Here is a 57,048-nt window from a genome sequence, read left to right on the forward strand (position 1 = left end):
GAGCATGCGCTGGTGTTCGTCGACCAGCATGGCGCCGAGTAGTCCGTCGCGGGAACCGAACCAGCGATAGATGGAGGCGCGACTGAGTCCGAGTTCGGCCGCGATGGCTTGGACGTCCACCCGTTCGCCCGCGAGGAACGACCGGCGGGTCAGGTCGAGGACCTGCTCCCGCGTGGCGGAGGCCGGCCGTCCGGGAGAACGTGTGGACGGATGCCGCTGGGAGGTGCTCACCGCGAGAATAGTACAGCTGAATTGCTGTGTATCGAACCTACGTGCGGGTAGTTTTCCGGTCCGACACCTACCGGCCAGTTAGAGACGCCCAAATGAAGATGTATTTTATGAAGTGTCGTCTCGACCCCCTTCGACCCCAGGAGTCTCCATGAGTGACACCCGAACCGCCATCGTCACCGGCGCCGCGCGCGGCATCGGCGCGGCCACCGCCCGCAAACTCGCCGAGGACGGATTCGCCGTCGCCATCCTCGATCTGGCGGAGGAGGCGGGTAAACCCGTCGTCGCCGAAATCGAAGCGGCGGGCGGCCGGGCGCTCGCGGTCGGTGTCGACGTCTCCGACGAAGCGTCGGTCGACGCGGCGGTCCAGCGCGTCGCCGACGAACTCGGCGCACCGACCGTGCTGGTGAACAACGCGGGCATCACCAGGGACAACCTGCTGTTCAAGATGAGCGTCGCCGACTGGGACGCGGTGATGGGCGTGCACCTGCGCGGTTCCTTCCTGATGACGCGGGCGACGCAGAAATACATGACCGAGGCCAAATGGGGCCGCGTGGTCAACCTGTCGAGCACCTCGGCGCTCGGCAATCGCGGTCAGGTCAACTACTCCGCGGCCAAGGCGGGCCTGCAGGGCTTCACCAAGACGCTGGCGATCGAACTGGGCAAATTCGGCGTGACGGCCAACGCCATCGCGCCCGGTTTCATCGAGACCGATATGACCCACGCGACCGCCGAACGTCTCGGTGTGACCTTCGAACAGTTCCGTGACGGTCTGGTGCAGCAGATCCCGGTGGCCCGCATCGGCCAGCCGTCCGATATCGCCAACGCCGTCTCCTACCTCGTCAGCGAGGGCGCCGGATTCGTTTCCGGACAGGTCCTCTATGTCGCCGGTGGACCGACCGACTGATACAGGGGAACCGGACACATGCGTACGTTCAACGGAATCGCCGAACTCGAGTCGGCGATCGATACCCATCTCGGCTACAGCGAATGGCACACCGTCACCCAGAAGCAGATCGATCTGTTCGCCGAGGCGACCGGTGACCACCAGTGGATCCACGTGGATCCGGAGCGGGCCGCGAGCGGTCCGTTCGGCGCCACCATCGCGCACGGCTACCTGACGTTGTCGCTGCTTCCGATGCTGGTCTCCCAGGTCTACCGGGTCGACGGGCTGAAGATGGCGGTCAACTACGGCTCCAACAAAGTGCGGTTCGTCTCCGTGGTGCCGGTCGGTAGCCGGGTGCGCGCGGGCGTGGAACTGGTCGGCCTGACCGCCACGCCCGCGGGCACCCAGTTGGCGGCCAGGGTCACCGTCGAGATCGAGGGCGGAGCCAAGCCCGCCTGCGTGGCCGAGACACTGTCGGTGCTGGTGGGCTGAGTTCCCGGCGCGGACTCACCGCGCGACTCGTGGTCCGCACCCGCCCCGAGCCGATACGATCGGGGCGGGGATGTCCTATCCCCGGACAGGGCTTGCTGGACGATTCGCGTGCGATCGGCTGCCGGTAGCGCGCGGACCACGGCGTGCGCCGCGCGGAGACGGGCGGTGCGGAACGAGGACCGCATGAGGGACCATCGCACGAGGGGCCACCGCACCGCCCGGGTCGCGATCGCCTACCGATCGCCGGTCCTTCGCGCCGCGGTCACCGGTATCGCCGCCCTCGCCTGCGTCCTCGGCGCGGGGATCCAGCCGCCGCACGCCGCCGCCACCGTGACCAGGATCGGGGTACTTCCCGATATCAACTACGGACCGCTCACCAACTACGGCACCGGCTGCTCCTACACGATCGAGGCCGTCCTCACCGACGCCGTCACCCCGGTCTCGCTCTACGACAACGGAATTCCGCTCGCCACCATCGCGCCGACCGGCGGCGTCGCGCTCGCGACCTGGATTCCCACCTCGCGCGGCCCACACACCCTCACCGCCGTACAGGCGCCGCAGAGCGGTCCGGTTCCCGGCGTGAGCGTCTACGTCGGGGTCGGTATGCCCATCGGCACCTCCTGCCTGGTCGTGTGATTCGCGTGCGACGCCGCCACCGATGAGAGCCGATCACCGCACGTCGGTACGTCTGCGGAACCTGTCCGAGCCCTCTACAGTTGATCGGCACGCACGGGGGGTTCCTGTCACACGGAGGGGTAGATGACGGCCGAGCAGCCGCCGCTCACGGTGGGATCACGGTTCGGCCCGTACCGATTGGATCGCCTGATCGGCCGCGGTGGCATGGGCGAGGTCTACGAGGCGTACGACACCGAACGCGACCGGGTCGTCGCGATCAAGGTGCTGCCCGAGCAACTCGCCGACGACCCGGTCTACCGCGAGCGGTTCCGCCGCGAATCGCACAGCGCCGCCAGACTCAAGGAACCGCACGTCATCCCGATCCACGACTACGGCGAGATCGACGGTCACCTGTTCATCGATATGCGCCTGGTCGAAGGTGACAATCTGCGCGCCGTGCTGCGCGCCGAAGCGCCGCTGGCACCCGCGCGCGCGGTCGGCCTGATCGGGCAGATCGCGGCCGCACTCGACGCCGCGCACGCCGACGGACTCGTGCACCGCGACGTCAAACCCGACAACATCCTCACCACCGCACGCGGTTTCGCCTACCTGGTCGATTTCGGCATCGCGCATTCCAGCGCCGACACCGGACTGACCTCCGACGGCGCCGCGGTCGGCTCGTTCCACTACATGGCCCCGGAACGGTTCACCTCGCGCGTGGTCACCCGAGGCGCCGACGTCTACGCGCTCGCCTGCGTGCTCTACGAATGCCTCACCGGGGCACGCCCGTTCCCGGTCGGCACCGACGCCGCCGTCATGCGCGCCCACCTCGGCGAACCCCCGCCACGACCCAGCATGATCCGCCGCGACGTACCCCTCGGTTTCGACGCCGTCATCGGCCGTGGGATGGCGAAGAATCCCTCTGATCGTCACGCCACGGCGGGTGAACTGGCGGACGCGGCCGAGGCCGCGCTGCGGACCGCGACCGCCGCGCAGGTGGACGAGGAACCGACCAGGGGCGGCGCGGTGAGCGGACCGGTGGCGACCGAACGCGCGCAGCCTCCGGGGCGGTACTCGTCGGGGTCGATGCCCCGATCGGCCGAGAGATCGGAGTCCGACAGGGGCGCGGTGTCGCGTCGGGAGTCGGATCGACGTGATGCCGAGTCGGCCGATGAGTCGCCGAGTTCCAACCCGAACGAGGCGATTCCGGGAGCCGTCGGCCACAGTGGTCCAGGCGTGTCGGGACTCGGTGACGATGGTGCAGTGACGTCGGAGTCCGGTCGCGGTGCCGACATCGGGTTCGGTTCCGGCGACACTGCGTCGCCTGCCTCGGGATCGTCACGGGCGGCATCGTCGGAATCGGGCTCTGCCTCGGTCTCGCCACCGTCCTCTGCGCCGGTCCACACCCCGGCGCCGGATTCGGGCTCGGAATCGAAACGGGGTGCGGGATCAAGCGACGATTCCGGACCGCCCACGGGTACGCGCGCGCACGGCCGAGACCCAGACGTAGAGGCAGGCGGGGCCGCCTACGACATCGCGGGCAACGATGGTCGCGTCGGCGGGGCGCGATCGGACGGGGTCCGTCGGAGACGGCCTGTCGTCGCGGTGACCGCCGCGGTAATCCTCATCGCCGCAACGCTTCTCGGTACCTGGATGGTGGTCGGTCGCGAGGACGACGGCACTGCCGTCGCCGACGGCACGGCACTGCGTGGACCGGATCTCGATCTGCTCGCGACCCTGCCCGGGGCCGGGTACCGCCGCGCCACCTGCGCGCATCTCGACCCCGACACCACGACCACCGCCGTGATCTTCTGCGACGCGAATCCGGCGGTGTCGGCGCCGACCGCCCGCTTCCTGCGATTCCGCGATCTCGACGCGCTGCGCGAGTACTACCGCGAGGTCGTGCTCGACGGATTCGCCGCGACCGCCTGCCCGGCAGATCCGCCGGGGCGTGACGCCCCGTCATCGGTCGACGGCAGGGAAGTCGGCCGCCGAACCTGCCTCACCAATATCGTCGACGATCCGACGGTGCCCAAACCCGGTCTGGCACTGACCAACGAGTCCGCACTGTCTCTCGCGTACTACTTCTGGCCCGATCGGGCCGGGACGCCGTCGCGCGACTACGCCGCACGCGCGGGCCTGCTGCAATTCCGAACCGGGGACGCGGCAACGGATCCGGATGTGTTCACCGACGCCGATCTGGCGTTGCTGGGCCGCCTCGGACCGCCCTACACGTCGGCAACCTGCCGCCATCTCGCCCCTCCGGTCGGTCTGATGAACGCCACCGTCGCGTGCGGTGCGCCGCTCGGATCCCCGTCGGCGCAGTTCCTGGGCTTCCCGGATCGCGCGTCCACGACACGGATGTATCAGGGCGTCCTGAACCAGTTGGCCGGCCATGCCTGCGGCGGCGGACCCGGCCCCGACAGCGTATGGCGCACCGACTCCGCCCCGGTCGGCCGAATCTTCTGTTACGTCGACGGCCCCCCGGAATCCGGTGCGCGGACCTGCCTGGTCGGAGCCCACGACGAACACGCGATGATGGTGGAGGTGTGCGCGCTGTCCGAGGACAATCCCGAGGACGGGCCGAAGACCGAGCCGGACCTGCTCGCCTGGTTCCAGCGCGGATTCGGATAGCGGGTCGTCACGAACCCGGTCGCGATACCGAACCCCATGCCCGGAACCTAGACGCCCGGCGGCCTCATCGGCGCGCGCGGCACCAGCGCGAACACCAGTTCGCTGTCACCGATCCGGAGGACGGCCCCGTCGACGAGCGCCATACTGTCGATCACGCGGACGCCGTCGACGAAGACGCCGTTGGAGGACAGCAGGTCCTTGACGACGTAGGCGAGACCCGTGTCGACGACCACCGCGTGATGGCGGCTGACCCGGCCGTCGTCCAAAGCGATGTCGTTGTCCCGCAGCCGCCCGATCCTGGTGAAACGTTCACGGACCGGGTAGTCGTTGCCCGCGTCGTCGCGGAGCACCGCGAGGTGGTCACCGGGTTTCTGGTCGACGATCGTGGTCATTCTGGTCGCCGACGCGGTACCCGCCGCGTGTGCGGTCAGCGGTTCCTGGCGCAGGATGCGTTCCTCGAGTTCCCGAAGGGGCGGGCTGGGATCGATGCCGAGTTCGTCGGCCAGCGTCGTACGCAACCGCCGGGCCGCGTCCAGCGCGTCGGACTGCCTGCCGTCGATATAGAGCGCGGTGATCAGCTGCTGCCACAACGGTTCTCGCAGTGGATGCGCCCCCACCAGGTGTGAGAGTTCCGAGACCACCGCGCTCGCACGGCCCTGCGCGATATCGGCTTCGGCGCGGGCCTCGATCACGCTCATCCGGTCGTCCTCCAACGCGGCGGCGTAGGCGTCGGCGAAGGCGAGTCCGCGCAGATCCGCCAGCACCGTCCCGCGCCACTGGCCCAGCGCACTGGACAGCGATTCGCTCGCTGCCCGGAAACGGCCCGCCGCCAGCGCCCGGACACCGGCTTCCTTACGTGCCCGGAACCGGTGGACGTCGCATCCGTCGTCGGCCACCGCAAGGCGATAACCTCCTCCGACCTGCGAGAGGACCGAGCGAGCGTCGATACCGGCGTCCCGAAACGGTTTCCGCAGATTCGACACGATGGTGTGCAGGCCGACCCGCACATCCGGCGGCGGATTCTCCTCCCACACCGCGTGCGCGAGCGCGTCCACCGACACCGGACGGTTCGCGTTGATCACCAGATAGGCCAGTGCCGCTCGCTGTTTCGGCCCCCCGGTTGCCCGGACCTCCCCATCGATGGTGAGTTCCACCGGCCCGAGCACGCCGAATTGCGCCCGTACGTCAGCCATGCCGAACTCCTCCCGACGCGGTCCGTCCGGCAACCCGGCACGACAGCGTCACCGTCTCCGCGCTGCTCCGACCTGCGGCGAACCAATCGTATACGCGCGGCCGGAGCACCTTCCACCGAACGGGCTCACGCGCGAGGGGGTTCGAGCGCGGCAGACGCCACCCGAGTATCCGGAAGGCAACGTCCGAAGGGTCCCACGCGCGAAGGGACGGATCAGCGCGCGACAGAGGCCGCCGACAATCCGGAAGGCGACGCCTCCGGGAGCATCGCCGCCAACGCTGCCGCCGCCAGCGGGTGCCGTTCCAATAGTGCCGTGACCGATCGGTTCGGGCCGGGTGCGAGTTCCTGCCATCCGTCCTCGTGCCCGAGCAGCCCGGCCAGGGCGTCGCAGGCGCTGGGATGCGCGCGCAGCAGATCGCTCGCCGGTCCGCCCGGGGCGACCACGGCGGCCGGGGCGACGGACGCGGTCTTCGCCCACGGCGGTGTCCAGGATTCGACGGCGGCGCGTTCGCCGGGGAAGGTGCGACCCGCTTCCCGGGTCAGGGCGGGAATCAGTTCGGCGGCCTGACCGCGCAGCGTGGTGATCAGTGTGGGCAGCCAGGGCAGCAGCACCGAATCCGGTAGGCGACCGAAGGCCTTGGACAGCAATTCGACGATGAAGGGTTTCAGCGTCGGCACCGGGTCCATGGCCTGGACGAATCCGCTCAGATACTGCGGGAAGGCCGGGACGACGAGCGGATTCGCGAGCATGTCGTCGCAACGGGCGCGCAGTTCGGCCTGGGTGAGCAGACCCAATTGCAGGCGTGTGGCCCACAGCAGCGCGACCTTGGCGGGCGCCTCGGGATGGGACTGGCGGACGGCCAGTTCCAACTGGGTGTGATCGCAGCCGAGCGACAGCGCCAGATTCTCCATGCCGAACAGGAATCCGAGCATGGCGGCGACGGGCCTGACACCGGTCTCCTCGTCGGTGAACGCGGTGGGGAGCAGGGTGCAGTAGTGCGCGTAGCCCGCCGTGACGAAGGTGCCGCACCATTGCGGCAGACCCGCACCGGTCGAGCGGAAATAGTTGAGCAGCAGCCGGATTCGGCGCAGCACCTCGGGCGCCTCGTCCACCGATCGTTCCGCGGCGAGCAATTCGACCGCGCGAGCGCCGAGTTCGTCGGCCAGCCGCGCCGAGCCGAGGTAGACCAACGCGTCCTCCACCGCGGCCAGCGCCCCGGCGGCCGTCGCGTCGGGATCGTTGACGGCCCGGCGCAGGCGCTGCTCCAGCACCTGTTCGATGGTGACGCCCTCGTACCCGAGTTGCACCAGATCGCGCTGGTACTTGCCCAACGCGAGATCCCAGCTTTCCTGGATGGAGCGTTCGCCGAGTTCCCGCGTGCCCATGATGGGCCGGGCGGCGCCCACCGGCAGCAGCCTGCGCAGCATCCACAGCAGATCCGAACACGGCCGCAGGTGCGGATCGGATTCCAGGTCGAGCAGGGTGCGGCGCACCCCGCGATCGGTCGGCACGACACCGACCGGCGTCAGCCGATCGAAGACGTTCTGCGCGAGCGGCGGCAGTGCCGCGTAGCCGACCTGCCCGATCCGGTCGCCGCCGAGCAGGATCTCGCACAGCCTGCTCACGTCACGACGACCCGGGACGTGATCCTTCTCGATACAGGTGATCGCCGCGTCCTGGAAGTCGTACGGTGTCGGGCGCGCTCGGTTGCGCATGCCAGCCAACAGGATCGAGGTCTCGAAGATCGCGATGGCGTCGGCGGTGCTGGCGAGGTAGCCGTTGCGCCGCGCGAGCCGCACGATGTCGACCGACCACTCCAGCAGCTCGGACTCGTCCAGATCGTCCAACCGCGGTGGGCGGGACAGGAAACCGGAGAGCTGATCGGCGACAGCGGGCGACTCGGACCGCGCGATCGCCTTCGTCTTGCGGGCCGCCGCGGCTTTCGCGGTCTGCTGCCCTTTCAACACGAACGGCCGCAACTTGCCGCGCCGGACTCCCTTCGCCCAGGTGGCGGCGGCGATCGACACCGAACCGGCAGCCAGCCCGAACTGTTCCTCGATCGCGGAATGACTCGACGGGATCAGCCCGTACTGCCAGACGGTCGCCGAGCGCGGGGTGATCTCGTAGGGCGCGTCGGCGGCGAGTCCGAATTGTTCGACGTGACTGGCCGCGTGGAATGCTCCGCATACGTAGAGACACTGCGCGGGATCGGATCCGGTGGCCGCGAGATGTTCACGCATCCGCGTCCACATGTAGCGTTCGCGGTCCTCGTCGCGATCGGTTCCGGTGCGGCGCAGGCGACGGAACAGGCTGCCGATCAGTACCATGACCTGCCGGTAGGTGTCGTAATCGGCGCCGGCGAGCGGCTGTTCGACGTACTGATCCCACCATTCCGACCAGTGCCGCACCTTGCCGTGGTGCAGCAGATGTTCCTCGAGTTCGGCGAAATGCGGTCGCAGATCACCGATCTCGATCCCCACCGCGTCACCGTGCAGGGCTTCCTCGGTCTCGCCGCCGTCGGCCGAATCCCGCTCCTGGCCGGGCGACCACTGGAAGACGTGGTCGGTCGACCGGTCGACGAGCACCAGTTCGACGCCCGGGGTGTTCAGCGCGTAGGCGATGGCCTGGTATTCGGCCGAGGCCTCGGTGATCGGCGCGACCACCGAGAGCGGGGCCCAGGTGGCCGGGAATCCGTCGGGCTCCCCGGCCCATGCCTGCAACGCGACCGGCAGGGTGCAGTTGCGCAATTCCTCCAGGATCGGGCGCAGATCCTCACACAACTCCAGGTAGATGACCCTGGGCTGTTTCTCGTGCAGTCGACGCACCATGGCCAGCGCCGAGGCGGGCGAGTGATGGCAGACCGGGAAGATCTCCAACTCCTCGCGTAACGCCCGGTCCACATCGTCGACGATGCCGGCGAGGATATCGGCGACGACCCCGGGGTCGGCCGCGAATCGCGTCGCGGCCTCGGTGAGCTGCTCGCGCAGCGGGGAGAACGTGCTCACGAGAGCCTCGCGATGGCGTCACGGCCGCCTTCGAGGAATTGCGACCAGTCGCCGCCGATTTCCTTGCTGCGCGGCTCGACCACGCCGTGCCAGAACTTGTTCAGGATGGCGAGATCCTCGGGTGTGCGCCTGGCCAGCGACCCGACCAGCGAACCGGCCAGGGTGTGCGCGCCGAGGGTGGTGTCGCCGAAGAACTGACTGTGCAGGATCGCGTCCTCGAGCACGCCGATCTGCTCGGCTGTCGACAGCGCCGATTCCAGTTTCTCGTCGTCGCTTCCGGCCGCGGCGGCGGCCGCGCGCAGATCGGCGAAACTCTCCAGCAGGATATCGAGCAGCGTCGGCGGCAACTCCAATTCGATCTGATGACGGCGCAGCAGTTCCGCCGTCCGGAACCGCACGATCTCGGCTTCGCTGCGCTTGTTCGTGACCACGGGGATGCGGACGAAATTGAAGCGGCGCTTCAACGCCGAGGACAGGTCGTTGACACCCCGGTCACGACTGTTCGCGGTGGCGATGATGGAGAATCCCGGCTGCGCGAAGACGATATTGTCGTCGTCCAGTTCGGGGATGGAGACGTATTTCTCCGACAGGATCGAGATCAGCGCGTCCTGTACATCGCTGGTCGAACGCGTCAATTCCTCGAAGCGGCCGATGACGCCCTGTTCCATCGCGGTCATGATGGGGGAGGGGATCATCGACTCCCTGGACTGGCCCTTGGCGATGACCATCGAGATGTTCCACGAGTACTTGATGTGGTCTTCGGTGGTGCCCGCGGTGCCCTGCACGACCAGGGTCGAATTGCGGCTGATCGCGGCGGAGAGCAATTCGGCCAGCCAGCTCTTGCCGGTGCCGGGGTCGCCGATCAGCAGCAGGCCGCGGTCCGAGGCCAGGGTGACGATGCTGCGTTCCACGAAACTGCGATCGCCGAACCATTTCTGGTCGATCGTGCGATCGAGTCCGTCGGCGCGCTCGGAGCCGAGGATGAACAGCCGCACCATCTTCGGGCTCAGTCGCCACGCGAACGGTTTCGGTCCGTCATCGATGGATTCCAGCCAGTCCAATTCCTCGGCGTACTTGACTTCGGCGGGGGCGCGCAGGGCGGTGTCGGTCATGGTGGGGAGATCTCCTAATCGAGAAAGTTCTTGAGTTCGTTGACGAGTTTCTGGATGCGGCCCGAGATCACGGGGGTGCCCATGGCCTTGAATCGCTCGCGGAACCAGGGATTGACGCTCTGGTGTCCCGAGCTGTTGACCGATCCGACGGGAATGAATTTCACGCCGCTGCGGTACACCGCCTGCATGCTCTCGAACAGCGGTTGCGACCGGTCGAACTCGTAGAAGTCCGAGATCCACACCATCACGGTGTTGGCCGGATCGCTGATCTTCGGCTGTGCCATCGCCATCGCGACCGGCCCGTCGTTACCGCCGCCGAGTTTGGTGCGCAGCAGCACTTCGAACGGATCGTGCACCCACGGCGTCAGATCCAGGGCGCGGGTGTCGTAGGCGATCAGGTGCACGTCGACCTTCGGCAGGCCGGCGAAGATCGAGGCCAGGATGGTGCAGTTGACCATCGAGTCGACCATCGACCCGGATTGGTCGACCACCACGATCATCTTCGCGGGCACGGTCCGTTTCGCGGTCTGGCGGTAGAACAGCCGGTCCACGTACAGCCGTTCGTCCTGCGGGTTCCAGTTGGTCAGGTTCTTCCAGATCGTGCGATCCACGTCGAGATTGCGCAGGATCCGCTTCGGCGGCACCGAGCGGTCGATCGTGCCCGCCGAACTCTGCTGCACCTGCGTGCGCAGCACCTCGGCCACCTGATCGACGAATTTGCGGATCAGCGCCTTGGCGTTGGCGAGCGCGACACCGGACAGATTGGCCTTGTCCCGCAGCAACTGCTCGATCAACGACATGCTCGGGGTGAGTTGCGCGGCCAGCCGTGGATCGGCCAGCACTTCGCGCAACCGCATCCTGGCCACCAGATCACCTTCGAGACCGGCGAGGACCGCGCGCATCTCGGAATCCGCACCGGCGCCGAGGGTGCCGCGCAGCCAGCCCGCGTCACGCTGCCAGCCCGAGAGTTGGGTCGCGCTGACATTGCCCGAACCCGTGGCGAACACGTTGAGCAGCAGTTTCGAGATCAGCGCGGCATTGCGCACCTCGTCGGTCGCCACCGATTCCGGCTCGTCGGACGCTGCCGAATCCTCGGCGGCGGAACCGTGCTCACGCGGCGCGATCTCGGTGCGCAGCGTTTCCAGATCTCCGGTGAGTTCGGGAAACCGCTGTATCACGGTGTCGATCGCGATGCCGGGGTCGAGCAGGGCCGCGGGAAGTCCGAGATCGTCGACGATCGCGACGCTGGCCGACTCGAGCGTCGGCTGCGGCTCGTTGTCGAATATCCGGGCCAGCAGACGCCAGTAGAGGATCTGGCGCTTCGTTTCGTGTGTGGATTGACCGACATCGTTCATTTCCGCAGCAACCGTCCCGCTCGTTCCCGCAGTACCGCGACCGAATCACCGGATCTGGCCAGCGCCTTCACCACTTTCGGATCGGTCGGGCCCAGTGCCCAGTCCCCGTTGTGCGTATCGACGGAGGTGCCCTTGACGGTGCGACGCACCGCGAGCGGCCGCAGGATCCAGCGTCCCGCGTCCCAGCGCACCAGACCGACACATGCCGTGGAACTCTTCACGATCGCCAGGGTGAGCGGTCCGCAGCCGGGCAGCAGTTCGAGGTCCAGCGCTAGGCGGTGGCCGTCCAGTTCCACCGCCCCGTCCTTGACCCGATAGCCCTCCAGTAGAACGGGTTCGGACAGATGTACCGGATCGCGTTCGAGTGGCGCCACCGCGGGACCGATCGCCTCCGCCAGCGCGACGCGCGCGGTGGTGAACGGATCGGCGGGGGCGTCGAGTGCGGCCCTGTCGTCGTGCCACAGCAGATCGCCGCCCGCGGTGATCGGCAGATCGGTGACCACGAGGCCGCGGTGTTCGGCCAGCGCGCGCAGCAGTTGCGGGTGATCGCCGAGCAGTTCCCAGATCGCCGGGCCGACGATCGTGTCGACCTTGGCCGCGCTGACGCTCACCCGGACGCGCCGGGTGGGCCCGTCACCGGTTTCGAGCAGGCAGTGGATCTGCGCCTGCACGGCGGTACCGTGTTCGTGGATATCGGCGCCGAGGATCAGCAGACGCCCGGAGACGGTGCGCGCGGGCAGCGCCTCGGTGCGACGCCAGGTCGACAACAGCGCCCGTGTCCACAGATCGGCCCAGCGCCGGGTGGGCAGCGTGTCCAGGGTGGCGACCGGGCACGCGGCGCGCAGCTCCGCGGTGAATCCGTCCAGCAGGACGGCGAGACGCCGCAGCGCGGGGTGGGCCCACAGCGCTTCGACGGTCCGATCGGCGGCGGTGACCAGGTCGTGGTCGACACCGCGCCACCCCGTGATCGCCACCTCCTGCAACCAGGACCGGCACCCGAGGACGAGATCGTCGGGCGGGGTGAGCTGATCGGCGGTATCCCACGGGGACCGGGTTCGCCCCAGCGCCGAGTCGAACTGCTCGGCCAGCGCGTCGTGCACCGCGCCGAGCAACGCGGCGCGTCCCGCCGCCACCGCGGACAGGTCCTCGGGCCCGATGGAACCCGCACCGAGTTTGCCCACCGCGTCGGCGACCGCGGGGCCGAGCGGCGAACCGCTCACCGCCGCCGCCAACGCCGCCAGCGCGCCCGCGTCCTGGTCGCCGAGGCGTCCGAAACCGTTGACGAGCGCGGTATCGATACCGGTCACGACGTCGACGACATCGGCTACGCCGGTGGGGGCCTCGGTCAGCGCGGCAATCTGTACACCGAGCATCAGCGCGTCACCCCCGTGGTGGCCGGGAACCACTGCAACTCCGGAATCGGCGCGGTGCTGCCGGGGAATTCCAGGTAGGCCAGGTGGCGTAGGAACCGGCTGAAGACGACCGCCGCGGGCGCGGGTTCGTGCACCGGGTTCAGCGCACCGATCAGATGGCCGTCCTCGGGGACCTCCACCCGCAGATACCGGGCGACCTGGTCGATGCCGTACTGCACTATCGCCTCGCTGACCAGCGCGGAGATATGTTTGCACGGATACGCCCCGCGCAGCCCGCCGCACGGCCGATTGTTGTTGGTACTGCACCCGAGTCCGTGGTCGCGTGCCGAGATCGACGAGACGTAGACCCGTGCGATATCGGATCCGCTGGACACCACACCCTGCAACCGTCCGTCGGCGAGCTCGACGAAGGGGACCTTCGCGAGTTTGCGCGGAGCGACCGCGGGCAGCATCCGCACCACCGACGCGCGCTCCCGTTCGCGCTCATCCGAGTCCATGCGCTTGCCTCCCGTTCCTCATCATGGTGATCAACCTACGGGAGGGCACCGACAAGTTCGCATCGCCATCGTGAGCACGGGTAGTGTTGTCCGACAGCGGCTTTCGCTCGGCCAGCGATTGTCGGTGCCTGCTGCTACGCTCAGCACGGTGTTCTTGCAGTACTACTTTGCACTCGGCGAATCCGACACCGCCGCGGTGCGACGGGTGCGCGAGACGGTCCGCTATTTCCTCGGGTGCCGAGAGGTGTCCACGGCCGAATCCGAGCACGGTTTCCTGATCGTTCCCGGGCATCCGGTCGACCACGGCGCGCTGGCGGATCTGATGGCCGAGGCGGTGCGCAATGTCGGCCGGGCCACCGAGGTGCCGGACCGGCATCTGATCACGCCCATGCTCGGCTTCGATTTCGCCTGCGCCTGGGACAAGGCGACCGCGCCGGTCTGCCCGCGCTGCCGTACCCCGCTCGACGGCTGGGACGAAGAGGACTGGATGTACGGCGCCGAACCCTTCGAAACCTGCGGGTCCTGCGAGTACACCGCGCTCGCGGGCGACTGGGATCTCACCAACGCGTCCTTCGCCAAGACCAATTGCGGTGTGGCCCTTCTCGACTGGCCGAATCTGTGGGAGTACGCGCGCGAGGTCCACGAACACGCGCTCGGTCTGATCGGCCGTCGCGCGCGGTACCTCTGCGGGGCGGTGGGGTAGGCCACGCCGCCGTGGCGTCCGGACCGTGGCGCGTCGACTCACCTCGGCGCGCGCCGCGTGATATCGAGGACCGATGACAACGACACGTTCCGCCTACGACGTGGTGGTGGTCGGCGGCGGCCACAACGGACTGGTCGCCGCGGCCTATCTCGCGCGCGCGGGCCGTTCGGTCCTGGTGCTGGAACGCCGGGATCACACCGGTGGCGCCGCGGTGTCGGCACGCCCGTTCGCGGGAGTCGACGCGCGGGTGTCGCGGTACTCCTACCTGGTGAGTCTGCTGCCGCGCCGGATCGTCGACGATCTCGGACTGCGATTCCGGACCCGCCGCCGCCGGATCTCCTCCTACACCCCCGTCGGCACGGGCGGCCTGCTGGTCGACACGGGCTCGGCGGCGCGGACGAGGGAGAGTTTCGCGCGGCTGACCGGCACCACGCGCGACTACGACTCGTGGCACGAGTTCTACGGCGCGATGGGACGACTCGCGCAACGCGTCTTCCCGACCTTGACCGAACCGCTGCCGTCCCGCGAGCGTCTGCGGAACCTGGTCGACGACCCGCATACGTGGGACGCCGTCTTCGAACGACCTCTCGGCGAGACCATCGAGGACCGTTTCGCCGACGACACCGTGCGGGGCGTGGTCCTTACCGATGCCCTGATCGGTACGTTCACCCACGCCCACGACCCGTCGCTGCGCCAGAACCGCTGTTTCCTGTACCACGTCATCGGTGGCGGATCCGGCGACTGGGATGTTCCCGTCGGCGGCATGGGCGCGCTCACCGACGCGCTGGCCGAGGCGGCGCGCGCGGCGGGTGCGGAGATCGTCACCGGACACGAGGTGACCGGGATCGACACCGACGGCGTCACTTCCGAGGTCCGCCACGGCGGCGGCGCGGTCGGCGCGGGGTACGTGCTGGTCAACGCCTCGCCCTACGACCTGTCACGGTTGCTCGGTGAGCCCCTGCCGACCAAACCCGAGGGCTCGCAACTGAAGATCAACATGGTGTTGAACCGGCTGCCTCGGCTGCGAGACGGCGCGGTCGATCCCACCGACGCCTTCGCGGGCACCTTCCACGTCGCCGAATCCTACGAACAGCTCGAGCGCGCCTACCGCGAGGCCGCGAGCGGCGCCCTGCCGTCCGCGCCGCCCTCGGAGATCTATTGCCACACACTGACCGATCCCTCGATCCTGACCGGCGAGGCCGCCGCGCGCGGCATGCACACCCTGACCCTGTTCGGCCTGCACACCCCCGCCGGTCTCTTCGCCGCCGACCGGGAAGCCGCGAAGTCCGCGCTGGTCGACGCGACCCTGGCGCGGTTGGATGCCGTACTGGCGGAACCGATCACCGATTGCCTCGCCGCCGATGCCGACGGCAATCCCTGCCTGGAAGCGAAATCCCCGCTCGACCTCGAGGACGATATCGGCCTGCCCGGTGGCCACATCTTCCATCGGGACCTGGCTTTTCCCTTTCGTGCCGAAGACGCCGACGGCGCCGCGGCCCGCTGGGGTGTGGCGTCGGGGCACGAGAAAATCCTGCTGTGCGGTGCGGGCGCGGTGCGCGGCGGTGGAGTCAGCGGAATTCCCGGACACAACGCGGCAATGGCCGTTCTGGAATCCGAATTCGGCCGCTGAGGACTCCGTCGACCGAGTCGCGACCGAATGTCGGTGCCCGGTCCGCACGGGATCTCCACAATTCGACCAGGTTCCACGCACATCGACTTCCTAGGGTTGCGCCCATGGAGAGTTTGTTGCTCGGCAAGGGACAGACCGTCGATTTCGCGCGGTGGACGCGGGAATTCGAGGCGAAGGCGATCGCGCGCGGCACGGCCGGTGACCCGGATTGGCCCCGTGGCGCGCGTCTGGATCCCGCGGTGATCCGCAGTATCCAACGGTTCCAGGTCGGTGAGAGCGGCGACGGCGCGAACCTCATCGCCAAGGCGGATGGTGCCGGAGATCCCGAATACGCCGCCGCAGCAAGGCTGTTCATCGCGGAGGAACGCAATCACGCCCGCCTGCTGGCGTTGCTGCTCCGCTCGGCAGGCGCCCCGACCATCGCTCATCACTGGACCGATCTCGTGTTCACCCGCCTGCGCAGGGCGCTCGGTCTCCGGCTCGAGTTGATGGTGCTGATGGTCGCGGAAGTCGTCGCGCTCCAGTACTACCGCCTGCTGCGCGGCGGGACGTCCGATCCGCTGACCACGCAGGTCGCCGCGCTGATCCTCAGCGAGGAGAAACGCCACATCCCGTTCCACTGCCAACGCCTGCGCGCGGACTTCGCGACGAGTTCCCGAGCCGTGCGATGGATGGCGCTGTCGGCGTGGTGGACGGTCCTCGTCGGCGCCACGATCGTGGTCGCCCACGATCACGGGCCCGCTCTGCGCGAGTTCGGTTGCTGTCGTGGGGATTTCGTGCGACAGGTGCTCGGGCTCTTCCGAACCATCGCCCCGACGGCCATCTCACCGTTCGGTCGGTCCGCGCGCTGATCATCGCGCGGGGAATCGCAGGATCCGGTCGTCTCCCGCGCGAACGTCTCCGCGTCCGTCGGTATTCGAGGTGGTGAGCCAGAGCGCGCCGTCCGGGGCGACGTTCACCGTCCGCAAGCGTCCGTAGCTGTCTCGTAACAGGTCGTGCGGATCGACGAGTCCGTCGCCGGTGATCGTCGCGGTCCAGAGGCGTTCACCGCGCAACGCCGCGACGTACAGGGTGTCACCCGCGATCGCGATCCCCGACGGAGAAGCCTCGGAGGTCGACCAGGTCAGTTCCGGGTCGACATACCCCCGTTCACCCCCGCCCGCGCCCTCCACCGCGGGCCAGCCGTAGTTCGCGCCGGGTCGGATCAGGTTGATCTCGTCGAGCCGGTTCTGCCCGAATTCCGCGGCGAACAGACGTCCCGACCGGTCCCAGGCCAGGCCCTGCACATTGCGGTGCCCCAGGCTGAACACCGGCGATCCGGCGATCGGATTGCCCGGTGCGGGAACACCTTCGGGGGTCAGGCGCAGGATCTTCCCGTTCGGGCTCTCCGGGTCCTGCGAGCGCGCGGTCTGCCCGGCGTCGCCGGTGCCGACATAGAGCATGCCGTCCGGGCCGAAGGCGATGCGACCGCCATTGTGATTGCCCGCCTTCGCGATTCCCGTGAACACCGGTGCGGGTGTCCCGTCGAGCCGGAAGCGGACGATGCGATTATCGTCTGCCGCGGTGAAATACGCGTAGATGTAACCATTTTCGGCATAGTCGGGGGAAACCGCCAATCCGAGCAGGCCGCCCTCGCCCCGGGCGACCACACCGGGGACCCGATAGACCTCTTCCGGCGCGCGCCCCGGCGCGATACGCAGAATCCGGCCCGAATCCCGCTCGGCCACCAGTGCGGCGCCGTCCGGCAGGAATGCCAGCCCCCACGGCACCTCGATATCCCGGGCGATTTCCTCGCCCGTCCCGAGATCGGGGATGCCCGACGGTGTGCTGGGCGCCGTGCTGCTGACCACGGTCGTGGTGTCGGGCGCGGTCGGTGTGTCCGAACACCCCGTGAGCGCGAGCGCGAGGCCGACGATCGCGATCGCCGCCCGTCGACGTCGCGCCGATCCGACCGTCGTCGCAGGTGGACGCGTCGTCCACGGGGAAATCGTGTCCGCACGCCGGTCCCGGCTCGTCATCTCGGTCGCCTCGATCCCGTCGTGGTTGCCTTTCCCGACGATAACCGTCCCCGGTCGGGTGCGCGGGAACGCGACGCTGCCGGGCCGTCTCCGCGATGTGCCGCCGGGCGCCACGGCCGAAGCCGCTGACCGACGCGGCTTCGCCGAGCGACGGGGCGCGCCGGACTACAGGCCGCCGATCCCCGCGAGTACGCCGAACGCGGCATCGGCCGCCCGCCACAGCACGTCGATCTCCGCTGCGGCGGCGGGCGCGAGAACGGGATCTTGCAGGGCCAGACCGTTGGCGAAGATCACCACGTTCGCGCCCGCGTCGGCGAGTCGGAGCAGCGCACCGCTGCCAACCCCGGCCCCGAACACGGCATCGAGCCCTTCGCCGAGAAAATAGAACCGCCACAGCGGGCCGAGGTTCCCGCCGTACACCCGCTCGGTCTCCGCCACGATCAAATTTCCCTGCTGCGCGATGACGTCCACGATGCGGAAATAGTCCGCCGCGTTCGCGGGTGTACCACGCACGGCCGCAACGGAATACGACAGATCGACACTCAGATGCGCGTTGTATCCGGCCATCGCGACCTGCGCGGGCGGCAGTTCGCACTGCCGGGTGAGCTCGAAATAACGCGCCCACTGCGCCTGCACCGCAGCGCCGGTGAATTCGGCGTGCACATTCCGGAGAAACCGCGACAGCAATTCCAGGCTGATCCGATGCGCCCACTCCGGATCGTCGAAAACCCCCGACGAACGCTGAAGCGGCATCACCGCCGCCCGTTCCACGGCGTCGAGCCCCAACGGGAACAGTCCACGCCGATCGCGATGGCGCACGAAGATCTCGGTGATCCGCCGATGATTCTCCACCGCCAGCTCGAGCCGCTCCATCGACGACCCGCGCAGAGCGTCGGTATCGGACAACTCGACGATCGTCTCGATCTCGTCGCGCCCCAGCGCGGTGCCGCAGGCCCGATCGAGCGGTGCGGCCGCGACGACGGGAGATCCGAGCGCCACCAGCACCGCGACCAGCACCACGAGCATCCCCGCCCGCAGCCCGACGCCCACCGTCCGTTCGTCACATTCGAGCTGAATCGCGTTGCGTTCGTTCGTCATCGCGGCTCCGAGTGCACTCGTCGGGGTGATGCGGGATTGCCGATGCGCGGAAACCGGACACCTCGAGTGATCGCACCGCCTGGCCGCGTAGGAGCCTACCGAAGATCACCGCCCCGAGCGCGTCAGCGACGACGTGTCGCTCTCGGGATGGCGCTACCGACGGCAAGGAGATGAAGACCGGACTCGGCACCCGAGCAGGTGTACGACGTAGCCAGCCCGGTGCCCGACCATACGCGGCGTTGCACGTCGGTAGCGGGCAGTCACCCGCGCTGCACGTGTCCGATCGGGCGAATATTGTGGACTGCGAATGCTTTTGGTAGGTTGTAGAAGCTGGCGGGGGAGTACATTCTGACGTTTTCGGCAGCGCATACAAGGGGAGTTCGATCTGCTGTGTAGGTCGAACTAGTGATATCTGTTTCGTGCGACGACGCATGAGGACGATATTTGCTTCAACCATTACGGAGGGGATTTCACTATGCGTAAATTGCTCTATTTCGTGGTGTCCGCGAGTGCGGCGGCGTCGGTGATCGTGGGGACTGCGGGTGTCGCCTCGGCACAGACCCTCACCGAGTACTGCATCGCGGGCGGTGGCAGGGTTGTCACCCAATACAATCCACCGAAGGGGACGATAACGATCTGCCAAGGTGGGCGGCTCAACGGACATGTGTTGTCGGTCAACCGCTAGGGCCTGAAGCCCGGGCGACGTGGTGCGCCCGGGCTTCCCGAACCGGATGGTTCGTCGATTACTGGACCTTGCGCAGTACTCCGGCCATGTTGCCGGCGAGACCGGATGTCGTATAGGACAATGAGCCGTCTGCTTGCAACGTCAGAGTGGATTCGGAGCCGTCGTCGATGCACCCGCCGCCGTTCTCTGTCAGGCGGGCAGTCAGAACTATCTCTGTCTCATTGGCGGAATTGAGTCTTTCCGCGCGCACACAGCGCGCGCCCGCCAGCTTGCCGGTATTCGACGACTCACCGACCTCGTCGCCGATTCCGCCTTCACCGAGGACCACTTCGATATCGAAGGTGAACACGGCGTCCTTCGCGGTTCCGCGCCAGCTGCCGAGGAAAGCCTGCGGCACCTCTGTATCCGACGAGGCGCTGGTCGACTCCGGTTCGGTGGTGTCGGTCGACTCGGTGTCGGTGTACTCCTCGGTGCTGGTCTCGGAGCTGTCGGCACTGTCCTTCGAATCGTTGTGCAGGCGGGTGCCGATGAAGAAGGCGCCGAAGGCGACGGCGATCGCGACGACGAGGAGTCCGGCGATCAGCGCGGCACGCGTGCGGTTCTTCGGCGGGGACGGCGGCGGCGCGGACACGGCGTCGACATATCTGCCCGGCTGTGGCATCGATCCGGGCTGCGTCGATCCCTGCGGCGTCTGCCATCCCGAGGACGGGGCCGGGGTGTTGTGCCGAGTGGGTTCGTGACGACCGGGGGCCGAGGGATCGCCTCCGGGGCCGAACCTCTCGTACTGTCGCGAGGGCGCCGTGTACGGCGTCCGTGCGGTCGGCGGCGGCGTGAAGGACACGGAACCGGTTGCGGGGGAGTGCGATCGGATCTCGGGGGGCAGGTCGTGCGGTCCGGAGTCCAGGTCGAGCAACTGCACGGCCCGGCGGCTCACCTCGTGCACGACCGGACTCGGGAGCCATCCGCCGTCCTCGGGCATCCCGAGCAGGTCGAGTTGCTCCATCAATTGCCGTGGCGTCGGCCGTGCGGCGACATCCTTGGACAGGCAGGACGCGATGAGCGGTCTGAGGCGTTCGGGGACGGCGTCGAGTCGCGGCTCCTCGTAGACCACCCGCCACAGCATGTGCACCGTGTCGCCGGTCCCGAACGGGCCGTGTCCGGTGGCCGCGAAGACGAGAATCCCACCGAGAGCGAATATATCGCTGGCGGGCACCACCGGTTCGCCCGTGACCTGCTCCGGGCACATGAAACCCGGAGAACCGATCACCTTGCCGGTCGTGGTGAGCGCGGTGTCCTCCACGGCACGCGCGATACCGAAATCGATCACCTTCGGGCCGTCCAGCGCGAGCAGCACATTCGACGGTTTCAGGTCGCGGTGCACCACCCCCGCGCCGTGGATGGCGGCGAGAGCTTCGGCCAGACCGCGCGCGAGCACCTTCACCGCGTCCTCGGTGAAGGTGCCGAACCGCTCCACCGCTTCGGAGAGGGAGAAACCCGCGACGTAGCCGGTCGCCAGCCACGGCGGATTCGCGTCGACGTCGGCGTCGAGCACCGGCGCGGTGAATCGCCCGTCGACCCGCCGCGCCGCGGTCACCTCGCGTCGGAAACGCATCCGGAATTCGCCGTCGCCGATGAGATCGGGACGGATCACCTTGACCGCGACCGTGCGCCCGCCCGCGTTGCGCCCGAGATAGACCCGGCCCATCCCGCCGGAGCCGAGCACGCCCAGCAGCCGGTAGTCACCGATCCGTCGCGGATCGTCCATGCCAAGCGGTTGCATCGCGAACGCTGTTCCCTTCGAACGGACCGAACATTCGAAAGGCTACCCACCCGGCCCGCGGTAGGCGTCATCCGCGGACATATCGACCGTCGCTCAGAGCTGTGAGCGCACCTCGGAGGCGATGAGTTCCAGGTGCGCGAGATCGTGCAGATCGAGGATCTGGAGGTAGATCCGGCTCGTACCGGCAGCGGCATAGGCGCCGATCTTGTCGACCACTTCGGCGGGCGAGCCCGCCAGACCGTTGGCCTTCAACTCCGCCACGTCGCGCCCGATCGCCTCGGCACGCCGCGCCACGTCGGCGTCGTTCGCGCCGACGCACGCCACCAGCGCGTTCGAATAGACCAGATCCTCGGGCCTGCGTCCGCGTGCCCGCGCGGTCGCCCGCACCCGTTCGAACTGTCGGGCCGAATCCTCGGCGGACGCGAACGGCATATTGAATTCGGTCGCGTATTCCGCCGCGAGCGCCGGGGTGCGGGTCGCGCCGGTGCCGCCGATGACGACGGGAATCGGATCCTGCACCGGTTTGGGCAGCGCGGGCGAATCGGCGAGCCGGTAGTACTTGCCGTCGAAATCGAAGGTGTCGCCGAGTTTGGTCGACCACAGCCCGGTGATGATCGCCAGCTGTTCGGCGAGTCGGGCGAATTTGTCGGCGGGGAAGGGGATGCCGTAGGCGGCGTGCTCCTCGGCGAACCATCCGCTGCCGAGACCGAGTTCCACCCGGCCGCCGGACATCTGATCCACCTGGGCGACCTGGATGGCCAGCGGGCCGGGCAGTCGGAAGGTGGCGGCGGTGACCAGGGTGCCGAGCCGGATGCGCTCGGTATCGCGCGCGAGCCCGGCCAGGGTGATCCAGGCGTCGGTGGGGCCCGGCAGCCCGTCCGAGTCGCCCATGGCGAGGTAGTGGTCCGAGCGGAAGAACGCGTCGAACTCCAACTGCTCGGCGGTCTTCGCCACGGTCAGCAGCGTGTCATAGTTCGCGCCCTGCTGCGGCTCGGTGAAAATGCGCAATTTCATGGATTCCGACACACAACCTCCAGCGAATTCGCGGTATTTGTGTGTTCATGGGATCACACCTCGTCGTCGACGGGCGTGTGGGGGCGCGACGGCGCGAGCGATCGGGGTCGCCCGCGTGTCCCACGGCTACGCGGGCCCGACGTGCGCCCGGATGTCAGCGCAGTGGCGTCAGCCGGCGTTCCCGCCGCCTGGTTGCCGCCTTGTCACCGGCTGCTGTCGGAGGCTCCCGCGAGTTCGTCGGTCTCCGGTTGCGGTGCGCGGTCGGGGTCGGCGGGGCGGTCGGGACGCCACGCCTCGACGACTCCGGGAATTCCGTCCTGCACGATATAGGTCGCGCGGGTGTGGACCGGCGCTCCTGGTCTCTCGACGAAGGGCACGACCCGGAAGTCGTTGCGCCACAGGTGCTGGTCGACCTCGACGCGGACGTAGCCGCGCTGGGCGTTGAAGAATCTCAGGTCCGGGTTGGCGTCGAGCAGACGCCGTCCGTGGTCGTAGATGTCGACGCCGTCACCGCCGCTGGTCAGCGAGGTGCCGGTGAATTCGCTGCCGACCACCGGGGAGTCGGGATCGGCGTAGTCGCGGCGCAGGTCGGAGGCGTAATTCTCGTGCCGGTCACCGGTGATGACGACGAGGTTGCGGACATCGCGGTCGGTGGCGGCGCCGAGCAGGGCATCGCGGTCGGCGACGTAGCCGTCCCAGGCGTCGGTGGACACGGCTGTAGCCGGTCCGGGGTCGTGATCGGTCTGGCCGAGCGGCACCTGGTTGCCGATGATCTGCCATCGGGCGCGCGAGCGCGCGAATCCGTCGACGAGCCAGTCCCGTTGCGCGCCGCCCAGAATCGTGCGGTCCGCGGCGGTGCGGTCTTCGCGTTCGGTGGTGATGTCGCCGTTGAGACTGCTCTGCCTGGTGCGGTACTGGCGGGTGTCGAGCATGGTGATGTCGGCCAGATCGCCGTAGTGGTAGCGACGGTGCAGGTGTACGTGGGCGCCCGACGGTCGTTGCGCCAGGCGTAGCGGCTGGTGTTCGTACATGGCGCGGAACGCGGCGGCGCGGCGCGCTCGGAACACGACGGGGAGGATGTCGATGTCGATATCGATGCCGGAGGAGCCGGCCGCCCAATTGTCGTCGACCTCGTGATCGTCCATCGTGACCAGCCACGGAAACAGCGCGTGGGCGCGTTGTAATGGTTGCTCGACCTTGGACAGCGCGTAGCGCAGCCGATAGCCCGCCAGGTCGCGGGCCTCCGGGCGCAGGTGCGATTCCACCGCCCTGCCGGTGCGCCGACCCGATACGGCGTCCTCGTAGATGTAGTCACCCAGGTGCACGACCAGATCGATGTCCTCGGCGGCGATGTGCTCGTAGCCGGTGTAGTAGCCGTCGCTCCAGGCCTGACAGGAGGCGAATACGAAACGTAGTCGGTCGGGGTGGCTGTCGTAGGCGGGCGCGGTGCGTGTCCGCCCGACCGGCGAGATCGCCGAACCCGTGCGGAATCGGTAGTAGTACCAGCGATCCGGCGCCAATCCGTCGACCTCGGGATGCACGCTGTGGGCCAGTTCCCTGGTCCCCACCGCCGCGCCGCGACGAACGACCCGGGCGAAGCGCTCGTCCTCGGCGACCTCGTATTCCACGGTCACCGGCGCCATCCCCATCCCGCCCGCACCGTCCGGTGCGAACGGATCGGGGGCGAGTCGGGTCCACAGCACCACGCCGTCGGGCGTGGGATCACCCGAGGCGACCCCGAGGGTGAACGGGTCGCCCGACATTCGTGGGGCGCGGAATCGGCTACTGCCGACCGCCGACGTTCCCACCAGCAGCGCCGCCGATCCGGCGGTGCCGACCCTCAACAACTGCCGACGGGACAAGCTCATACTCGACGGTACACGAAAAGCGGAGGACTTACCTCCGATTATTGTAGGGCGTGCTCCTACCAGGAGATATTCGGTGCTATCCGCTGAAGATCAGGCTCCGCGAGCAGTCCGCCGTGAGGCTCGTGCGTGCGCCCCGCAGTGGTGGCTCAGAGGGGCGCCGCGCGTTTGACGATCGAGGTGATCGGCGCGGTCTCCACGTGCCGCACCCCGTCGATCGCGCCGATGCGTTCGGTGAGATAGCCGAAAAGTCCCTCCGAATCCCGGCACACCGCGACGGCGACGATGCTGTGCGCTCCGGTCGTCGCGCACGCGTGCGCGATCTCCGGATGCGCGGCGAGCGCGCGGCCCACCGCGAGCAGGTGGGCGGGAGAGACGTCGAGCCAGAGCGCTGCTTGGACCGGGTAACCGAGGACGGCGGCATCGACTTCGACGTCGAAGCGCAGAACCCGGTTGCGGCGCAACTCTTCCAGTCGCCGCCGTACCGCCGAATCGGACCACCCGAGCCCACGGGCCAGGTGCTGGTAGTCGGTGCGGCCGTCGCGTGCCAGCGCGGGCAGCAGACGGCGGTCGAGATCGGTCAGCGCGATCCGGCCCGATTCCTCCGATCGCGGTGTGGACAGCGCGAGAATCTGATCCGGGGTCAGCGCGGAGGTCCGACCCGGCCACTGTCTGTCGGTCAGGTGGCGCAACAGTCGCTGGGTGTCGAGTGAGACGACCTGCGGCGCGCGGCTCAGTGACGCCACCGACGGCGGCTGTTCACCGTCGACCCGCAGGATCGCGGTCACCTCGCTCCCGCCCGACAGGACGATCACCCACGCCGTGTCCGGTCTGCGGGCCAGATCCCCGGCGACGGCGACGACACCGCCCGGACGCACGCGGATCCGGAGGAACCATTCGGCGTATCCGATCCGCCCGCTGTCGGGAACGCCGGTGACGCGGGCGAGTCCGTGCGCGCGCAGGCGGGCGAAACGACGCGCGACCGTCCGGTCGGCGACGTCGAGAACCTCCGCGATCCTGCTGAACGGCGCGCGCCCGTCGACCTGGAGTGCGTGCAGCAGTCCGCGATCGACGGCGTCCAGGGTGACCGAATCCACCGCTCCAGGGTAGGACAGTGTCGGATTGCGTCGTGGCGGCGATATTCCGGTGACGCGCACGTCTCCCGGTCGCAGGCTCGCAGCCATGACAGAAGTATCGGGTTTTCACCATGCCGGGATCGTCACCCGCGATCTCGACGGGCTGGTGCGGCGCTACACAGAACTCGGATTCACCGTGAGCCCGCGCTCGCGGCAACTGCTCGGCGCGGGCGCCGGTGAGCCGCCGGTACGGGGACGCACGGCCGACCGGTGCGTCCTGTTCGGTGACTCCTCCATCGAACTGTTCGACATCGTCGACGAATCCGCTCCCGATCCGTGGCACACCCGCGTCATGGTCGAGCGCTACGAGGGGTTGCGCCTGTTGAACCTGGAAACCGTCGATGCCGTCGTATCCGCCGAGCGGCTGGCGGCGGCGGGGCTGCGCACGTCCGAAGTGGTCGACCTCGCCTGCGATGTCGACACCGAGGACGGTGTCCGCACTGTCCGGGCGAAGGCGGTGCATATCGATCCGCGTTCGACACCGGAGGGATATCTCGGCCTCGCTCAATATCTCACGCGCGACTACGCGCACCGGCCGCGCACTATCGTCCACGACAACGGCGCGCGAGGGATCGGCGCGGTCCTGATCGTCGCGAGCGACGACGCGTTCGACGCGATCGTGGACCGCTACACGCGCATCCTCGAACTGTCCCCGTACGAGGAGGGACCGCTGACGCTGCTCCGAACCGGTTCCGTCCACGTGGAATTCGTGCGGTCGGCCGATGTCGAGAAGGTGCTGCCGGGCGAACCGATCCCCGGAGGCTCCTACCTCGCGGCCATGACGATCCGCGTCGACGATGCCGCCGAGGCGCGCGATATCGTCGAGGACAACGGCATCCCGACCCAGCCGACCGGTGACGGATTCTTCGTCTCGGCGCGCGATGCCTGCGGGGCGGGTCTGTTCTTCACCGGTTGAGGCTGTGGCGTCGGTCGTTGGTGGTCACGGGAACGGTGACCACGATCCCTGGATAGCGGAGTGGAACCGCGCTACCCTGATCGACGTTCGGCCGAGGGGTGCAGGTGGGATGTGTACGTATCGGAAATGTCGGGGCGAACAGTGACCAGCGGTGGCCTTGCGCACGGATGGACATCGAAGGTGGTCGGGCCTCGTCGCGGGAGCGGATAGGAGGGCGACGGTGGACGTCGATGACGCGCGCCGTTTCGCGGCGCATGTATGGCAGCGTCAGGATTGGACGCGATCCGAACGCCTGGCCGCGGTGAAAGCCGACGCACACGCGCGCGGAAAGGAGCCGTTCGATCTCGGCCGTCTCGAATCATTGTGCGACACAAGCGACTCGGGACGCGTCGACCCGACGCACTGGCGTCAACGCCGCTTCGAGTTGATGTACTACAGCCATCCCGAGATGATGACGATCGAGGATCTCGCCGAACACATCATGGTTGCGCGGGGCTGGATGCAGTGACCCGGCGGCCTCGGTCGCGCGGTCACATCTCGCGCCCGAGGAACGCGGCGAGTCGATCGGCGGGGTGGTCGGAGGATGTCGGGACCGCCGGTCCGAAGAGGCCGACGCCGTCCGGTCCGCGGTGACTGTCGAGCACCCAGGTTCGGGCGTCGGCGAGGAGTCCGTCGGCCAGTTCGGGATCGAGATTCGTCGAATGTCCCACCGCGCGAGCGAGATCCCAGCCGTGGATGAACTGGTCCTGGGTCGACATGACCAGTAGCGCGCTCGCGGGGAGACCGCCGCCGAACAGCGAGGCGTCGGCGCGCAGGGCTCCGAAGGCGGCCAGCGTCTGTCGAATACCGTCGTCGTAGGTGTCGAGATAGTCACCGACGGTGTGGTTCTCGTCGGTATCGGCGACCCGACCGGTGATGCCGTCGATCGCGTCGCGGGCCGAGCGTGTCGCGTCGATCACGTGGCGGATCAGTGCGCCCACGTTCCAGGAGGCGCACGGCGTCGGCGCGTCGAGCTGGTCGTCTCGGACGACCGCGAGAACGGCGCGGGTGCTTGCGAACGCGCGCCGTAATCCGTTGGTGTTCAAGGTCGAAGGATCGTTCATGGTTCGTCTCCCTGGTCGGCCCGCCTCGAGCTGAGGTACTCTTCAGCGTGACGGATATCCTGGCCCGCGCCAACGTCGACGTGCTCACCCATATCTGGATGAGCACCCTGTACGCGCGTGACTGAGCGCGGGGAACGCGTGCCGCCGATCGTCGTCGTGATGGGGGTGTCCGCGTCGGGCAAGTCGACCGTCGGTCCGCGCCTGGCCGCCGCGCTCGAGGTCGAATTCGCCGACGGCGACGATTTCCACCCGGCGGCGAATATCGAGAAGATGGCCGCGGGTGTCGCGCTGACCACCGCCGACCGGATTCCGTGGCTCGACGCCGTCGCCGCCTGGCTGGTCGCGCATCGCTCCTCGGGCGGCGTCGTCGCCTGTTCGGCGCTCGAGCGCGGATATCGGGACCGCCTGCGCGTGGCGGCGCCAGCCTTCTTCGTGCATCTCGATGTCGCCCGCGCCGAACTCGAACGCCGAATACGCGCCCGCGGTGGTCATTTCATGCCAGCGACACTCCTGGACTCCCAACTCGACACCCTGCGACCGCTGGCCGCCGACGAGCGCGGGCTCACCGTCGACGCGACAGGTCCACCGGCCGAACTGGTTCGGACGGTGGTCGCCGCGCTGGCCGCGGGCTAGCCGCCGGTCGATGCCGGGGCCGGGCACGATTCGCCCGACACCACCGGAATGCACACCCCGGTCGCGTCCGAGAGCAGCAGGCCGCCGCCGACCACCAGCGCCGCGACGGCGATCGCGCCGAAGAACAGCACCCACAGGATGCCGGGAATGCGGGTGAGCCCGGCCAATTGGTCGGCGTCGGAGCCGACGTTGTGCGGTGTGTTGCGCAGTCGCCGGGAACGGCCGCGCTGCAACTCGATCACCGGCCGCGCCCCCGCGAGCAGCAGGAACCACGCGCCGAGGAAGGCGACCGCGGCCTGCACGGTATCGGTGCCGAACCAGGACACCGCGAAAATCGTGGCGCCGAGGGCGAAGACGGTGCACAAGCCGTAGACGTTGCGCACTTTGATCAGCACCGCGGCGAGCAGCACGATGGAGGTCCACAGCATCAAGGTGATGCGCTCCGCGCCGAGCAGCGCCGCGAAACCGAGGCCGAGCAGCGGGGGAGCGGGATAGCCCGCCATGGCGGTGAGAATCATGCCGGGGCCGTAGGGTTTCCCGCTGGAAACGGTCAGACCCGAGGTGTCCGAATGCAGGGTGATGCTGTCGAGACGTCGTCCGGTGAGCAGCGCGATCAGGGCGTGCCCGCCCTCGTGCGCGATGGTCACCACATTGCGGGTGATCCGCCACAGCGGCCCGTAGGCCACGAGGACCAGGGCGACCAACCCGGTCACGACCACCAGCCACCACGGTGGCGGTACTTGCGTTGTCGTCAGCCGATCCGCGATGGAGGCGCCGCGATCGACCAGTTCCGCTCTGTCCACCGCCGCACCCTATCCGCCGAACCGCGTGCCCGCTCGGGCTCCGTTCCAGGATGCGGTCTGCCGCGCTGTTCCGTCGCCGATCGCGCGGATATGCCCGCGAGCCGGGCGTGGCGCGGGATCAGACCCGCACGATCCGCTCGGTCTGCGCCGATTCCCGCGCGGCTTCGAGTAGTCGTGTGGTGACGAGCGCGTCGTACGGGTCGACGGGGACCGGTGTGCCGTCGAGCACGGCGGCGGCCATCGCGGCGTAGAAGGCGGGATAGTCGCCCGGCAGGGTGGGCTCGGGCGCGGGATCGGGTTCCGCGCCGAAGGTTCCCCACCGATCGGATTCGACAGTGCCCCAACCCTCGTCACCGGGACGGCGTCCCGCGCGCAATGCCTCCTCCTGCGGATCGAGTCCGAAGCTGCGATAGCCCGCTGTCGAACCGAGCACCCGGAATCGGGGCCCGAGCAGCGGTGTGACCGCGCTCGCCCACAGGTGTGAGCGCACCCCACAGGCGTGGGTGAGAGCCAGGAAGACGTCGTCGTCGGTCCGGATCCCCTCGCGTCGTCGGTCGAGTTCGCAGTACACCGAGTGCACCGGACCGAACAGGGCGAAGGCCTGGTCGAGGAGATGACTGCCGAGATCGAACAGCAGCCCGGCGCCCTGCTCGGGCGCCCCGCTCTCGCGCCAGCCGCCCTTGGACACCGGGCGCCACCGCTCGAACCGGGATTCGAATCGTCGTACCTCGCCCAGTCGCCCGGACGCGATCAGGCTGGCGACGGTCAGGAAATCCCCGTCCCAGCGCCGGTTCTGGAAGACCGACAGCGCGACACCGGCCGATTGCGCGGCGGCCAGCACCTCCTCGGCCTCGGCGCAGGTCACGGCGAACGGTTTGTCCACCACGACGGCGACTCCGGCCCGCAGTGCGCGCTGCGCCAACGGCGCGTGGGTGTCGTTCGGAGACGCGATCACGAGCAGATCCAGCGTGCCGATGTCCTCGAAGAGCGCGTCCACATCCGGTACCACGCGCACGCCCGGATGATCCCGGCGCGCCTGCTCGGCCCGCCGCGCCGACCCGGTGACCACGGTCGCCAGCCGCGTACGCGGTTCCGCGGCGATCAGCGGCGCGTGGAATACCGATCCGGCGAGTCCGTATCCGACGATGCCGACCTCGAGGATGCTCATCACCGCGACGCTACCGGCCTCGCGGCGTGGTGTTCGCTCAGCGGCGTCGTCCGACGGTGAGCGTCGCGGACCAGTGTCGGGTGAGCCGGTCGTCCGGTCTTTCGGCCAGGCGGCGACGGATCTCTCGGTAGAGGTACCCGCGCTTCGCCGGGGACATCGCGATATGGCCGGAGAAGGTGTCGAGCAGCGCGATGTAGGAGTCCGCCGAATAGTCGATCGACCACAGGTAGCGGTGGGACGCGGTCACCTCGAACCGGCCCGAGTCGACGAATTCGTCCGCGGTGGTGTCGATCCGCTGGTCGGGCGGGGGCGGCGGCCACACGGGGACCCTCTCGTCGATCTCGTCGTAGACCCGCTGGATGTCGGTGAAGAACGGGTCGAATCCTTCGGGAAAGGCATGGTCGGCGGCCCATACCGCCAGATGGCCGCCTGGGCGCAGCAGCGCCGCGGCACGTTCGTACTTCACGGTCGGGTCGACCCATTTCCACGCGGTGGCCGCGTAGATCAGGTCGAACGCGACCTCGCGTCCCGGATCCCATTCCTCGAACGCCGAGGTGATCACCGAGACCCGAGGGAATTCGGCGAGCCGCCGCCGCGCCGTCGCCGCCATCGACGCGCCGAGTTCGACCGCCGTGATCGCGAAACCCGCTCCGGCCAGCGCGATGGTGGCTGTGCCCGGACCGCAACCGATTTCGAGCAGCGCGGCGGACGCGGTCACCCCGGTCTCGGCGATCAGGTCGGCGAACAACGCGTCGGGATAGCCCGGACGCGCGTCCCCGTAATGTGCCGCGGCGGTGTCGAACGTCGCGCGCAGTACCTCACGGTCGGTGGCCATGCGTTCATGGTAGAGGTGAATCCCCGGCTGCCCCTGCGAGAGTCGGTCCAGTAGTGGGGCAGTGGCCCTGTTTTCGGGAGCCAGTGGCCGTCAGGCTGGTGTGATGTTGTTTCGGCGGCTCGCCGCGCTGTATTCCGGACTCTGGTTGTACGGGTTCTCCATGGCCGTGATGGTGCGGGCCGGACTCGGGCTGGACCCGTGGGACGTCTTCCACCAGGGCATCGCCTGGCACATCCCGCTGAGTTTCGGTGCGGTGACGGCGGTCACGGGAGTGGTCGTGCTGCTGGCCTGGATCCCGCTGCGACAGCGGCCGGGGCTCGGGACCGTCAGCAATGTCGTGGTGATCGGGATCTCGGTCGACATCGGATTGTGGCTGCTGCCGCAAGGGCACGACCTGCCGGTGCGGCTCGGCGCGATGCTCGTGGCCGTGGTGCTCAATGCCGCCGCGACGGTGCTCTATATCGGTGCGGGGATGGGACCGGGGCCCCGCGACGGACTGATGACGGGTCTGGTTCGCCGCACGGGTCTCTCGGTTCGATTGATACGCACGGGTATCGAGGTGACGGTGCTGTCCGTGGGCTGGATACTCGGCGGCAGCGTCGGGATCGGGACGGTCGTCTACGCGTTGGGGATCGGGCCGCTCATCCAGCTCATGATCCCCGCTGTCCACGGCCGCCTACCGGGATTCCGCGCCGAGGACCCCGCCGAACCCGTCGCGGCGCGGCTGTCGGGCGACGCCGAGACGGCGGGAGGCGCGGAACCCGCCCCGGCCTCGGTGGACGCTCAACTCGCGGCGGGCGCGGATTCCTCGGTCGCGAGCGCGGCCTTCCACTCGCGGAAACCTTCTTCGGTGCGGCCGCGTCGCCAGTAGCCGGAGATCGAATTGGCCCACTCGGCGGAGACGTTGCGTTCGCGGCGGATGTAGCGACGCAGATCCCGCATGACCGCCTGCGCCTCGCCGTGGATGAAGACCTGGACCTGTCCCTCGTCCCACGGCGCGGCGCGCACCGCCTCGGCGAGCGCCTCGCCCGGTTCGCGACTGCCGCGATGCAGCCAGGTGAGTTCGACGCCGTCCGGCTTGACCAGCGGAAGTTCGTCGTCGGGCCCGGCGACTTCGACGAAGGCGCGTCCGACGGCGGTGCTTTCCATGGCCTCCAGCGCGGCGGCGATGGCGGGCAGCGCCGCCTCGTCGCCGGCCAGCAGATGCCAGTCGGCGTCGGCGCGCGGCGAGTACGCCCCGCCCGGTCCGTAGAGATCGATGGTCTGGCCCGGTTCCGCCGTCGCGGCCCACGGGCCGGCGACACCCTCGCTGCCGTGATAGACGAAATCGGCGGACAACTGTCCGGCGACCGGATCGATCGAGCGGACGGTATAGGTGCGCAGCACCTCGACGCCGTCCCGGTCGAAGATGAATTTCACGTAGGAGTCGGTGAATTCACTCGGACGGAACGCGGCGAAGCCCGGTCCGCCGAGGTGGACCCGGATGAGATGCGGGGTCAGCCACTCGGTGCGTTGCACGGTGAGGGTGGTGCGGGGTCGCGCCAAGATTGCCTCCGGAAGTTCGATAAATTAGGTATGCCTAACCAACACTACCTGTCGCCTGCGGTCCTCGGCGCGGTGGTCGGGTTCGGTTCAGGGTGACGCTTACCGCAGACACGCGGTGCCGCACGGGCCAGGATGACAATTCATGACGCAGACCGTGCCGACCCCCGCCCACATCGTTCAGCAGCGATACCGGGACGCCGACCCGGCCGACCCCGCGCACTGGAATCCGGTCCTGCAGGTCCTGCACGAGCATCGATCGGTGCGCAGGTATCTGCCCGATCCGGTCTCCGACGACACCCTGCGGCTGCTGGTGTCCGCGGCCCAGTCGGCGCCCACCTCGTCCAATCTCCAGGTCTGGAGTGTCGTCGCGGTCCGCGATCCGGAACGCAAGGCGCGCCTGGCCGCGGTGGCGGGTGATCAGCGACATATTCTGCAGGCGCCGGTGCTGCTGGTCTGGACCGCCGATTTCGCTCGGCTGCGTCAGCTCGCGGGCGACCGGGATGCCCCGCTCGACGGCGCGGACTATCTCGAGTCCAGTTACGTCGGGTTCATCGACGCCGCGTTGGCCGCGCAGAACGCCGTCGTCGCCGCGGAATCGCTCGGTCTCGGCACCGTCTACATCGGGGCGTTGCGTAACAAGCCCGAGGTCGTCGCGGCCGAAATCGGTCTGCCCGAACATGTTTTCGCGGTTTTCGGTCTCGTGGTCGGCCACCCCGACCCCGCCGAGGACGCGAGGGTCAAACCGCGCCTGCCGCAGCAGGCGGTGCTGCACCACGAGACATACGGCCTCGAGACGCAGCGCGACCACGTCACCGAATACGAGGGCAGGATCGCGCAATTCTATGCCGAACAAGAACTTTCGCATTCGTGGACCGATCGCGTGCTGACCAGGCTCGCCTCGGAGGCGAGCCTGAACGGACGGCACACGCTGCGTGAATCCCTGTTCAAACAGGGATTCCGACTGCGCTGACCGCGAATCGGGCCGTCGGCGACGCACGCCGACCCCGATCGCGCGGCCCTCGATCACGCGGCGACCTTCTCCTTGACGAGTTCGAAGGAACGCACCCGATCCTCGACGTCGTAGACGAGCGTATTGATCATCAGCTCGTCGGCGTGGGTGCGTTCCATCAGTTCGCCGAGCTGGCGCCGCACGGTCTCGGGTGAGCCGAGCGCCTGGCCTTCGCGGCGCGATAGGATGAACTGCCGCTCCCGGTCGCTGAGCGGATATCTCGCCGCCTCCTCGGGAGTCGGCAGCGCCTGTGGCCTGCCACCGGCCAGATGCAGGAATGCCAGGTCACGTGGCAGCGACAATTCCTCGGCCCGCTCGTCGGTGTCGGCGCAGACCACGGCGACCGCGACCATCGCGTACGGCTTGTCCAGATGTTCCGAGGGGCGGAACTGCTCGCGATACAGCGCCAGCGCCGGTTCGGTGTTGGCGGCGGAGAAATGATGGGCGAAGGCGAACGGCAGGCCGAGCAGCGCCGCCACCTGCGCGCTGAAACCGCTCGAGCCGAGCAGCCAGATGTCGGGCTGCTCGCCGAGTCCGGGCGTCGCGGTGATGCCGGCGGAGTCGGTGCCACGAAAGTAGCGCAGCAGGGCCGCGAGTTCCTGCGGGAACGAATCGGCGTTGAGTCCCTCCCTGGTGCGCCGCAGCGCGAGCGCCGTCGCCTGATCCGTACCGGGCGCGCGTCCGATGCCCAGATCGACCCGGCCCGGATGCAGGGCGTGCAGGGTTCCGAATTGTTCGGCGACGACGAGCGGCGCGTGATTGGGCAGCATCACACCGCCGGAACCGATGCGAATGGTCGAGGTGGCGGCGGCCAGATGCGCCAGCAGCACGCTCGGGGCCGAACTGGCGATACCGGGCATGTTGTGGTGCTCGGCCACCCAGAAGCGGTGATATCCGAGTGCTTCGGTGCGCCGCGCGACCTCCGTCGTGGCCGCGAGCCCCTCGCCCGCGGTACGACCGGCCTCCACCGGCGCCAGATCCAGAACTGACAGCGGGACGTCAAGCAATGCGGCTCCTAGTCGTGGGATGACATCAAGAGCCAACGTCATCGGACCCGCGCCTTATTTCACCGCCGCCGGATCGACGACCGCCCGGCCCGGCATCATCGCCGACGCGGCGACCATGACCACCGCCATCGCGGCGATCGCGAGGAAGACCAGATGCACCGCTTCGGACAGGATCGCGGGCTCGGGATGGTCGGTATCGCCGATTCGGGAATTGACCATCGCGCCGAACACCGCGACGCCCACGGCGCTGCCCAGCGAACGGGCGAACATGTTGGCCGAGGTCACCACACCGCGTTCGGCCCATTCCGCGCTGGTCTGGGCGGCGATCAGGGTGGGAGTCGCGACCATGCCCATGCCGGCGCCGACCAGGAAACACGACGCCGCGACCTGCGCCAGCGTGGAATCCTCGGTGATCAGCAATGTGCTCGCGGCGCCGAGGGTGGCCAGTCCGCTGCCGATGAGCGCGGTGCCGCGGAAACCGATGCGCAGGTACACCTTTCCCGCCTGGGACGCGGCCAGCGGCCAGCCGAGGGTGAGCGCGCCGACTGTGAGACCCGCCACCAGCGCGCCGGTGCCGAGGACCCCCTGGGTGAAGGTCGGGACGTAGGAGGTGAGCCCGAGGACGATCGCGCCGACCAGTACCGACACCAGGCTGCTCGCGATCACCACGCGCCGGGTGAAGACCCACAGCGGCAGTACGGGATTCTCCGCCGCGCGTTCCACGAGCACGAACAGCACCAGGACCAGCGACCCGGCCGCGAAGATCCCGATACTGGTCGGCGAGGACCACGCCCACGCCTGACCACCTTCGAGGAGTCCGAGGATGAGTGATCCGGCCGCGACGGTCAGCAGGCCGGCGCCCAGGTAGTCGACACTGGTGCGCGTACGCGGCGCGGTCTCGCGGAAACTGCGCAACAGCATCCATCCCGCCACCGCCGACAGCGGTAGATTCACCAGGAAGATCCACCGCCAGCTGACGTACTCGGCGAAGACGCCGCCGAGCAGCGGGCCGAGCACCGCGGACATCGCCCAGACGCTGGCCAGATAGCCCTGCACTTTGGCCCGTTCGGACAGGGTGTAGAGATCGCCCGCGATCACCATCGTCATCGGCTGGATCGCACCCGCGCCGATTCCCTGCACCGCGCGGAAGATGATCAGCAGCACCATATTTCCGGCCAGGCCGCACAGCAGCGATCCGAGGGCGAAAACCACGATGCCGAACAGGATCACCGGTTTACGCCCGACGGTGTCGGCCAGTTTGCCGTAGATCGGCACCGTGACGGCCTGGGCCAGCAGGTATATCGAGAACAGCCAGGGGAACTGTGAGAAGCCGCCGAGACTGTCGGTGATGCTGAGGACAGCCGTGGCGATGATCGTCGAATCCAGTGCGACCAGGCCGGTCGACAGCATCAACGCCGCGAGGATCGGTCCCCGCTCCGATCGGAATCCGATGGCCGAATCCGCCGAATCCACTGTTCCGATCGCCACCGGCGGCCCCTCTCGCTCATTCATCCGACCATTCGGACGAACATATCCGCGACGAGGCTATTCCCGCACCGAATTATCCGGTCACGGCACCCAGGTGATGCGGCCGCCCTGGAAGTCCTGCGCCTTGCCGCCCTGGTAGTCGTATTCGTCGCTGGCAGGAAGGCCGTAGCGGCCGTTCTCCGCGCCCGCCCGGACCCAGTCGTCGCGCAGCGCGCCCCAGACGGTATGCGCGCCGGTACTCGGCGAGTAGTAGACCGCGCCGCCGGTGAACAGGTTGTATCTGCCGTTGTTCTTGGCGGCGGCCTCGTCGGTCAGCGGGTATCCCAGCGGGCCGCTCTCCCAGCCGGTGGCCGCCCATTTGTCCCGGATCGGTCCGCCCACCTGGTGCGCCGCGGTGCCGAGCGACCAGTAGATCGATCCGCGTTCGAAGTGGTTGAAGCGCCCGGAACCGGACGGGGTCACTTGCTCGGCGGTAACCGGGTAGCCGAGCGTCCCGGTTTCGCTGCCGAGTTCGGTCCATTTGTCGCGGATCGCCCCGTTCACCGAATGCGCGCCGGTCGCGGGCTGCCAATAGATCGCGGCATTGCGCGCGAACGTCTGGAACTTCCCGCCGCGGGCCGCGTCGGCTTCGGGAGCGGTCGGATCGCCGAAGACCGCGGGCCCGCCCTGCTGGTCGTATTCCACCTCGATCGCGCCGCCGACCTCGAAGGGGCCGATCGGCCGTGCGCCCGCCGTCGTCGCGGTCAGCATCAGACCCGCTGCCACGGCGGACAGTGCCAACGCGCCGCGACGGCGCGATCCGGACGGAACGTGTGTGCGAAGTGGCCGTGCCATAGAACTCCCCTGGAGACGTGGAATCGGTAGCCGGGAATTCGCGCCCGACGTTCGGCAATGCTCACCCGAAGCTACCAGCCGTGGTGTCGGCGCCGGGCACGGCCCGTGCCGTCACACACCCGGCCGACGGCAGGTCCGCCGCCCGCGATCTGTGCGTCCCCGCGCGGTACGGGCGCGAACGGTCGCGGGTGAATCGGACCGATGATTCTTGCCGTACCGTGCCTCGCTGGAGAAGCGATATCCGCCGGAAAACCCGCCCGCCGGGTCTTTCGGGCGCGGCCGACCCGCGCGGCATTTCGATCGGGAAGAAGCACGGGCGGATGGAAAGCCAAGTAGTAGAACATATCCGAGGATCGGGCGATCCATACACCGGGCGTCGAGGTGGAATCCTACCGCGATCGAACGCGTCGACGTTCCCGACTCCGGGCCGCCGAAGTGACCGTCGAATCTTGTTGACGCATCCGGCTTGCCGCCGGTTCGGTACTGATACCGTGGATGGCCGGTCGGGTTTCGGACGACTGGTGGGTACGCGCGCTCGATCGCTTCGATCTGTGAAATTGCCTGTTCCGTAGGCACTGTGGGTCGCTTCGGACGATCCGCCGCGTCCTGCCGCGGTTCCGGTGCGCGACCGGACCCCACGTCCGGGGTCACCGGGGTCGGCGGTGCGAGGGAAGGTCGAGCGGGACAAGTTGAGGCAGACACCGACACTCGCCCCTGTCGTCCGGGCGACATCCTGTTCCACCACTTGGAGTCATATCTTTTGAGCAACCCACGATCAGCCGCGTTCACTCCCCGAGCCGTCGACTCGAGCTCGTGCCCGGTCCAGCACGGATCGCCGGTCGACACCGACGGGCCCCGACTACCCCTGCACACTTCCGAATTCGCCGCGGACCCACACGCCGCCTATCGAGAAATGCGCAGACAGTACGGGTCGATGGCCCCGGTCGAAGTCGCGCCGGGTGTTCCCGCGACCCTCGTACTCGGGTATCAGACCGCACTGCGGGTCCTCAACGATCCCGATCACTTCCCGGCCGATCCTCGCGGCTGGCAGGACAGCATCCCCGCCGATTCCCCGGTCAAACCGATGATGGAATGGCACCCGAATGCGCTGCGTAACAGCGGCGCCGCGCACACGCGCTACCGGCAGGCCTACGTCGGCGCGATCGATGGGATCGACCTGCACGCCCTGCACGCCAAGATCGAGACGATCGCCGTTCCGCTGATCAACGCCTTCTGTACCACCGGTTCGGCGGATCTGGTGTCCCAGTACGCGTTTCCGCTCGTCTTCGAAGTGCTGAACCAGATGGTCGGCTGCTCGCCCGAACTGGGTCAGCGCGTGGCCACCGGTATGGCGATGCTCTTCGATACCGTCGAGGCGGCGCGCGGCATGGAGATGCTCAGCACGGCGCTGCTCGAGCTGATCGCGCTGCGGCGTGCCGAGCCCGGTGACGACGTCACCTCCCGCCTGGCCCACCACCCGGCGGGTCTGGACGACACCGAGATGCTGAGTCAGTTGATCAGCTTCTACGGCGCGGGTATCGAACCCCAGCAGAATCTCATCGCCAACACCTTGCTGCTCATGGTCACCGACGAACGGTTCGGCGGCAATGTCCTCGGCGGCGCGCTCTCGACCCGCGACGCCCTGGACGAGGTGCTGTTCAACGACCCGCCGATGGCGAATTTCTGCACGACCTATCCGAGGCAGCCCATCCTCATCGACAACACCTGGCTGCCCGCCCATCAGCCGGTCGTCATCAGCCTGTCCGGCTGCAACAACGATCCCGCCATCCGTGGCGGCGACCGGACCGGCAATCGCGCGCACCTGGCCTGGAGCGCAGGCCCGCACGCCTGCCCGGCCAAATCCGTGGCCTACATGATCGTGCAGGACGCCATCGACCAATTGCTCGATGCCCTGCCCGAATTGGACCTCGCCGTGCCCGCCGACCAGTTGGCGTGGCGCCCCGGCCCGTTCCACCGCGCGCTCGCCGCGCTGCCGGTCGTATTTCCACCGTCTCCCCCGATGAATCCGTTGTAAGGAGTTCCTTCCCATGGAAAATCAACCGATCGTCCTGGATCCGACCGGCGCGGACATCCAGGGCGAGGCGAGCAGGATCCGGGCCGCGGGACCGGTCACCGCGGTGGGTCTACCCGGCGGTGTGACCGCCTGGTCGGTGACCGACGCCGGGCTCCTGAAGAGTCTGCTGGCCGATCCCCGCGTCTCCAAGGACGCGCGTCAGCACTGGACCGCGTTCATCAACGGTGAGATCACCGAAGCGTGGCCGCTGCACGCGTGGGTAGCCGTCGACAATATGTTCACCGCGTACGGCCCCGAACACCGCAGGCTGCGTCGCTTGGTCTCGCCCGCGTTCACCCACCGGCGTTCCACCGCGCTGCGCCCGAGGATCGAGGAGATCACCGCCGAACTGCTCGACCGGCTCGCGCGGGTCCCGAACGGCGAGCCCGTCGATCTGCGTCAGGCCTACGCCTACCCCGTGCCGATCCGGGTCATCACCGAGATGATGGGCGTGCCCGAGCATCTCGGCCCCGGTATGCACACATGCGTCGACGGCTTCTTCGACATGTCCTTCGGACCCGAGGAGGCGCTGGCCAACTACCTGGAGATGTACCGGCTCGTGAGCGAACTCGTCGCCTTCCGGCGCGAGACGCCCGGTGACGACGTGACCAGCGTCCTGATCGCCACCCGCGACGAGGACGACGGTTCGCGCCTGACCGAGAAGGAACTCGTCGACACCCTGATCCTGGTCATCAACGCCGGACACGAGACCACCGTGAACCTGCTCGACCAGGCCATCTTCGCCCTGTTGACCCACCCTGAGCAGCGCTCCGAGGTCGTCGAAGGCCGGGCCGCGTGGTCCGACGTGGTCGAGGAGACCCTGCGCTACGAGGCGCCGGTGGCCCATATTCCGCTGCGCTACGCCGTCGAGGACATCGAGGTCGAGGGCACCGTGATCCCCAAGGGCGAACCCATCCTCGCGTCCTACGCCGCCGCGGGCCGCGACCCCGGCGTCTACGGCCCCACCGCCGCCACCTTCGATATCCACCGCACCACCAAGGACCACCTGTCCTTCGGCCACGGCGCCCACCACTGCATCGGAGCCCCCCTCGCCCGCCTCGAGGCCGCCATCGCCCTCCCCGCCGTCTTCACCCGATTCCCGAACCTGCGCCTCGCAGTCCCACCCGAGGAGTTGGACCCCGTAGGCAGCTTCGTATCGAACGGTCACCGAACCCTCCCCGTCTACCTGACCTGACCCCCGATCCCACCCCCGCCTGCCCACCAGGCCGCCGATTCACCTACCTATGTCGGCCTGGTCGATCGGACAGCTCACCGTGCGCGGTACGTCGATCCGAACATCGCCGATACGCGGGCCCGCCGCCGAGGTCGAGATTCCTGCTATTCGCACAGTGTCGGTGGGAACCGATTGATCCCCGAGAATGTCGAGTGCGCCGACGCCGGCCAGAATGATGATCGCGGTGGCTAGAAGTAGCTTCATGACCTGCTCCCGCTGGTAGGGCGAGTTCGATTGCCGAGGCCCGAGTCACTCGTGCGTGTCTCGCATCTCGTTTCGGTCGCTGAAAATTTGCTCACAGGAACCGTAAGTCCGAATTCCTATGATGTTCAAGACACAGAAGGGTCACAGAAGTGATAATCGGGGGTGTCGTAACTCCGAAAAAATGCGCTGACCGGCTATTCGGCACCAGGTCATCGTTCGATGCCCGGGTAACGGAATTCGAGTTATCGAGACGTGACGGATTATTCACGTCCTCGCGGTGACGTCTTCGACCGCAACGCAGTTGTGACCGTATCGGTTGCTCGGCGGCACGATGACGTCGGTGAGTTGTTCGATCGCGGCGCAGACGGCGGAGCCGGCCGGTAGTCGGAGCGAGCCGGGTAGTGGTTCGCGGGCCCAGCGCCATCCGAATCCGCGATCCGACATCGGCAGGATCACCCGTCGCCCGCTGGCGCGGACTCGGACGCCGTAGGCGGTGAGGTCGGGGGTGGGGGTCGGGCGGATCGGGGGTGCGATGAGGAAGGTCCAGGTCGTGTCGCGTGGGTTCGCGACGACCGGCCCGATGTCGCTGTCCAGGAGAATCTCCAGCACCCGTGAGCCCAGGAGCGCGGGCATGTCGACGGCGTCGAGTCGCGCGCCGCACACCACAGTGGGGCGCGATTCGGAGACTTCGACCGGTAATCCGTATCGGTGGCGCAGCAGGTGGGCGACATCGTGTGGGCTGTAACAGGTTTCGAACACGGTACCTCTCCGGGGGAGTGATCGTGGACGCCCTCGGCCGGGTGGTGCGGCCGGGCCTGGATGGTGCGTCGATGACACCACTCGCCCGTTGCGTGATCATTTCCACGACATTGCCCGGCCATTGCTGTCCGCTCGCCGTATCCGACCGTGACCTCGGCGACGTTCCCGCGTACTCGATTCCCGGGAATCGTTGCGGCAGTGCGGGTTCACGCACGGAGATCTCGGACGGCCGGTGAGATCCGTTGCTCGCCCGGCCGTCGGGTCAGGGCCTTCCGGACCGCTACGAGAGTGTGAACCGCCCGCCGAATCCGCGCAGGGGCAGATCCGCGCTGGTGAGGATTCCCGGCGCGGCCGCGACCACGCTGCGGATCGCGTTGAGCGCCGGTAATCCGGTGACGGTCATGCCGATAGACGCGAAGTCCTCCGGATTGTCCAATCGCGCACCGGCTTTGGGGAAGATCATATGTTTGCTGTAGATGTTCGGGTCGCCGGTGATCTGGGTGATGTAGCAGCCCTTGATATCCCATGCGGGGGCGGTATAGGGCGTCATCTGCCATTCCAGGTGTGACTCGACCCGAGCGATCCCGTCCACCATGCCCTGGTATTTGATGTAGTTGGCGCCGAGCGAGCCCTTCGGCAGCCGATACCAACCGAGGTCGATATCCTCGGTGCACGCGCCGAGTTCGTAGCTGAACCTCACCTCGTCGAGTTCGAGATCGAAACAGTCGGCCATCATGTACACGCTGTCGGAGAAGACGCGGGTGTATTTCTCCAGCGACGCCGGGATGCCGGGGTCGTCGACCGGTTTGCCGTAACCGACCTCCTGCCAGGTCTGCACCGAGTGATGGCAGGAGACATCCACCGATTCGATCACGGTGACATTCTCGATCTCGGAGACGTCGGCGCTGTGGACGACGCCCAGGATCTGGCAGAGACCGGGATTCATCCCGGTGCCGTAGAACGTCGATCCGCCGCGCAGGCACGCGGCGCGCAGCACCTCGCTGACCGGGCGGCCAGACGGATGCGGATGGTTGCGGTCGCGATGATGGCCGGTGATCCAGTCGGCGGTGGTGACGATATCGATCCCGGCTTCGAGAACCCGTTCGTAGAGCGCTTCGTCGGGAAACACCCCGTGGAAGGTGAGCACATCGGGTCGCGCGGCGATGATCTCCTCGACGGTGCCGGTGGCGAGAACGCCGATCGCGCCGATCCCCGCGATCTCCCCGGCGTCGCGCCCGATCTTCTCCGATGAGTAGCAGTGCAGGCCGATCAATTCGAGGTCGGGATGCTCGCCGATCCGCTTGATCATCTCGGATCCGACATTGCCGGTCGCGACCTGGAAGACGCGTATCGGCTCGGCGCCTGTTCTCGCGCTCATCTCTGTGTTCCTTCCGAGGCGGCGGGGGTGGGTGCGGTCGTCGCGGCGGGGTAGAACTGTTTCGCCCATTGCCGCAGTTGGGTGAAGCCGTCGTATTCGCCGTGGGTCAGCGCCGGTGGGTCGCTGTAACGTTGGTGCGCCCAGATGCGGATATCGGCCGTGAACTGTTCGATGACGGCGTCGGCCAGGAATTTCGCCCCGGCGGGCAGCTCGGGCGATTCGTCGCCGGGCCGCCTGCCGATCCAGACGCTGAACCGCACGTCGGAGGTGGCGTCGTCGACCGGCGTGACGGCGGTGAGCGTGCGATTGTCGACCATGCCCCAACTCTTCGTCGCGGCGACGCCGAGTCCGGCGTTGACGGCCTCGACGCCGCTGGCGACGTCCTCCGCGCGGATATCGTCGTCGAAGGCGATGGTGAAATCCACGTAGGACGTGGGCCGTGTGAAATCGTGCCGGGTGATGTCGGGCATGAACGGCACTTTGTGGACGAACGTGAAATGCGCGAAATCGACGCCGTTCTCCATCACGTACTGCGGGTGCAGTTCCAGGCCCGGCCGGAACAGCGTGGCGGCGGGATAGGACGGGTAGTAGTCGGCGGCCCCGCGATCGTCGTCGAATCCGGACAGCACATCGGGCACATCGAAATACGGTGCGCCACCGTCGATATCGTGCCAGATGAAAATCGATTCGTTGAGTTCGGCGACGGGATAGCCGCGAATGCGACGCCCTCTGTTGGGGCGTTTCTCGTACGGGATGCGGACATTGCGGCCCGCGCTGTCCCACTCCCACCCGTGGAACGGGCAGACGATGCGATCACCGTCGACGTGACCGCCGTGGCCGAGGTGCGCGCCGAGATGTTCGCAGTACGCGTCCATCACCGCGACCCGGCCGTCGGTCGAGCGCCACGCGACCATCTCCGTGTCGAAGTACTTCATCCGGTGGACTTCGCCGAGGCCGATCTCCGCGGACCACGCGACCTGGAACCATCCGGTCGGCTTCATCGATAACGGGGGCTTGGCCATCTCCGCTGCCTTCCCACTCGGTCGGGGGACGCCTGTCCGCAGAATCGTAGTGGGCTCTGTGAAAAAATAATAGAGGTCTCTATCAAACTGGTTGGCGCGGGATTCGGTCGCGGCGGAGCCGGCACTAGGATCGGGTGGGTGACGGATCCCGGTGTGCTCGGCAGGCGCAGCAACAGGCGCGGACTGGCCACCAGGGAGTCGATGCTCGACACGGCCCTGCGCTGTCTGGCGACCGGAGATCCGGCGGCGGTGTCCGGTAACCGGATCGCCAAGGAGATCGGCGCCACCTGGGGGACCGTCAAGTACCAGTTCGGCGATATCGACGGATTGTGGGCGGCGGTGCTGGGCTACATCGCCGAACGCCGGGGCGATATGCCGGTCGGCGCGCCGTCGTCCGCGTCGCTGCGCGAACGGGTCGCGACGATCGTCGACACCCTGTACGACGGGCTGACCACGGGGGATTCGCGCGCGATCGAGAATCTGCGCGCCGCGCTACCGCGCGATCGGGAGGAGTTCGAACGTCTCTATCCCCGCACCGCCGCCGAATTCGCGTCGTGGGGACGGGCGTGGCTGGAGACCTGCCGTCGAGGGTTCGCCGGACTCGACGTCGATCCGGATCGGGTGGCCGAAGTCGCCGCGTTCATCCCCGGCGCCATGCGGGGGATCGTCTCGGAACGCCAGCTCGGTACCTACACCGACCTCGATCTCGCGCGACGCGGACTCACCAATGCGATCGTGGCCTATCTGCGCCCCGAAGCGGAGCGGGCGCGATAGCCGCGCACGCGTGTGTCCGCGGTCGACGCGGTTCTCAGCGCGCTGCCGAGACCTCGGGTGATTCGGCCTCGTCGTAGTGGCGCGATTCGAACCAATAGGTCGCCGTGACGGTGGCGTAGCTGGCGACGATCACCGCCGCGATCGCGGCGATCGAGAGTAGAAGCAGTGCGATGAAGTGATCCATGGTGGCCTCCCCGGAATAGCGTGCTCTATGGCGTCTACAAGGGGTTTGGCGCGACATCGCGCCGAATCGGATGTGAACCGACTGCACTCCGAATCCTAGAACGCTACGCCTCTCGGCGCACGGGACGCGACTGTGAGCCGAGTCATGTGCGGACCGGAGTGTCGGTTCAATCGCACCGACTCGATGCTGTTCAATTGGTGAGGTCAACGAGTTTCTGCGTGCGCCTGTTCTCGTCAATCCCCTTTCGAGCATCACCTCGTCATCCGAAGGAGCATGACAGTGAGCACGATCCTCTGCGCGCTACATGAGACGGTCCTCGCGCAGGTCGGCAACCCGACCCCGGAGGCTCCACCGCTGGCGGACAAGCTGTTGCAGATCGGCCGGTATTTCACCTGGCTCGTTCAGTTGTCCGGTATCACCGCCATCACCTACGGCGGCGGTCGCTTCGCTTGGGAGAAATGGAACGGCGGCAGCCTCCAGTCGCCGAAGATGGTGGCGGGTGCGATGGCAGGCGGCGCCGTCGCGACCAGCGCGGGCACGATCATGAACTCGGTGATCTGACCGCATTCGACACTGTGCACGACCGAACGTCGCCCGTGGATTTCGCGGGCGGCGTTCGGCGTATCGGGGTCAGGGCAGGGCTCGGTCGTCGAGGGTCATGGCGCCCGCGCGAACCAGCACGGCGCGGGCCCGGCGGCGGACACGGCAGGTGTCCACCGAACAATCGAGGTGCCGTTGCATCTCGCGATGCGCTCGGGCCACGGTCATCGGACCCGGTTCGATACGGCAGTCCATGACGACGGTGCGAAGCGGGAATGCTGTGTTCATCGTGAGCTCCTGGTCGGACTTCGGAGTGATCAGCGGGGGCGATGTCCGCTCGCCGGGACAAGGGATTCGCGAGGCGGTTGCCAGCGGATCGGGTTTCACAAATTCGAACTTGAAAGTTAGGCGACCCGAACATTAAGATTTCGCCGTATGAAGATTCGGCACCGCCGTCGGCGGCTCGCGGCCACCGGCCGTTTGCTCGCGGCGATCGCGTTCGGTTTGTCGGCGATAGGCGCGAGCGCGTGCGGCAGCGGCGCCGCCGACGGCGATCGGCCGGTGGTCCTGACCACGTTCACCGTGCTCGCCGATATCGCGAGCAATGTCGCGGGCCCGCACCTCGAGGTCGAGTCGATCACCAAGGCCGGGGCCGAGATCCACGGCTACGAGCCGACGCCGGGGGATATCAGGAAGGCCGCCCGCGCGGATCTCATCGTGGACAACGGGATGAACCTGGAAGCCTGGTTCGCGCGGTTCGTCTCGGAGGTGAAGGTGCCGCACGTGGTGGTCAGCGAGGGCGTCGCGCCGATCGAGATCGGCGAGGACGCCTACCGGGGCAAGCCGAATCCGCACGCGTGGATGTCACCGTTGAACGTGCTCGTCTACGTCGACAACATGGTGCGCGCTTTCACCGATCTCGATCCGGGCCACGGCGCGGACTTCCGCGCCAACGGCGAACGCTACAAAGCCGAATTGCGCGGAGTCCACGAGGAATTGGTGAAGACGCTGAGTACGCTGCCCGTCGGACAGCGTGCCCTGGTGACCTGCGAGGGCGCGTTCTCCTACCTGGCCCGTGACGCCGGTCTGACCGAGAAGTACATCTGGCCGGTCAACGCCGAGCAGCAGGCGACACCGCAGCAGATCGCCTCGGTGATCGATATGGTGAAATCCGCCCGGGTGCCCGCGGTGTTCTGTGAATCCACGGTGTCCGACGCGCCGATGCGCCGGGTCGTCGAGGCCACGGGAAGTTCGTACGGCGGTGTGCTGTACGTCGATTCGCTGTCGGAGGCCGACGGTCCGGTACCGACCTACCTGGCGCTGATCCGCCACGCCGCGCAGACCATCGGCGCCGCGCTCACCGGGCGGCAGTGACATGGGAGACGCGAACGGCACGCGGGAATCGAGTGACGCGGCGGAGCCGAGCGAGGTTCGGGAGGCGGGCGATACGCGGGAAGCGGTGAGCGCGATCGAGGTCGAGGGCGTCACCGTGCGCTACGGCGAAGTACTCGCCCTCGACGACGTCACCGTGCGACTCGAGCACGGGCGGGTCTGCGGCCTGGTGGGGATGAACGGTTCCGGGAAGTCGACGCTGTTCAAGACCATCATGGGGTCGATCGAACCCGATCACGGGACGGTGCTGGTCGACGGCGTCGCCCCGAAAGCCGCGCGGCGCGGCGGCGTACTCGGCTACGTGCCGCAGAGCGAGGACGTCGACTGGAGCTTTCCGCTGTCGGTACGCGATGTGGTGATGACCGGGCGGTACGGCCGGATGGGGTTCACCCGCCGCCCCAGGCGCGCGGACCGGGAAGCGGTGGCGGAGGCGCTGGAGCGGGTCGAATTGACCGATCTCGGCGACCGGCAGATCGGGCGGTTGTCGGGCGGACAGAAGAAGCGGGCCTTCGTCGGTCGTGCTCTGGCCCAGGGCGCGACGGTGCTGTTGCTGGACGAGCCCTTCGCCGGTGTCGACAAGCGGTCCGAGGCGGCCATCACCGGATTGCTGCGCGAACTCGCCGCGGCGGGCGCCGCGATCCTGGTGTCCACCCATGACCTGCACGCGCTGCCCGGCCTCGCCGACGAGGCCGTGTTGCTGATGAGAACCGTTCTGGCGCAGGGTGATCCGGAGACGGTGCTGCGCCCGGAGAATCTGGCCGCGGCCTTCGGTCTCGATGTGCTCGATCGTGTGTGAACGGCCGAAGGTGGGATGGACGCAATGAGTTTCGAGGAAATCTTCATCGACCCGCTGCGCTACGAATTCATGGTGCGGGCGCTGGCCACCACCGTGACGGCGGCGGTGGTCTGCGCGGTGCTCTCGTGCTGGCTGGTACTGATCGGCTGGTCACTGATGGGCGACGCGGTCTCCCACGCGGTACTGCCCGGGGTGGTGCTGGCCTATATCGTCGGCCTGCCCTTCGCGGTCGGCGCGATCGTCTTCGGATTCCTGGCGGTGGGACTGATCGGGGTGGTGCGGGCGACCAGCCGCATCAAGGAGGACGCGGCGATCGGCATCGTGTTCACCACGCTGTTCGCGTTCGGGTTGGTACTGGTCTCGGTGACGCCGAGTCAGACCGATCTCAATCACATCGTGTTCGGGAATCTGCTCGGGGTCAGCCGATCCGAACTCGTGCAGATCGTCGTTCTCGCGGCCCTGACGCTGACGGCGCTGGTGCTCAAACGGCGCGATTTCACCCTGTACGCGTTCGACCCCGTGCACGCCCACGCGATCGGCTTGAACACCCGTTGGCTCGGTATCGCCCTGCTCGGGCTGCTCGCGCTGACCTCGGTGGTGGCGTTGCAGGCGGTGGGCGTGGTGCTCGTGGTCGCGATGCTCATCATTCCCGGCGCGACGGCGTACCTGCTCACCGACCGATTCCAGCGCATGCTCGTGATCGCCCCCGCGGTTTCGGTCACCGCGGCGGTGACGGGGTTGTACCTGAGCTATCACCTGGACACCGCCTCCGGGGCGATGGTCGTCGTCGTCCAAGGGCTGACCTTCACGGCGGTGTATCTGTTCGCACCGCGACAGGGTGTCATCGGTCGTCGGATCGCGGCCGTGCGTCGTCGTCGCGCCACCGCGAGCGCGGTGTGACCCGCCGGTGAGTCCCCGTGATTCGCCCGAGGTGGGTTCCTCGGCCGACGAGCGTGGATGTGTGCTCGGGGCCCGCGGCTTGTAACGTCTGATCCGGACGAAGGGAACACCGGTGCGAATCCGGGGCTGTCCCGCAACTGTCACCGAGGAGTAATCCGCCGATCTCGTTGCCACGACCTACCCGGGTTGGAAGGCAGGCGGTGCGCGTCGATCCGGGAGCCAGGACACCTGCGTCCACGGTAGAGGGATCGCACCACGAGGATGGCCATGGACAACTCCAGATCGACCGTGCCCGCATTGCGGCGCCGGACATTCCTGCTCGGCGCCGGAGCCGCGGCTCTGGCCGCGTCGGCGGGCGGATCGCTGATCGGCTGCGCCGCCGACGACGCGTCCCCCCGGGGACCGCAGGGGCCGCCGCGTCCCGGCGGGCGACTGCGGTCGGTGATCGCGGGCAGGTCCGCGAGCGTCGACGTACTCGATCCGTATCAGGCGGGCAGCTCGGCGGGCGGCGCGGTCTCCAAGAACGTCTGGGACAAACTCGTCGCCTACAACAACGATCTGACGCTGCGCTACCGGCTCGCGGAATCGCTGACGCCCGACGCGGACGGCAGTCAGTGGCGGATCGCGTTGCGTCCCGGCGTCGTCTTCAGCGACGGCACTCCGCTGACCTCCCGCGATGTCCTCTGGAGTTTCGAGCGGATGCTCGACCCGGCCAAACATTCCTCCGGTGACCTCTCGATGGTCGACATGTCGCGCACCAGGGCCGATGGTGAACTGGGCGTGATCGTGGGAATGAAATCCCCGCTCGCCGATTTCGGTTCGGTGCTCGCAGGCTGGTACTGCTACGTCATCAAGGACGGGACGACCACCTTCGACGCGCGGACGCTTCCGGTGGGCACCGGCCCCTTCGCACTGGCGAACTGGTCGCCCGGCGATCGAACACTGTTGCGCCGCAACGACCGGTACTGGGACGGGCAGGTGCTGCTCGACGAGGTCGAGATCATTCAGATCGCCGAGACCGAGGCCCGCGTGAACGCCTTCCTGTCCGGGGAAGCCGATATCGTGCACGAGATGTCCTATCTCCAGGCGCGCACGCTGGAGAACGATCCGGATATCACCGTCGTGCTGCATCCGTTCGGACTCATGGACTCCTTCCAGATGCGCGTCGATCTCCCGCCCTTCGACGACGTGCGGGTGCGCCAAGCCATGCGTCTCGCCGTCGATCGGCAGGCCATGGTCGATACCGTGTACTACGGCTATGCCGAGGTGGGCAACGACATCTACGGCAAGGGCGCGCCGTTCTACGATGATTCGCTGCCGCAGCGCGCCTACGATCCGGCGCGGGCGCGCGAACTGCTGCGCCAGGCGGGCAAGGAGAACCTCACGGTCACCTTGCAGACGGCCGACGGCATGCCGGGCATGATCGAGTCGGCGACCCTTTTCATCGAGCACGCCGAGGCGGCCGGAATCACCGTGGAACTCGAATCCGTGCCCGCCGACACCTATTTCACCCGGGTCGCGGGCAAACAGCCGCTGACCCACGTCGGTTGGTGGAACTACAGTCTCGACTACTTCTACGGACAGACCATGACCACCGGTTCGCCGAGCAACGGCACCGGATGGCGGAACGCGGCATGGGACGCGAAATTCACCGAGGTCAGGGCGACACTCGACCAGGATCGCCGCCGGGTGCTGTATCACGAACTCCAGGAACAACTCTGGAACGAAGGCGGATACATCCTGCACAGTTTCGCCAAACGGCCCGACGCGGCGCGCAACAATGTCGGCGGTGTGCGGGCCGGAGTTCCCGGCACCGACGACTGGGCCAACTACACGACCACCTGGTTGGCGCGGTAGCGAACGCCGACGGTCGTGATTCGCTACGTGATCGGGCGCGTCGGCGGTGGCATCGCGGTGCTGTCGCTGGTCGCGGTCGCGGTGTTCTGTCTGTTCGAGTCGCTGGATTCGGATGCGGCGACGGTGATCCTCTCGCGCGTCGGCGGGGCCGACCCCACCCCGGAGCAGGTGGCCGCGCTGCGCGCCGAACTGGGGCTGGACCGGCCCGCGCCGGTCCGGTTCGCCGAATGGGCGGAGGGATTCGCGCACGGCGATTTCGGTGATTCGCTGATCTCCGGCCGACCGGTCCGCGAGGTGTTGCTGAGCCGATCGGGCAACAGCGCGGTGCTCGCGGTGATCACCGCCGCGCTGTTGATCCCGCTGGCACTCGGACTCGGGCTGATCGCCGGAGCGCGCGCGGGCTCGCGCGCCGACCGGGCGATCAGCGTGGGCGCGTTGACCGCGGAGTCGGTGCCACCCTTCGTCTCCGGTGTGCTGCTGGTGGCGGTGCTGTCGTTGACGCTGCGTGTCCTCCCGGCTGTGTCACTGGTTCCGACGGGTACCGCGGTGACCGCCCGACCCGAGATCCTCGTCATGCCGGTGATCTGCCTGCTGACCGGGCTGGCTCCGCATCCGATCCGCATGGTGCGGGCGCAGACGGCCGAGGTCATGGCCTCGCCCTACATCAGGACCGCGCGGGCCAACGGGATCGGACGGCGGCGGCTGATCCTGCGCCACGCCGCTCCTAACGCGGTATCCGCCTCGATCCACCCGCTCGCGGGTTCGGTGGTCGGTCTGCTCGGCGGAATCGCGGTGGTGGAAACGCTTTTCGTGTATCCGGGGCTCTCCCAGGAGGTCCTGGCGGCGATCTCGGCCCGCGACTTCCCGTTCGTGCAGTCCGCCGCCGTGCTGATGGCCGCGTTCGGGATCGGGATCTACCTGCTCGCGGATCTGCTCGCGTTGCTGGCCGGACCGCGCGCCGGACATCTGATCGTGGCGGGGCGGCGGTGAAGGGGCGCAGGTGGTTTCGGACCGGATGGGCCGCGGTCACGGCGGGAGTTCTGCTGCTGGCTCTGCTCGGTCCGGTGTGTGCCCCGTATTCGCCGACCGCGTCGGGTGGTCCACCCTTCCGAGCGCCGAGCGCGCGGCACCTGCTCGGCACCGATGTGGTCGGGCGCGATGTGCTGTCCAGGGTCATGCACGGCGGACTGCCGCTGCTCTCGATCGCGAGTCTGGCGCTGGCGGTGGCGTATTCGCTCGGGGTGACCTTCGGACTGCTCGCCGGACTGCGTCGCCCGGCCGACCGTTGGATCATGCGACCGGTCGACGCGATCGTGGTGATGCCGTGGTTCCTGATGCTCGCCGTCATCGCGACCGCGATCGGGGCCGGGCCCGCCGCCATCGTGCTGACCTCCGCGCTCGCCTCGGTCCCGTGGATCATCCGGATCGTACGCACGGCTGTGCTCGAGGTCGTGCCCACCGGGTACGTCGAGTCGGCGCGGGCGCGCGGCGAACCGCTGTGGCGTCTGGCGCTGGTGGAGGTGCTGCCGTCGGTGCGCTCGGTGGTGCTCGCCGACGCCGGGGTGCGCGTGTCGATGACCATCTCGATGGTCGCGGTGAGCGGATTCCTCGGACTCGGCCTGCGCCCGCCCTCGGCCGACTGGGCGCTGATGATCACCGAGAACCGTCCGGGATTCGCCCTCCAGCCGTGGGCGGTGCTGGCACCGGCCGTGTTGATCATGGCGCTGGTGGTCTCGGTCAATATGGTCACCGACCGGGCGCTCGGCCTCGACCGGCCACCCACGCGATGGACTCCGACCAGGACGCGCGCCGACGATATCGGGCTGGAGATCGAGGCGCTGACCGTGCTCGGGCCGGGCGGTGACCCCGTCCTCGACGACGTGTCGGTCCGGGTGCGGCCCGGTCGCGGACTCGCGGTGATCGGTCCCTCCGGCGCGGGCAAGTCCACCTTGGCGTCGGCGGTGCTCGGCGCGCTGCCGCCCGGAATGTCGGCATCGGGGACCGTCTCGGTCGGTGCGGGAGCGAGTGGTCGCAGGACGGTCGGGTACGTGCCGCAGGATCCGGCGTCGGGTCTCAATCCGGCCCTGCGCGTCGGGACCGCGATCGGTGAGATCGCCCGCCCGCACGGCGGTATGGACCGTCGGGCCGCCGTCGCCCGCGCGCTACGGCGGGTGGGCCTGCCCGACGATCGCGCGTTCCGGCGCAGGTTCCCACACCAACTGTCCGGCGGACAGCAGCAGCGCGTGCTGCTCGCGATGGCCCTGGTCGCCGAACCGGCGGTGCTGGTACTCGACGAACCCACCACCGGCCTGGACGCCGCGACCAGGACCGAACTCGTCGACATGGTCCGCGGGATCCGCCGCGACACCGCGATCACCCTGCTCGTCATCACCCACGACCTGTCCACCGTGGCCCCGCTGATCGACGATGTTCTCGAACTCGAACGGGGCGCGGTAATCTCCCTCGCGTCCTACCGTGCCGAAAAGCCCATGGCGGCAACGATATCGACCGCGCGAGAATTCGCCGTCGACGCCGCGCCGGTGCTGCGCGCGACGGCGCTGCGGGTCGGCTATCGGCGCGGCAACCGGTTCGGCGCGGTCGCCGACGGACTGGCCTTCGATGTTCGGCCGGGGGAATGCCTCGCGCTCACCGGACCTTCGGGCGCGGGCAAGACCACGGTGGCACGGGCACTGGCCGGATTGCATCCGGCCGAGGACGGTGTGGTGGAACTCGACGGACAGCGGCTGGCCCGCCACGTCGATCGGCGCAGCGTCGACCAGCGCCGCGCGATACAGCTGATCTTCCAGAATCCGGCGACCTCGCTGAATCCGGCCTATCGTGTCGGCGCCCAGATCGCCAGACCGCTGCGGCTGCTGCGCGGTATGGACGTACGGGACGCCGCGCGCGAGACCGAACGTCTGCTCGAGGCGGTGCGGCTGGATCCGGTTCTGGCGCAGCGCCGTCCCGATTCGCTCTCGGGCGGTCAGCAGCAGCGGGTGGCGATCGCCAGGGCGCTGGCGGCGGGCCCGCGCGTACTGATCTGCGACGAGATCACGGCCTCGCTGGACGCGCGTACGGGCGACGTCGTGCTCGATCTGCTCGACGAACTGCGCGAACAGGGTCTGGCACTGGTTCTGATCAGCCACCAGGCCCGGGTGATCGAGCGACTGGCGGACGCGACCCTCGCCGTCGACGGTGGCGCCCGCGCGGTTTCGGCGCGGGGGTGACCAGTGGGTATCCCCACGTCGACAGGGGGAAACCCGTGTCGGTGCGTACAGTGCAGATATGCCCGAAACGCATCCCACACCCGTGGTGCGTGTCGAAGCGGCCGAAACCTCCGGCGGTGCTACCGCGATCGCGGGGGGAACCGACACCGACCTGCTCTCGCTCGCCGCCCAACTGTGCTTCGCCCTGTACTCGACCTCACGTGCCATGACCGCCGCCTACCGGCCCTTCCTCGACGCGATGGAGGTGACATATCCGCAGTACCTCGCCTTGTTGGCGCTCTGGGAACAACCGGGGATGACCATGAGGGAACTCGGGGAACGACTACATCTGGACTACGGCACGGTCTCACCGCTGATCCAGCGGCTCCAGGCGCACGGTCTGGTGGAAAGTGTGCGCAGTCCGCATGATCGGCGCGCGGTGCAGTTGCGCGCCACCGATGCCGGTCGCGCACTACAGGATCGGGCGCGGCAGATGATCGAATCGGTACTCACCGAAGTGGCCTGGCCACTGGAGACCGTGATCGCGTTGCGCGATCAGGTGAACGGTCTCGGTGCGCGACTGGACGCCGTCGTCGGCGCGCGAAGCGCCGCGGAGACGGCGGACGTGGGATCGAACACAGCCGTTGGTCCGAAATAGATGCGTTAGCCCGTGTCCCCGGTGGTAACCCGGTGACAGACACCAGGCGCCGACGATGGGAGGGCTTTCGCTGATGGGCGACAATCGCGGTGCGGTGCGCGAGGTGTTGCCGTCCAAGGATCAGCTGCTGGCGGCGCTGCGAGGACACTATCTGCTCGGACCGCTGTGCGCGCAGGCGTTCGGTCTCGCCGAATTGCACAGGCAGCGCCGCGGTCATCCGGAGCGGGCCGCCGAGATCGATTACTACCGCGGGGAACTCATCGACGAGATCGACGAATGGGCGAGGCTGGCCCTGCCCGACCCACGTCCCGGTGTGCGCACCGTCGCCGAACCGCTCGGCGTGACGATCGACCGGATGGCCGCGGCCTCGGATCTCGCCTTCCACCTCCTGATGACGATCGACCCGGGCAGCGACGAGATGCACGCCGCCTGGACCCGCCTGGCGGAACTGGAGATCGCCTACGGCGAACTGTCCGCGGCGCTGTCGGCGGGGTACCGCGCCCTGCCGTGGAACTGACCCGGCGCCGGTCACGCGGCGACGGGCCGGGCGTTGCGACGGTACCGGCGCCGCCCGGTGGTGATCGCTAGTGTGGATTCGGTGCGCATCTTTCTGGCCGGGGCGACCGGCGTGATCGGAGTCCGTCTGGTGCCGCTGCTGATCGAGGCCGGACACGAGGTGGCGGGAATGACGAGGTCCGCGCGTAAGGCGGACGAGATATCCGCGGCCGGGGCCACGCCCGTGGTCTGCGATGTGTACGACCCGGCCGCGCTGTCCACGGCGGTCGTCGGGTTCCGACCCGATCTGGTCATGCACCAGCTCACCGATCTGCCCGACGATCTCGCGCGACTTCCGGAAAGCGGTGCGGCCAACAGCCGGATCCGCACCGAGGGCACCCGCAATCTGCTCGACGCCGCGGCGGCCGCGGACGCGAAACGGTTTCTGGCACAGAGCATCGCCTGGGAACCGCCCGCCGGTCGCGGCGCGGAGATCGCGACGCACGAGTCCGCGGTACTGGAGGCGGGTGGCGTCGTGCTGAAATACGGCCAGTTCTACGGTCCCGGAACGTATTACGAATCCACTCCACCCTCGCCGCCCCGCGTGCACATCGATCACGCCGCCACGGCCACCGTCGCGCTGCTCGAGGCGCCGAGCGGAGTGGTCGTCGTGGTGGACGAGCCCCGATAGCGCGACAGAGCATCCGGTGACCGATCCGCACCTACACAGGCGTTTCCCCGAACTCGCCGCCCACCTGCCCTATCTGAGTCTGGGGGAGGGGCCGACGCCGGTGCGGGAGTTGGCGCTGGACGCGGGCCTGCCCGTGTGGTGCAAGGACGAGAGCGGGTACGGGTCGGGCGGCTGGGGCGGGAACAAGATCAGGAAATTGGAATGGCTGCTGCCCGAGGCGCTGCGGCGCGGTGCGCACACCATCCTGACGGTCGGCGGCACCGGGACCAACTGGGGTCTCGCGGTGGCGCGATACGGTCGCGAATACGGGATCGACACCGTCCTGGCGCTGGTGGATCAGCCGACCGACGACCATGTGCTGGCGCAGTTGGCCCGCCTGGAGAACTCCGGCGCCGTCCTGCGTTTCACGCGCACCAAGGCACGCACGATGTTGGCCGCGCCGTGGCTGATGCTGCGCCACGCGCGCGGCGCGAAACCGCCGTACTACCTGCCGGTCGGCGGCTCCTCGCCGATCGGCGCGCTCGGCTACGTGGAGGCGGCGTTCGAACTCGCCGATCAGGTCGCGGCGGGCGAGTTACCCGAGCCCGCCCACCTGGTGCTACCGGTGGGGTCGGGTGGAACCGCGGCCGGGCTCGCGCTCGGGCTGAAGTGGGCCGGTCTGCGCACCCGCGTGCTCGGCGTCGTGGTCAACGACAGTCTGCCGCTGGACGCGCGGCGGATCGCCGGGCTGGCCGAGCGGGCCGGGGCCGTGCTCGTCTCCCGTGGCCTGCGGGTCGCGCCCCCGGTCGTCGGGTCCGACGAGGTGACGATGCTGCGCGATTGGCTCGGTCCCGGCTACGGCCACCCGACACCGCAGGCGGTGCGCGCCGCCGAGCGCGCGGCCTCGGTCGGACTGCGGTTGGAAACGGTGTACACGGCGAAGGCCTTCGCCGCCGTGCCGGAGCTGATCGCGCGCGGTGCGCTCGGTGACGGCCCGGTGCTGTTCCTCAACACCTACGGCCCCCGTGCGGACCCGCCGGGCATCGATCCATTGGCGACACGAGGATAGTAACGTATCAAATAGTTCCCCGGGCTCTCGTCCGGAATCGGACTATCGCGAGAGGATGTACCCCGTGCGCTCGACGTTGATCTCCCGACGGGATCTGGACTTTCTGCTGTACGAATGGCTGCGGGTCGAGGAACTGACCGCCCTGCCGCGGTTCGAGGAGCATTCCCGGGAGACCTTCGACGGCTTCCTGGATCTCTGCGAGGATCTGGCGACGCGCCATTTCGCCCCGCACAACAAACGCAACGACAGCAACGAGCCGACCTTCGACGGCGAGCGGGTCACCATCATTCCCGAGGTGAAAGCCGCGATCGAGGCGTTCACCAAGGCGAATCTGCTCGGCGCGGGGATGGACGAGCGGATCGGCGGGCTGCAATTGCCCTCGGCCGTGGAGGCCGCCGGTTTCAGCTGGTTCCAGGCCGCGAACGTCGGCACGGCGGCCTATCTGTTCCTGACCGTGGGCAATGCCAATCTCCTCGCCGAACACGGCACCGCCGAACAGATCGACCGGTTCGTCCGGCCGATGGTCGAGGGTCGGTTCACCGGGACCATGTGCCTGTCCGAACCGCAGGCGGGTTCCTCGCTCGCCGACATCGTCACCCGCGCCGAACCGCAGGCCGACGGCACGTATCGGCTGACCGGCTCCAAGATGTGGATCTCGGGCGGCGACCACGAGCTGACCGAGAACATCGTGCACCTGGTGCTGGCCAAGATCCCCGGCGGGCCCGGGGGCGTCAAGGGCATCTCGCTGTTCGTCGTTCCCAAATTCCTCGTCGACGCGGACGGCTCTCTCGGGGCGCGCAACGATGTGGTGCTGGCGGGGCTGAACCACAAGATGGGGTATCGCGGGACCACCAATACGGTCCTGAACTTCGGTGAGGGCGCCTTCACGCCGGGCGGCGCGGCGGGGGCGGTCGGCTATCTGGTCGGCGAACCGCATCGCGGCCTGTCCTACATGTTCCACATGATGAACGAGGCGCGCCTGGGCGTCGGGCTCGGTGCGACGGCGCTCGGTTACACCGGTTACCTGAAATCGCTCGACTACGCGCGCGAACGTCGTCAAGGCCGTGCGGTGACCGCCAAAGATCCCGCGACGCAACAGATCCCGATCATCGAGCACGCCGACGTGCGGCGCATGCTGCTGGCCCAGAAATCCTATGTCGAGGGCGCGCTCGGCCT

General features: G+C 68.2%; 55 protein-coding genes and 1 riboswitch (2 of these 56 running past the window's edge). Of the genes, 28 read left to right on the forward strand and 27 right to left on the reverse strand.

All coding sequences use genetic code 11. From position 1 onward, the window contains the following. Positions 1 to 231, reverse strand: the beginning of a protein-coding gene (locus DAT37_RS08660; protein ID WP_109524183.1) for a QsdR family transcriptional regulator. 378 nt of this gene lie to the left of the window's left edge; only the first 231 of its 609 coding nucleotides appear in the window; the start codon lies at positions 229 to 231; its stop codon lies beyond the left edge, outside the window. 148 nt (positions 232 to 379) lie between these two features. On the opposite strand from DAT37_RS08660, the gene fabG reads away from it, so the two are divergent. The 4 genes from fabG (at position 380) to DAT37_RS46355 (ending at position 4,855) form a co-directional block, all read left to right on the forward strand. Beyond that, positions 380 to 1,135, forward strand: coding sequence for a 3-oxoacyl-ACP reductase FabG (fabG, locus tag DAT37_RS08665; RefSeq protein WP_109524184.1), 756 nt, complete (start codon positions 380 to 382; stop codon positions 1,133 to 1,135). Positions 1,136 to 1,153: 18 nt separating this feature from the next. Then, positions 1,154 to 1,606 (forward strand): MaoC family dehydratase, encoded by a 453-nt coding sequence (locus DAT37_RS08670; RefSeq protein WP_109524185.1) that lies wholly within the window; start codon positions 1,154 to 1,156, stop codon positions 1,604 to 1,606. 183 nt (positions 1,607 to 1,789) lie between these two features. Beyond that, positions 1,790 to 2,242, forward strand: a complete 453-nt coding sequence (locus DAT37_RS08675; RefSeq protein WP_109524186.1) for a hypothetical protein — start codon at positions 1,790 to 1,792, stop codon at positions 2,240 to 2,242. A 123-nt stretch (positions 2,243 to 2,365) separates the two neighbouring features. Beyond that, on the forward strand, positions 2,366 to 4,855 hold the full coding sequence (locus DAT37_RS46355) for a serine/threonine-protein kinase (protein WP_109524187.1): 2,490 nt from the start codon (positions 2,366 to 2,368) through the stop codon (positions 4,853 to 4,855). 47 nt (positions 4,856 to 4,902) lie between these two features. On the opposite strand, the gene DAT37_RS08685 is transcribed toward DAT37_RS46355, so the two are convergent. The 6 genes from DAT37_RS08685 to DAT37_RS08710 form a co-directional block, all read right to left on the reverse strand. Beyond that, positions 4,903 to 6,048, reverse strand: a complete 1,146-nt coding sequence (locus tag DAT37_RS08685) for a BTAD domain-containing putative transcriptional regulator (RefSeq protein ID WP_109524188.1) — start codon at positions 6,046 to 6,048, stop codon at positions 4,903 to 4,905. A 212-nt stretch (positions 6,049 to 6,260) separates the two neighbouring features. Further along, positions 6,261 to 9,053, reverse strand: a complete 2,793-nt coding sequence (locus DAT37_RS08690; RefSeq protein ID WP_109524189.1) for a DUF5682 family protein — start codon at positions 9,051 to 9,053, stop codon at positions 6,261 to 6,263. Continuing rightward, on the reverse strand, positions 9,050 to 10,165 hold the full coding sequence (locus DAT37_RS08695) for an ATP-binding protein (RefSeq protein ID WP_109524190.1): 1,116 nt from the start codon (positions 10,163 to 10,165) through the stop codon (positions 9,050 to 9,052). The genes DAT37_RS08690 and DAT37_RS08695 overlap by 4 nt, the downstream gene beginning before the upstream one ends. Before the next feature lie 14 nt (positions 10,166 to 10,179). Continuing rightward, complete coding sequence (locus tag DAT37_RS08700; protein WP_109524191.1) at positions 10,180 to 11,520, reverse strand: vWA domain-containing protein; 1,341 nt, start codon at positions 11,518 to 11,520, stop codon at positions 10,180 to 10,182. Beyond that, positions 11,517 to 12,893: a hypothetical protein gene (locus DAT37_RS08705; RefSeq protein WP_109524486.1), complete on the reverse strand. Its 1,377-nt coding sequence runs from the start codon at positions 12,891 to 12,893 to the stop codon at positions 11,517 to 11,519. Before DAT37_RS08705 ends, DAT37_RS08700 begins: the two co-directional genes overlap by 4 nt. Continuing rightward, complete coding sequence (locus tag DAT37_RS08710) at positions 12,893 to 13,390, reverse strand: hypothetical protein (protein WP_109524192.1); 498 nt, start codon at positions 13,388 to 13,390, stop codon at positions 12,893 to 12,895. The genes DAT37_RS08705 and DAT37_RS08710 overlap by 1 nt, the downstream gene beginning before the upstream one ends. Before the next feature lie 70 nt (positions 13,391 to 13,460). Here DAT37_RS08710 and DAT37_RS08715 point away from each other — a divergent pair, with 70 nt between their 5' ends. The 3 genes from DAT37_RS08715 (at position 13,461) to DAT37_RS08725 (ending at position 16,574) form a co-directional block, all read left to right on the forward strand. Beyond that, positions 13,461 to 14,093: a hypothetical protein gene (locus DAT37_RS08715; RefSeq protein ID WP_198654153.1), complete on the forward strand. Its 633-nt coding sequence runs from the start codon at positions 13,461 to 13,463 to the stop codon at positions 14,091 to 14,093. 73 nt (positions 14,094 to 14,166) lie between these two features. Next, complete coding sequence (locus DAT37_RS08720; RefSeq protein WP_109524194.1) at positions 14,167 to 15,723, forward strand: phytoene desaturase family protein; 1,557 nt, start codon at positions 14,167 to 14,169, stop codon at positions 15,721 to 15,723. 104 nt (positions 15,724 to 15,827) lie between these two features. After that, positions 15,828 to 16,574: a hypothetical protein gene (locus tag DAT37_RS08725; protein ID WP_109524195.1), complete on the forward strand. Its 747-nt coding sequence runs from the start codon at positions 15,828 to 15,830 to the stop codon at positions 16,572 to 16,574. Here DAT37_RS08725 and DAT37_RS08730 read toward each other — a convergent pair whose 3' ends face one another. Continuing rightward, positions 16,575 to 17,741, reverse strand: a complete 1,167-nt coding sequence (locus DAT37_RS08730) for a PQQ-dependent sugar dehydrogenase (RefSeq protein WP_109524487.1) — start codon at positions 17,739 to 17,741, stop codon at positions 16,575 to 16,577. Between the two features lie 165 nt (positions 17,742 to 17,906). Next, positions 17,907 to 18,839 carry a DUF5995 family protein gene (locus DAT37_RS08735; protein ID WP_232839597.1) on the reverse strand — a complete coding sequence of 311 codons (933 nt, stop codon included), beginning with the start codon at positions 18,837 to 18,839 and terminating at the stop codon, positions 17,907 to 17,909. A gap of 475 nt (positions 18,840 to 19,314) precedes the next feature. Here DAT37_RS08735 and DAT37_RS08740 point away from each other — a divergent pair, with 475 nt between their 5' ends. Continuing rightward, positions 19,315 to 19,524 (forward strand): hypothetical protein, encoded by a 210-nt coding sequence (locus tag DAT37_RS08740; RefSeq protein WP_109524196.1) that lies wholly within the window; start codon positions 19,315 to 19,317, stop codon positions 19,522 to 19,524. Positions 19,525 to 19,582: 58 nt separating this feature from the next. Here the strand turns inward: DAT37_RS08740 and DAT37_RS08745 are convergent, their stop codons facing one another. The 4 genes from DAT37_RS08745 to DAT37_RS08760 form a co-directional block, all read right to left on the reverse strand. Then, positions 19,583 to 21,304, reverse strand: a complete 1,722-nt coding sequence (locus DAT37_RS08745; protein WP_109524197.1) for a serine/threonine-protein kinase — start codon at positions 21,302 to 21,304, stop codon at positions 19,583 to 19,585. Between the two features lie 93 nt (positions 21,305 to 21,397). Then, a complete protein-coding gene (locus tag DAT37_RS08750; protein WP_109524198.1) occupies positions 21,398 to 22,318 on the reverse strand; it encodes an LLM class F420-dependent oxidoreductase in 921 nt (306 codons plus the stop codon). A 203-nt stretch (positions 22,319 to 22,521) separates the two neighbouring features. Beyond that, the gene (locus DAT37_RS08755) at positions 22,522 to 24,186 is read right to left on the reverse strand and encodes an alkaline phosphatase D family protein (protein ID WP_109524199.1); all 1,665 of its coding nucleotides are present in this window, start codon (positions 24,184 to 24,186) and stop codon (positions 22,522 to 22,524) included. A 146-nt stretch (positions 24,187 to 24,332) separates the two neighbouring features. After that, a complete protein-coding gene (locus DAT37_RS08760) occupies positions 24,333 to 25,367 on the reverse strand; it encodes an Lrp/AsnC family transcriptional regulator (RefSeq protein WP_232839598.1) in 1,035 nt (344 codons plus the stop codon). Here DAT37_RS08760 and DAT37_RS08765 point away from each other — a divergent pair. Together DAT37_RS08765 and DAT37_RS08770 are read left to right on the forward strand one after the other, a co-directional pair. Next, a complete protein-coding gene (locus tag DAT37_RS08765) occupies positions 25,366 to 26,235 on the forward strand; it encodes a VOC family protein (RefSeq protein ID WP_109524201.1) in 870 nt (289 codons plus the stop codon). The two genes, DAT37_RS08760 and DAT37_RS08765, sit on opposite strands and share 2 nt — an antisense overlap. A gap of 220 nt (positions 26,236 to 26,455) precedes the next feature. Next, on the forward strand, positions 26,456 to 26,743 hold the full coding sequence (locus tag DAT37_RS08770; RefSeq protein ID WP_109524202.1) for a hypothetical protein: 288 nt from the start codon (positions 26,456 to 26,458) through the stop codon (positions 26,741 to 26,743). Between the two features lie 22 nt (positions 26,744 to 26,765). On the opposite strand, the gene DAT37_RS08775 is transcribed toward DAT37_RS08770, so the two are convergent. Beyond that, positions 26,766 to 27,338, reverse strand: coding sequence for a TIGR03086 family metal-binding protein (locus DAT37_RS08775; RefSeq protein ID WP_198654154.1), 573 nt, complete (start codon positions 27,336 to 27,338; stop codon positions 26,766 to 26,768). Between the two features lie 159 nt (positions 27,339 to 27,497). On the opposite strand from DAT37_RS08775, the gene DAT37_RS08780 reads away from it, so the two are divergent. Continuing rightward, a complete protein-coding gene (locus tag DAT37_RS08780) occupies positions 27,498 to 27,971 on the forward strand; it encodes a gluconokinase (protein WP_109524203.1) in 474 nt (157 codons plus the stop codon). Here DAT37_RS08780 and DAT37_RS08785 read toward each other — a convergent pair. From DAT37_RS08785 to DAT37_RS08795, 3 genes are all read right to left on the reverse strand, one after another. Then, positions 27,968 to 28,774: a M50 family metallopeptidase gene (locus tag DAT37_RS08785; protein WP_109524204.1), complete on the reverse strand. Its 807-nt coding sequence runs from the start codon at positions 28,772 to 28,774 to the stop codon at positions 27,968 to 27,970. The two genes, DAT37_RS08780 and DAT37_RS08785, sit on opposite strands and share 4 nt — an antisense overlap. A gap of 118 nt (positions 28,775 to 28,892) precedes the next feature. Continuing rightward, positions 28,893 to 29,942 (reverse strand): Gfo/Idh/MocA family oxidoreductase, encoded by a 1,050-nt coding sequence (locus DAT37_RS08790; RefSeq protein WP_109524205.1) that lies wholly within the window; start codon positions 29,940 to 29,942, stop codon positions 28,893 to 28,895. A gap of 37 nt (positions 29,943 to 29,979) precedes the next feature. Beyond that, positions 29,980 to 30,777, reverse strand: a complete 798-nt coding sequence (locus tag DAT37_RS08795; RefSeq protein WP_109524206.1) for a class I SAM-dependent methyltransferase — start codon at positions 30,775 to 30,777, stop codon at positions 29,980 to 29,982. 103 nt (positions 30,778 to 30,880) lie between these two features. Here DAT37_RS08795 and yczE point away from each other — a divergent pair, with 103 nt between their 5' ends. Beyond that, on the forward strand, positions 30,881 to 31,648 hold the full coding sequence (yczE, locus tag DAT37_RS08800) for a membrane protein YczE (RefSeq protein ID WP_232839599.1): 768 nt from the start codon (positions 30,881 to 30,883) through the stop codon (positions 31,646 to 31,648). Here yczE and DAT37_RS08805 read toward each other — a convergent pair. After that, entirely contained in the window at positions 31,561 to 32,322 is a 762-nt protein-coding gene (locus tag DAT37_RS08805) for a siderophore-interacting protein (protein ID WP_109524207.1), read from the reverse strand. The genes yczE and DAT37_RS08805 overlap by 88 nt on opposite strands. 142 nt (positions 32,323 to 32,464) lie before the next feature. On the opposite strand from DAT37_RS08805, the gene DAT37_RS08810 reads away from it, so the two are divergent. Continuing rightward, positions 32,465 to 33,292 (forward strand): NADPH-dependent oxidoreductase, encoded by an 828-nt coding sequence (locus DAT37_RS08810; RefSeq protein WP_109524208.1) that lies wholly within the window; start codon positions 32,465 to 32,467, stop codon positions 33,290 to 33,292. Positions 33,293 to 33,345: 53 nt separating this feature from the next. On the opposite strand, the gene DAT37_RS08815 is transcribed toward DAT37_RS08810, so the two are convergent. From DAT37_RS08815 to DAT37_RS08825, 3 genes are all read right to left on the reverse strand, one after another. After that, a complete protein-coding gene (locus DAT37_RS08815; RefSeq protein WP_109524209.1) occupies positions 33,346 to 34,380 on the reverse strand; it encodes an LLM class flavin-dependent oxidoreductase in 1,035 nt (344 codons plus the stop codon). A 12-nt stretch (positions 34,381 to 34,392) separates the two neighbouring features. Next, on the reverse strand, positions 34,393 to 35,820 hold the full coding sequence (locus tag DAT37_RS08820) for an MDR family MFS transporter (protein WP_232839640.1): 1,428 nt from the start codon (positions 35,818 to 35,820) through the stop codon (positions 34,393 to 34,395). Positions 35,821 to 35,907: 87 nt separating this feature from the next. After that, a complete protein-coding gene (locus DAT37_RS08825) occupies positions 35,908 to 36,660 on the reverse strand; it encodes an LGFP repeat-containing protein (protein WP_109524211.1) in 753 nt (250 codons plus the stop codon). A gap of 934 nt (positions 36,661 to 37,594) precedes the next feature. Here DAT37_RS08825 and DAT37_RS08835 point away from each other — a divergent pair. Both DAT37_RS08835 and DAT37_RS08840 read left to right on the forward strand, forming a co-directional pair. Beyond that, a complete protein-coding gene (locus tag DAT37_RS08835; protein ID WP_408637380.1) occupies positions 37,595 to 38,695 on the forward strand; it encodes a cytochrome P450 in 1,101 nt (366 codons plus the stop codon). A gap of 13 nt (positions 38,696 to 38,708) precedes the next feature. Further along, entirely contained in the window at positions 38,709 to 39,929 is a 1,221-nt protein-coding gene (locus DAT37_RS08840) for a cytochrome P450 family protein (protein ID WP_109524214.1), read from the forward strand. A 39-nt stretch (positions 39,930 to 39,968) separates the two neighbouring features. Here DAT37_RS08840 and DAT37_RS08845 read toward each other — a convergent pair whose 3' ends face one another. The 4 genes from DAT37_RS08845 to DAT37_RS08865 form a co-directional block, all read right to left on the reverse strand. Continuing rightward, entirely contained in the window at positions 39,969 to 40,172 is a 204-nt protein-coding gene (locus DAT37_RS08845) for a hypothetical protein (RefSeq protein ID WP_109524215.1), read from the reverse strand. Between the two features lie 264 nt (positions 40,173 to 40,436). Continuing rightward, entirely contained in the window at positions 40,437 to 40,931 is a 495-nt protein-coding gene (locus DAT37_RS08850; protein ID WP_109524216.1) for a bifunctional DNA primase/polymerase, read from the reverse strand. 280 nt (positions 40,932 to 41,211) lie between these two features. After that, positions 41,212 to 42,309, reverse strand: a complete 1,098-nt coding sequence (locus DAT37_RS08860) for an NAD(P)H-dependent amine dehydrogenase family protein (RefSeq protein ID WP_109524218.1) — start codon at positions 42,307 to 42,309, stop codon at positions 41,212 to 41,214. Then, complete coding sequence (locus DAT37_RS08865) at positions 42,306 to 43,331, reverse strand: Rieske 2Fe-2S domain-containing protein (RefSeq protein ID WP_109524219.1); 1,026 nt, start codon at positions 43,329 to 43,331, stop codon at positions 42,306 to 42,308. Before DAT37_RS08865 ends, DAT37_RS08860 begins: the two co-directional genes overlap by 4 nt. Positions 43,332 to 43,532: 201 nt before the next feature. Here DAT37_RS08865 and DAT37_RS08870 point away from each other — a divergent pair, with 201 nt between their 5' ends. Continuing rightward, positions 43,533 to 44,105: a TetR/AcrR family transcriptional regulator gene (locus DAT37_RS08870; protein ID WP_109524490.1), complete on the forward strand. Its 573-nt coding sequence runs from the start codon at positions 43,533 to 43,535 to the stop codon at positions 44,103 to 44,105. 34 nt (positions 44,106 to 44,139) lie between these two features. On the opposite strand, the gene DAT37_RS43960 is transcribed toward DAT37_RS08870, so the two are convergent. Then, positions 44,140 to 44,289, reverse strand: coding sequence for a hypothetical protein (locus DAT37_RS43960; RefSeq protein WP_157978362.1), 150 nt, complete (start codon positions 44,287 to 44,289; stop codon positions 44,140 to 44,142). Positions 44,290 to 44,568: 279 nt separating this feature from the next. Between DAT37_RS43960 and DAT37_RS08875 the strand changes: the two genes are divergently transcribed. Then, entirely contained in the window at positions 44,569 to 44,850 is a 282-nt protein-coding gene (locus DAT37_RS08875) for a hypothetical protein (protein WP_109524220.1), read from the forward strand. Between the two features lie 69 nt (positions 44,851 to 44,919). Here DAT37_RS08875 and DAT37_RS08880 read toward each other — a convergent pair whose 3' ends face one another. Then, entirely contained in the window at positions 44,920 to 45,117 is a 198-nt protein-coding gene (locus tag DAT37_RS08880) for a hypothetical protein (protein WP_157978363.1), read from the reverse strand. 147 nt (positions 45,118 to 45,264) lie between these two features. Here DAT37_RS08880 and DAT37_RS08885 point away from each other — a divergent pair, with 147 nt between their 5' ends. The 11 genes from DAT37_RS08885 to DAT37_RS08935 all read left to right on the forward strand — a co-directional run. Further along, a complete protein-coding gene (locus tag DAT37_RS08885) occupies positions 45,265 to 46,203 on the forward strand; it encodes a metal ABC transporter substrate-binding protein (protein ID WP_109524222.1) in 939 nt (312 codons plus the stop codon). A 1-nt stretch (position 46,204) separates the two neighbouring features. Beyond that, positions 46,205 to 47,017: a metal ABC transporter ATP-binding protein gene (locus tag DAT37_RS08890; protein WP_109524223.1), complete on the forward strand. Its 813-nt coding sequence runs from the start codon at positions 46,205 to 46,207 to the stop codon at positions 47,015 to 47,017. 24 nt (positions 47,018 to 47,041) lie between these two features. Then, positions 47,042 to 47,917 (forward strand): metal ABC transporter permease, encoded by an 876-nt coding sequence (locus DAT37_RS08895; RefSeq protein WP_408637381.1) that lies wholly within the window; start codon positions 47,042 to 47,044, stop codon positions 47,915 to 47,917. Between the two features lie 62 nt (positions 47,918 to 47,979). After that, a riboswitch (cobalamin riboswitch) is annotated at positions 47,980 to 48,166 on the forward strand. Between the two features lie 18 nt (positions 48,167 to 48,184). Continuing rightward, on the forward strand, positions 48,185 to 49,774 hold the full coding sequence (locus DAT37_RS08900) for an ABC transporter substrate-binding protein (protein WP_109524491.1): 1,590 nt from the start codon (positions 48,185 to 48,187) through the stop codon (positions 49,772 to 49,774). Between the two features lie 15 nt (positions 49,775 to 49,789). Continuing rightward, positions 49,790 to 50,764, forward strand: coding sequence for an ABC transporter permease (locus DAT37_RS08905; protein ID WP_232839600.1), 975 nt, complete (start codon positions 49,790 to 49,792; stop codon positions 50,762 to 50,764). Next, a complete protein-coding gene (locus DAT37_RS08910; protein WP_109524225.1) occupies positions 50,761 to 53,001 on the forward strand; it encodes an ABC transporter ATP-binding protein/permease in 2,241 nt (746 codons plus the stop codon). Before DAT37_RS08905 ends, DAT37_RS08910 begins: the two co-directional genes overlap by 4 nt. A gap of 58 nt (positions 53,002 to 53,059) precedes the next feature. After that, positions 53,060 to 53,638 carry a MarR family winged helix-turn-helix transcriptional regulator gene (locus DAT37_RS08915; RefSeq protein ID WP_109524226.1) on the forward strand — a complete coding sequence of 193 codons (579 nt, stop codon included), beginning with the start codon at positions 53,060 to 53,062 and terminating at the stop codon, positions 53,636 to 53,638. Between the two features lie 55 nt (positions 53,639 to 53,693). Further along, positions 53,694 to 54,155: a hypothetical protein gene (locus DAT37_RS08920; RefSeq protein ID WP_157978364.1), complete on the forward strand. Its 462-nt coding sequence runs from the start codon at positions 53,694 to 53,696 to the stop codon at positions 54,153 to 54,155. An 81-nt stretch (positions 54,156 to 54,236) separates the two neighbouring features. Further along, complete coding sequence (locus tag DAT37_RS08925) at positions 54,237 to 54,824, forward strand: NAD-dependent epimerase/dehydratase family protein (protein ID WP_109524493.1); 588 nt, start codon at positions 54,237 to 54,239, stop codon at positions 54,822 to 54,824. 16 nt (positions 54,825 to 54,840) lie between these two features. After that, entirely contained in the window at positions 54,841 to 55,872 is a 1,032-nt protein-coding gene (locus DAT37_RS08930; RefSeq protein ID WP_109524228.1) for a 1-aminocyclopropane-1-carboxylate deaminase/D-cysteine desulfhydrase, read from the forward strand. Between the two features lie 64 nt (positions 55,873 to 55,936). Then, a protein-coding gene (locus DAT37_RS08935; RefSeq protein WP_109524494.1) for an acyl-CoA dehydrogenase crosses the window boundary here: on the forward strand, positions 55,937 to 57,048 show its 5' portion. 685 nt of this gene lie beyond the right edge of the window; 1,112 of the gene's 1,797 nt are visible here — the first part of the coding sequence; it begins with the start codon at positions 55,937 to 55,939; the stop codon falls past the right edge of the window.

The organism is Nocardia aurea (assembly GCF_003123685.1).
Taxonomy (GTDB): domain Bacteria; phylum Actinomycetota; class Actinomycetes; order Mycobacteriales; family Mycobacteriaceae; genus Nocardia; species Nocardia aurea.

Coding starts and splice junctions, on each gene's coding strand:
- DAT37_RS08835 (WP_408637380.1), top strand. CDS start 37,595: ATGGCCCCGGTCGAAGTCGCGCCGGGTGTTCCCGCGACCCTCGTACTC.
- DAT37_RS08795 (WP_109524206.1), bottom strand. CDS start 30,777: ATGGCCACCGACCGTGAGGTACTGCGCGCGACGTTCGACACCGCCGCG.
- DAT37_RS08755 (WP_109524199.1), bottom strand. CDS start 24,186: ATGAGCTTGTCCCGTCGGCAGTTGTTGAGGGTCGGCACCGCCGGATCG.
- DAT37_RS08750 (WP_109524198.1), bottom strand. CDS start 22,318: ATGAAATTGCGCATTTTCACCGAGCCGCAGCAGGGCGCGAACTATGAC.
- DAT37_RS08920 (WP_157978364.1), top strand. CDS start 53,694: ATGGGAGGGCTTTCGCTGATGGGCGACAATCGCGGTGCGGTGCGCGAG.
- DAT37_RS08915 (WP_109524226.1), top strand. CDS start 53,060: ATGCCCGAAACGCATCCCACACCCGTGGTGCGTGTCGAAGCGGCCGAA.
- DAT37_RS08775 (WP_198654154.1), bottom strand. CDS start 27,338: ATGAACGATCCTTCGACCTTGAACACCAACGGATTACGGCGCGCGTTC.
- DAT37_RS08810 (WP_109524208.1), top strand. CDS start 32,465: ATGACGCAGACCGTGCCGACCCCCGCCCACATCGTTCAGCAGCGATAC.
- DAT37_RS08900 (WP_109524491.1), top strand. CDS start 48,185: ATGGACAACTCCAGATCGACCGTGCCCGCATTGCGGCGCCGGACATTC.
- DAT37_RS08700 (WP_109524191.1), bottom strand. CDS start 11,520: ATGAACGATGTCGGTCAATCCACACACGAAACGAAGCGCCAGATCCTC.
- DAT37_RS08720 (WP_109524194.1), top strand. CDS start 14,167: ATGACAACGACACGTTCCGCCTACGACGTGGTGGTGGTCGGCGGCGGC.
- DAT37_RS08780 (WP_109524203.1), top strand. CDS start 27,498: ATGGGGGTGTCCGCGTCGGGCAAGTCGACCGTCGGTCCGCGCCTGGCC.
- DAT37_RS46355 (WP_109524187.1), top strand. CDS start 2,366: ATGACGGCCGAGCAGCCGCCGCTCACGGTGGGATCACGGTTCGGCCCG.
- DAT37_RS08695 (WP_109524190.1), bottom strand. CDS start 10,165: ATGACCGACACCGCCCTGCGCGCCCCCGCCGAAGTCAAGTACGCCGAG.
- DAT37_RS08760 (WP_232839598.1), bottom strand. CDS start 25,367: ATGGCTGCGAGCCTGCGACCGGGAGACGTGCGCGTCACCGGAATATCG.
- DAT37_RS08840 (WP_109524214.1), top strand. CDS start 38,709: ATGGAAAATCAACCGATCGTCCTGGATCCGACCGGCGCGGACATCCAG.
- DAT37_RS08890 (WP_109524223.1), top strand. CDS start 46,205: ATGGGAGACGCGAACGGCACGCGGGAATCGAGTGACGCGGCGGAGCCG.
- DAT37_RS08710 (WP_109524192.1), bottom strand. CDS start 13,390: ATGGACTCGGATGAGCGCGAACGGGAGCGCGCGTCGGTGGTGCGGATG.
- DAT37_RS08685 (WP_109524188.1), bottom strand. CDS start 6,048: ATGGCTGACGTACGGGCGCAATTCGGCGTGCTCGGGCCGGTGGAACTC.
- DAT37_RS08825 (WP_109524211.1), bottom strand. CDS start 36,660: ATGGCACGGCCACTTCGCACACACGTTCCGTCCGGATCGCGCCGTCGC.
- DAT37_RS08725 (WP_109524195.1), top strand. CDS start 15,828: ATGGAGAGTTTGTTGCTCGGCAAGGGACAGACCGTCGATTTCGCGCGG.
- DAT37_RS08735 (WP_232839597.1), bottom strand. CDS start 18,839: ATGACGAACGAACGCAACGCGATTCAGCTCGAATGTGACGAACGGACG.
- DAT37_RS08790 (WP_109524205.1), bottom strand. CDS start 29,942: ATGAGCATCCTCGAGGTCGGCATCGTCGGATACGGACTCGCCGGATCG.
- DAT37_RS08815 (WP_109524209.1), bottom strand. CDS start 34,380: ATGACGTTGGCTCTTGATGTCATCCCACGACTAGGAGCCGCATTGCTT.
- DAT37_RS08865 (WP_109524219.1), bottom strand. CDS start 43,331: ATGGCCAAGCCCCCGTTATCGATGAAGCCGACCGGATGGTTCCAGGTC.
- DAT37_RS08705 (WP_109524486.1), bottom strand. CDS start 12,893: ATGCTCGGTGTACAGATTGCCGCGCTGACCGAGGCCCCCACCGGCGTA.
- DAT37_RS43960 (WP_157978362.1), bottom strand. CDS start 44,289: ATGGATCACTTCATCGCACTGCTTCTACTCTCGATCGCCGCGATCGCG.
- DAT37_RS08895 (WP_408637381.1), top strand. CDS start 47,042: ATGAGTTTCGAGGAAATCTTCATCGACCCGCTGCGCTACGAATTCATG.
- yczE (WP_232839599.1), top strand. CDS start 30,881: ATGTTGTTTCGGCGGCTCGCCGCGCTGTATTCCGGACTCTGGTTGTAC.
- DAT37_RS08870 (WP_109524490.1), top strand. CDS start 43,533: ATGCTCGACACGGCCCTGCGCTGTCTGGCGACCGGAGATCCGGCGGCG.
- DAT37_RS08885 (WP_109524222.1), top strand. CDS start 45,265: ATGAAGATTCGGCACCGCCGTCGGCGGCTCGCGGCCACCGGCCGTTTG.
- fabG (WP_109524184.1), top strand. CDS start 380: ATGAGTGACACCCGAACCGCCATCGTCACCGGCGCCGCGCGCGGCATC.
- DAT37_RS08745 (WP_109524197.1), bottom strand. CDS start 21,304: ATGCAACCGCTTGGCATGGACGATCCGCGACGGATCGGTGACTACCGG.
- DAT37_RS08845 (WP_109524215.1), bottom strand. CDS start 40,172: ATGAAGCTACTTCTAGCCACCGCGATCATCATTCTGGCCGGCGTCGGC.
- DAT37_RS08860 (WP_109524218.1), bottom strand. CDS start 42,309: ATGAGCGCGAGAACAGGCGCCGAGCCGATACGCGTCTTCCAGGTCGCG.
- DAT37_RS08740 (WP_109524196.1), top strand. CDS start 19,315: ATGCGTAAATTGCTCTATTTCGTGGTGTCCGCGAGTGCGGCGGCGTCG.
- DAT37_RS08670 (WP_109524185.1), top strand. CDS start 1,154: ATGCGTACGTTCAACGGAATCGCCGAACTCGAGTCGGCGATCGATACC.
- DAT37_RS08730 (WP_109524487.1), bottom strand. CDS start 17,741: ATGACGAGCCGGGACCGGCGTGCGGACACGATTTCCCCGTGGACGACG.
- DAT37_RS08880 (WP_157978363.1), bottom strand. CDS start 45,117: ATGAACACAGCATTCCCGCTTCGCACCGTCGTCATGGACTGCCGTATC.
- DAT37_RS08765 (WP_109524201.1), top strand. CDS start 25,366: ATGACAGAAGTATCGGGTTTTCACCATGCCGGGATCGTCACCCGCGAT.
- DAT37_RS08675 (WP_109524186.1), top strand. CDS start 1,790: ATGAGGGACCATCGCACGAGGGGCCACCGCACCGCCCGGGTCGCGATC.